Genomic DNA, 57,671 nt, shown 5'->3' on the forward strand with positions numbered 1-57,671 from the left:
CTGCACTGCTAAAGCCGGGCGACAAAGTGATCGTCCCCGAACTGAACTGGGCCAACGGCAACAATGCTATCCGTTTTCACGGCGGAGAAATCCTGCAGGCCCGGATCGATGAAAAAGGCCTCGACACCGAGCACGTCGCTGAGTTAATGGCGACGCATAAGGTCCGGATGATTTACCTCACGCCCCACCATCAATACCCAACGACACTGATCATGCCCGCTGCCCGGCGCATCCAGTTATTGGAACTGGCGCGGGCCAACGGCGTCTATGTTTTTGAGGATGATTACGATTTTGATTTCCACTACGGCAACGTGCCGATCATGCCGCTGGCGAGTGCCCGCCACGATGGGTTATTGCTGTACGCCGGCTCGTTCACCAAAGCGATCTCCCCTGCTTTCCGGGTGGGTTACATGGTGGGGAACCCCGCCCTGATCGATGAGCTCACCAAAATCCGCCGCATCGTTGACCGGCAGGGCGACCCCACATTGGAGCACGCGCTGCTCGAGCTCTTCCGGCTCGATGTACTGCCGCGCTCGCTGCGGCGCGCCAAAGGCGTCTACCAGAAACGGCGGGACGTCCTGGCCCGCTTATTGACCAAAGAATTGGGCGCGGCAACCAGTTTTAAAGTACCCGACGGAGGAATGGCGATCTGGACCCGTTTCCGGGAAGACATTGACATGGAGGCTGCCAGCAAGCGGGCTTTCAACCTCGGCCTGAGCTTCTCCAGCGGAGCTCCCTACGGAAAAAAATGGAACGCTACCCGACTCGGCTTCGCCTCGAGCACGGAAACAGAACTGAAGGAGGCTGTCCGGATTTTGAAGCAGAGTCTCCAGCTCTGACCAACCTGCTTTGCACCTGCGATCGCGCCTAAAAAGGATACCCGAAGGCCAGTACAAAACGGAGGGATTTATCCGGAACTTCTCCCGCGTCCTGATACGGTGGCACCTGATCCGACAGCGGGTCTTCGTAAGGGACACGCAGCGGTTTCGCTATGTCTACGCGCAGGATCAGGAACTGGAGATCGAAACGAAAGCCCAGGCCCGCATCGAAGGCCAGCTCGTCCAGGAATGTTGAGGTCGTGAAGTCAGTGTTCAGGGGCTCCGTTTCTGTTTTGTAGGTCCAGATGTTTCCGGCGTCGAAGAAAGGAGCAATCTCGATCATTGAATTGAGCCGCTGCCGAAACTCGAAACTCGTTTCGAAGATCACGTTTCCGTACCCGCCCGAAGAGAGCAGGTTGGCGCCCTGAGGCGCGCTCCGGCCCGGTCCCAATTCACGTGGCGAGAAGCCACGAAGGCTGTTCGGCCCACCGATCGAGTACAGGTCGAAATACGGGACAATGGCCCGTTCGGTAATCGGAACGGCTGCCCCGACGTGCAACCTTGCGGCGAATTGCTGGCGCTTATTGAAGGTCAGGTAATAGCGGAGGTCGGTTTCCAACTGCGGATAAATGCTACGTTCTGAATCCAAAAATTCAGCCTGGGTCCCAACCGGAAAAATGGTATTGAAACTCATCGCTACGGATTGCTGCCAAAACAGGTTATGGGTTTTCAACCCCTTCTTTCTGTCGTCGTAAGTGAGGATATAGTTCGGAGAAAAAACAATCATCCGGTCGAAGCGGCTGGCTCCGTTTTCAGCACCGGGCGCAACGCCCAGTTCGCGGGCCAGATCGAGCAACTGCGGCGTACTGACCCGGGGATCCTGAAAGCGGATGTTGATTGGGTAAAGGGCGTGAGACTTCGCGATTCTCCGTCTCCAGGTGTACCCGAACTTTCCGCTCAATTGAATGAGGCTGATGGATTCCATTGCATCGGGGTCTTCCTCCACCTGGGCCGAAAGCTCATCGAGCTGGTTGGTCGCTATTTCCGACGAGAAGCCCGACAGTCGCAGACTCAGGTTTTCCATTTTACCGCCCAGGCTAATCACCGTTCCGCTCGTCATCACGCGGGGAATGATTTTTCGTCGTTTGGGCATCCACAGCCGGGGAACCTCCAGGGTTGCAGTGAGCCCGTAGATGCCGCTGCGCGGCACCCGAACATCGCTTCCCGAACTAATGGCGTAACTGAAGTCTCCTTCCAGCCGGAGCAGTTCCGCTCCCTTCAGCAGGTTGCGGTTGATGTAGGCCAGGTGGACGTTAGGGCCAAAATAGCGGGCGTTGTTGTACGTCAGGCCAAACTCTCCCTCAAACCGGCGCTGAAGCCGCGGCTGCATGGTCGCGTTCAGGGTCAGCAGGCTGTCGGTTCCCGGCAAGGGATCATAGCTCATGCTGATGTAGCGGAAGGTGTTGTAGTTCACCAGCCGGCGCAGGGTTTTATCGTGCTCAACCGGACTGTAAAGGTCGCCGCTTTCCTGGGCGAACGCTTCGTCCACGATTTTTGGGCGGAGCGGACAGTCGTCGCACAACACATTGAGCCCGCCGATTTTCACGGTGTCGGCCAGGAAACGGCGGGTAGTATCCCGCGGATTGACGTTGGGATACACGTTGATGGCCGAAATCCGCTGCGGGTAGAGGTGAGACGGAGGCGTATCATCCTTCAGTTTCAGCAGCATATTTACCTGATGGTCTCCCCCGACGGTATCGGCAAGAAAAACGAAATCGTCGGCCCGGGCATAGTAATAGCCAGCGTTGCGCAGTTGGGTTTCCCACCGTTGCCGTTCGGCTTTGATGAGGTCCAGGTCATAACGGGCTCCTCGTTTCAGGAGCGTCTTTTCGGCCAGGCTCGCTTCCACGATGCGGGAAACCGAGGAGTCGGTCCAGAAGCGACGCAGCGAATCGATGGTGTACGGTCTGCCGACGGTCAGTGTATAGTCTGCCGAAATTTCGGGAGGATCAGTGAGGGTATCCAGCGTAAAATCAGCTTCGTTGTTGAAATATCCGTTGTTGGAGGCCCGGTTTTCCATCAGTGTATTTACGCTCTCCACCAGCGCCTCGTTGTAGAAGATCGGCGCGGTTCCCTTCGGGTCTTTATCCTCGTATTTTTCCGGCTTTTCAGCTGCTTTTTCCTGCCAGCGGTACCATCTCCAAATCTGGTAATACCCCAGAATGAAGTTTTTGTTATTAGTATTGTTGTTGAGGGTAGCGTTTACTTCGGTGGTTAGTTCGGCGACGTCTACCCCTTCCGGCGCTTCAATGTTTACCGCTGCACCGCGGTACAGGTATTCACCTTCGGGGATGTACTTGCTGACGGAGCAGGAAGATAGCCAGATCATAATTCCACAAAAGGCAATAGCGTTCACGAAGGTTCGCGCCAGACCAAATCCGGGGCGACGGAGCGCGGGTGCAAAGAGTGGTTTTCCTGGTACGCTTTTCATCAATTATCGTTTTTTTCCGAACCAGCGGATCTTGTCAAAGTCCTTAGAGAAAGTCAGCCGTCCCCCAAATCTGATTACGTTCCCTCCTACCAGAATGTCCTGATCACGGTCGTTGAAGAATTTAAGCCTGAAACTACCATCTTCATTGATCAGGTATTCGGCGGTGATATTGTCGAGGTACGTTTGGTTGGTACCCGCGAGTTCGTCTTCCGAGGTACCCGCTACCCCGTCGACGCTGATGATCACCCGCTCATCGAAGAGCGCTTTCCGGAGGCTGAGCCTCAGGTTCGTTTCCGTTTCTCCGGTCGACTCATTCTCATAGCTGTCGAGACCGAAATCGAGTTCAACAAAGCCGATCAGCTGGTCGGCGAAGCTGTTGAGGTAATTATCCATCAGCTGCGTGATGGTAGTATTTACGAGGTTGTCGTTTGCCCCCGAGCTTTGGTCCAGCAGAGGCACATTGAAACTATTGAAGGCCAGTAGCTGGAACGCAGTCGCCGTCATCCGGCTGTCATCCTGCCGGATGGTACCCAGTGCATCACTGATCGAGCTAAGGCCCAGGTTCCCGTAGGCATCTTCGGGGTAGGTTACATCGGTAACGATCCGGCTGCCCTGCAAGTCGCCCTCAAGGCCAACATCCACATAGAACGTTTGGCTTCTCCGCAGGCCCGTGACGTCGGCTCCTTCACCCATGACCCCCTGCACCAGGGCGAGTGGTGATGTTTTAGCCAGGTATCGGATTTTCAGGTCAAGCTGAGGGTTGATCAGGTCTCCAGTGAAGTTTACCGAGCTTCCTTTCAGGATATCGAACTTCTTGTTGATGATTTTCTGGTAGATGAAGTCGTACGTCCCTTCTACAAGTTCGACTCTCCCAACGGCTTCCTGCCGTCCGTCCGGAAACATCTCCATCGTCAGGTTTCCTTCCGCCCTACCGACAAACTTCTGCCCCGAAACCGGATCGACGATAACCGTCACTTCCAGGTTGGGCCGGACGTCGAGGTCCATCGTCATACGGATGCCCGCCCGCTCGCTGTATACGCTGTCCGCCTGCAGAATATCTCTCCGGATGATGTCTCTCCATTGGTACCGCTCGGAGAAAATGACCACCCCTTCGGATTCAACCAGTCCTTCTCCCGGGATGGTATAGACGTACGTTATCTCTGAATCGTCATTGGTTGTGGCAACTATGTCCAGCACAGGAACGGTTGCCGTTCCTGTTATTTCCACGCGGGCATCAACGGACATTTTTCCGTAGTAAAGCTCGTTGTCCTTTCTAGTAGAGTTGATGGCGATGAAGTCATCGGCGACCACGAGCATATCCAGCTCAACGTTGCTGAAATCTCCTAGTCTTACCTCACCACTCACAACTGCCGATCCGTTCTCGCTGTCGTAGATTTTGAAGCTGTTACCAAAGTTGAAGACACTGTTGTCGAAAAATATTGATTCGTCTCCCACTCTGAAACGCTCTCCGAGGAGACTGATCACCAAGCTTGCATCAACGAACTTCAACTGGCCATCGAGATCGGGCGCGGTGGCGGTGCCACCGATGTTTACCTTCCCCGTCAGGTAGCCCTCCGATTGGGTCAGGAAGCCCAGGCTAAAAGGTTCTGCGGACTCAAGCTGCAGTTTTTTCACATCCGCAATCAGGCTTATCGGCCCGTCCAGAGATACGTTGCCCTTCACGGTTGCGTTATTTCCTGCTTCCGTGAGGCTCACGTCTACCAGGTAATTCTGCTCGTCGCTCGTCGTTGCGTTTGCTTCCAGAAGTCCGAGCCGTTGCCCGGCCCAACTCAGGTCATCGATACGTAAATCGGTATTCAGGCCGGGGTTGGTCATTACGTTATCAAGCCCGACCGAACCGTTCAGGATTCCTCCGGCTACTTCTTCGTCGGGGAAGACGAGGCGGCTTGGGGTGTTGAGGTTAAAATCGGTGAAGACCACCTCGATGTCTCCGGGGTCGGAGGTTTCGGCCCTGAGCGACTGTCTTCCATTTTGCAGCGCAAAATCACTGATCATCAGGGAGTCCCCGATCAGCGTAATCAGGTTTTCGCCGGGTACCGTCCACGTTTCGAAATTAAGAATTTGTTCCTCTTCAAAATGGGCCCTGATGGCATCCGTTTCCGGATCGACGTAAAGACCCAGATAGTGGCGCAAACTATCGGCCGGAGTATACATTTTCAGTTCTACCAGAATTTCGTCATTCACCGTTTCACCCGAGAGCCGGGTCTTACCGAGATCTACCTGATCGTTGTAGTTGATGTCGGACCAATCGGCCTCGAAATTCAGCGCAGCCGTATCTCCGATGACCCGCAGGGCGAGATCGCTCGCTTCGACCCCGGCATAGTTTATATTTTTGAGGTCCATGTTGAAGAGCAAGGAAGGGGTCGCATCCCGGTAGAGCAGCGACATCTTCATCGGCGACAGTTCGGTAAGGCCATCGATAAGGCCTCCCGTAAGTGGCTGAGGGCGCTTGAGGTCGAGGACGAAATCAAGTTCGCTGCCGTTCTCTACGGGGATCGGCTGACGCAGGTCTTCCTCCCAGTAAGCCATTACGAACTGCGTCAGTTTTTCGGGTGTCTTCAGAGGATCGAAGCGGCCAATAAGCTCTGCATCCATCACATCGGAACGGACGTATATTTCGTTGTCCCAGTCGTGCATGCTTGCAGTAATGGCCATGCTGTCAACGAAGCTCCTGCCCTGGGCACCACGCAGGAAGACGCTGTCTAACCTTACGTATGCATCGAGGTTGTACGGGTCCAGGCCTTTGCTGCGGGCAACGAGGCTCCCTCTGAGCAGCATCGGCTCTTCCGTGATCTCCCATTGCTGGAGGTCTATTCGTTTCAGCGTAACCTGGGCTTCCACCGATGCAACACTGTCTTCATCAACGGAGTATGCACCTGCGCCCTGCGCCATAAAAGCAGGGTGTGTGAAGTTGAAGTCGGCTTCGTAATTGTTGTCCTGAACCAAAGCGTTGAAATCAGCCCACTGCTCAGCACCGGTTCCCCCGATGGTAGCATCGACGAGTAAGTTCATGCCGGGTTCGAGCTGGCCGGTGACGCTGGCGGTGATGTCGACGGGTCCAAGATCCAGCGCCCGGAGGCTGTCACTTACCGGCCCCGTGAAGAGATCTGGCACCCGGACGCCCTGAATGGCGAGGTCTACGTTCAGGTCTTCGGGATCGTACTTGCCCTCAAGTTGCCAGTTGCCGTTGTCGGTTTCCAGAGGAACCGAGAAAACAAGGTTAGTCAGCGAGCCGGAGATCTTCGCATTCCTCACCCTCAGGTCAGGAATATTCAGGTTGGAAGGCAGCATGCTGTCGGGCAGAATTGCCGTTACGTCGTCAATATTGATGGCCAGATCGCTCACCTCCAGGTCGAGGTTCAGGTTCTCCGGTTCGAGCGCATTTTTGATGTTTCCGTTGATGCGGGCGAAGGTTTCTTCTCCGGGCAGGTTCAGCCGGAGGTTGACGTCCAGGTCCTCCATCGGGCCGGAGACGGTGCCGCTGCCCCGCACGAAGTCGGGGATTCTGTAATCCTCGGGGAGTGTTCCGGGAGGCAGGTAAGCGAGGATGGTGGGCCTGGTTGCCAGCAAAGTATCCAGCTCAACGTTCAGGCGGGTACTGGGAAAACCTTGTACCCCATCAATCACGCCGCTGGTTCGGATTCGACTTTGCAGTCCGTTACCAAACTGGCGATTTTCGATGGCGTAGAGGTTGAGTTGTAGTTGGTCGTTACGGTATTCTGCGTTGCCTTCTGCAACGACCTTTGTGGGCCAGTCGATGTCGGGCGGCAACATACCATCGGGCAACAAAGGGAGCAGTGGCCCCGGCGTAACACTGAACTCGCGCAGGTTCAGCCGTCCGGCGATCCGTTTCATATCCAGCGCATTTTCGATGCGTCCGGAAGCACGGACTTTCACTCCGGGGCCATCCAGTTGCACCCGGCTCAGCTCCATGGCGGCCATGGTGCCGTTGGCCCGGACGGAGAAATTCACCTTCTGGCCGAGGTTAGTTCCAACCACCGGTATATCAAGCATTTGCGGAGCAACGTAGGCAATGTCTTTCAGCCCCAAAAAACCGTCGAGTTGCAGACGGGCAATCATTTCGCTCAGGTCTGCCCCACCCGCAAAATTATACTGAACCTCAGTGAGGTCACTCACCAGTTGGCTGTTACCAGTCTTGATGGTAAACTTGTCCAGGACGAGGTATTCCGGGGTGTAGATCACTGTTCCGTCGGTACGTTGCAGGTCAAGTCCGCTTTTTTCTTTAGCCGCGAGTTGGCGCAAACGCAGGTGCAATGAATCGACTACATAAGCAATGTCGGTTGCCTCAGCCTGGATGTCGGTTAAAGCCAGATGGTTGTAATCTATCCCTGGTCCTTCCTGTTTCGGGGCGGGTGTATCCATCCGGAAAGCCAGGTTAGTTGTTTGGAAGAGCTCCCCCTGAAAGCTGAGTGAATCCCCCAGATTGAGGTTAGCGCCTTCCAGGTTTACGTAGGGCAAGCCGGTTTTTATTTCCATTTCTTCCATCCGGAGGTCAAAGTCCGTTTCCTGGATCGTAACCCGGCCGGCGATGAGTTGCATCGCTGCGGCGGGCGTAGCAGCGGTCGTATCCACAGGTGCAGTACCTGCGCCAATACCAACCAGGGCGTTTGTTCCGTCCAGTTCCAGGTAATCGATATCGAACCTCATTGTTTCGAGGTTCACTTCGTTCGTTTTTCCGGCAAGGCGGCGGGCTTCGAGGTCAGCCAGAATTCCTGTGGGGTCGTCCTGATAATAGATATTGGTCCGTTCCAGCAGGAGCTCGGTACCGCTTGCTTCGATGACCCATCCTGCAGCAGTTGTCGTATCCGACACGGTGGCTGAGGCTGTTGAGTCGGGAGTAGTTGCCATATCCAGCAGGAATTGGATGTTGGAGCTGCTATCGGTAGTAACCACGTTTGCGAAGACGTCCTTAAGGATGATATCAGAGACCTGCACCTTTGAGCTCACTAGCCCCCACATGTTGATGCCCACGCCCAGGTGGCCTACCCTCAGGATGCTGTCTCCGGCTGGGTTATTGACGTATACGTCATCCAACTCAATACGACTGGGAAAATCGATGTCCAACCCACCGATTCCTACATCCGTGCCAAGGCTGCTGGCAGCAATTTCCTGTACCTGGCGGGCAACTCCCTGTTGCACTGCGGGAAGTTGCAGCAGCAGGAACACCAGCAGCAGGAGCATCATGATGATGCCAAAAGTCCAGAGTAAGACTTTTAAGATTTTACGGGAGATGCTCTTAGCCAAGGAAGAAGTTGGTTTTTAGCGGGGAGAGGAAATTATACTTATAACCCACGCGGAGGGCCCCGTGTTTGCCTGCACGAAAGTTAACGAAGGCGCTTCTCCCGAAAGCAACCTCAAACGAACGAATCAGTTCAGGCTCTTTCATAACAAGAAACAGACGTTTCCGAAATCAGGTATGGTGCCTTAGTCAGATCGGCTGATTGTGAAAAGCTACTTACGCCGGTAGATCACCAACTCCCCCCCGATGGAATCAACGGGTTCGAAAGCAGTAAGGATCCTTTGCCCTAGTGCGCCCTCAATTTCTTCATCGTCCTCGCGCCCCACGAGGAGGGTTACCTGCTCATCATCGATGATGCGGTTGGCTTCTGCTATTTCGTCGACCTGGAAGGCGCGGACGTGATGGTCGAGGAACAACAGAGAAGAATGAACATACGGAGTAGGCACATTTCTTCCCGTGAGGTGATAGGTGATCTGGTGCCCGTTGAGGAGGAAAAAGGTTTCCTCGGGCCCGAGGTTCGCGTTCAGGTAGGTGGCCAGTTCTTTTGAGTAGTCGTCTTTTTTGCTGTAGCGGCTAAAGTGCATACCACCCAGCAAGAGTGCCAAAACAGCAACGGTCCACCAGGCTCGCGCGCCCCCGAAAATTGTTCCGGTCTGCGAGGGAGCCATGTTGGTACTAAGGTTGTTTTTGCGCCTGGCCCACCATCGTTTGATGATGGAGAGCGATGACGGGAATCCCGGCGTCCACCAACAGGCGGCCAGCAACGCCAGTACGGGGTGAAGCTGAATCTGATAATGTCCGAAGCGCTTGCCGGTGAGCAGCACCACAACCGTGACCAGCAGGAACTGAAGCAGCAGGTAACTCCACCAGCGAATTCCGGCCCTGCTCTTTTGTTTTTTCCATTGCACCAGCGCCCCCGCCCCTAAAATCACAAAGGGCGAAAAACGCAACAGGTAATCCCCCATGTACTTGAGACGTAAATACCATGGCAGTTCTATGGGGTAAGCAGAACTCACTTCAAAGGTGTAGAAAGCTAGTTGATCGAGCAGTCCGAGACGGTAATAATACCCATACACGTAAAGCAGCGGCAGTGTGAAAAAGGCTACCAGCAGTGTGCCTGAGCCAAGCATGCGACCGAACGCCTGACGCTGTGCGTAATACCAAACCATGAAAAGACCAACAGCAAGGGCCTCGGCAGCGGCGAAAGGTTTGATGATAACAGCAAGGCCCAGGAGGAAGCCTGCTACCGGCCAGTGCCAAACCGGATCCGCACTTCCTTCGTTCACACGGGGAGCTACCGCAAGAGCTACCGCAGCGATGGTGAAAAGATTGAAGAAAATCTCCGTATTCGGGGATATACCGTAATACGTGAAAAGGCTACAAATAAAGATGTAGATTACACCGGCCGCGGCACCTACCTGCTCGTGTCCCGTTGCCCGGCGACCAGCCAGAAACAGGCCCCAGCCCCCCAATGCCACTACAGCAGTTGCAGCAGCCCGCAGTGCTATGATGCTTCCCCCCGTCAGTTTTATCAGGGCTGCGTAAATCCAGAAAATACCAATCGGTTTTGTATCGACCACATCCTGCAGATAGATCTCTCCGCGGAGCATTTCGTCGGCGATGACGATGTAGGTGCTCTCGTCGTGATTGATCACGGAGATGAAAAAGGTCCCCCAGCGGGCCACAACGGCAAGAATCAACAGGATCAGTAACCACTTGTATTTTCCCATGGCGCAAAGATAGATTTCCTGAGAGGATTCAGACACCCTTGCTCCCTCCCCTCATTCAGGAGATTCAGCACGCTTCAATTCTGATGGTAACCACCGTGCCCGGATACTTCTTACCGGGATACAGGTCAGAAACTTCAATGCCGATCTTAATCTCGTCATTGGTTGCCAAAAGCGCCTGTCGTTCTTCGAGAATGGCCGTTGCCCGGGAAACGTGGTTGAATCTTTTAGGGAGCATCTCGGCGTTGCTACGGCCAACGCCGTTGTCGGAAATCACGCAAATAATCACGTCATCATCCGTTGGGTCAAGGCTGAAATCGATGATGAGTTCCCCGCCCGATTTCAGGGGGCCCAGGCCGTGCTGTATAGCATTTTCAATGATAGGTTGCAGGAACAAAGATGGAACTTCGTCCATCTGCGGGTCTAACTTCGGGTCGATACGAACGTTGACGTTGAATTTCCCGGGAAACCGAAGCTGCTCCAGACTGATGTAGCGTTCGAGCATGTCGACCTCGTCGGCGATGGAGGTGAACCGATGCCGGGATGACTCAAGGAAGCGCCGCATCATCAGTGAGAAGTCGGTAAGGTAGCGGGCCGGATCATTCGCATCGGGTCTTTGAATATATTCCTTGATGGCATTCATGGCATTACTGATGAAATGCGGATTAAGTTGTTGCCGTAATGAGCGCAACTCCAGGCTTTGCATTTTACGCTCTCGTTCCATTTTCTCGCGCAGACGATACAGCCTTATCCGGTGCATACAATACAAAAGCAGGAGACAGGTCAGAACCATTAGAAAACCGAACCACCACTGTTTATAAAAGGGCTTCAGCACTACTATGTTGATGCTGCGTTCGATCTCTCCTTTGCGCCCCTGGCCATCGAAAGCCCTTACGTGGAGGGTGTACTTTCCCGGATCGAGGCCGGTGTACCGAACCGAATTACTGGTAGTGGGTGAAGACCAATCTATGTCGAGGCCTTCCAGTTTCGTCTGGTATTTCCTGTGTCCTTGGGGAAAATAATCCGGTATGGTAAAATCAATTTCAAAATATAGCACCGAAGGGCTGAAGGTAATCTCATGCGCTGGGGCCGAGGGGAGAATATGAGTAGTCTCGTATCCTATTCCTTTATCAAAAATCCGATAGCTTAGGAATACCGGATTATAGGGGCTCACGGGCGGGGTAAGATCGGCGATCGAGAAGGAAACGAAACCGTTTACTCCTCCGGCATACCACCGCTTACCGGCCGCATGAAAAAATACAGATGAGGTATTGAATTCGTCGCTTCCCAAACCATCGTTGGTAGTAAAGACTGTCGTTTCTCCGGTTCGGCTTCCGTGCAGGGCAAGCCCTTCGAAGGTTGTGAGCAAAAGATCGTTCTCTTCGGTCAGGTTCAGCGTAGCAACGTCGTTAGTTGGTAGTTCAAGGAATACTTCAGGATTGGCGGGTTGTTGGTTCACGGGAACGAGACCGCCTACTTTGGTGAATCTTCCGGAGGAGGGGTCAAACGATTGTAAGCCTTCCTTGAGGGCTGACAGCAGGAGCATACCGTTCTTGCGCAGCAGGACATCGGAGATAAAGGTTTCCTTGTCTCCGCCCAGAAAGTAGGAATGCAGTTTATGATCCTCAAAATCGAAGCGATAGAATGCCCGGTCGGTACCGAACCAAAGGCAATTGCGCTTTTCGTCGAACGCTGCCCCTTTTGTATATCCTTCTACGGCCAAAGCCGGGCCGGCGGGTTGTATGTATGCGAATGAGTCCTGTGCCGGATAAAAGTAATAGAGCTGGCCATCCTCATGGTTTACTTTTTCTTCCGTGATCAAGAGAAACTCATCCTCAGTCCTCCCTTTTGCGATCCAGCGGATAACCTGGCTGGCTTCTGGCAAGGGCCAGCTTTTCCATTCATCACTCCGGGGGTTGTACCGGTAAAGAGAACCCAGAAAGAGACCGTTGGAATCCAGACCACAGGTATGACCATAGATGTCACCTTTATAATTAATGAGGTTAGTACCGCACCCCAGTTGATCCACCGCAAGGCCTTCGTTGTCGAGGATTATGAGGGTATCCATTTCGTCTGATTCCGGATTGAGCCGGAACCAGTATGGCATGCTGGAGTCTTTATTGGTATAGATGCGCCCCTCGTCATCAGCGGTGAAACCACGCATCACATCCCCGAACTTACCCGGAAGAATATCATGAGAAAGGTACTTTTTGAACGGGCTTTTTACCGGATCGTTGAAATCTAGTGCGTAGATGCCTCCGTAAGTATTGAGCCTGATCGTCTTCCGGTAATCCTTCCCCGAAATAGAAAGGATTCTGTCTTCAATGCCTGTCAGCCATTTCGCTTCTGACCGCACTCCGTCAATAATTTGTTCCAGGTAAGTTACCCGAATCAGGAGCGGATCCATGTAGCCAAAGAACATATTGTGGTTCTCGTCTTCGGCGAAGAAGTTGATACTTCCTCCGTTTTCCAGAGGTCCCAGAAAAAGAGAAAAACTTCCCCCCATCGGCCGGCGAAAAGTCCCTTCAGGGCTACTTACCCACAGGTAGTCACTCTGGTCGAGATACAAACAATCAGGAGGGGAATCGGTGGGCAGTTTCAGGACGCTGAATTCTCCGTTGTGAAACTGCTCAATAGTTTGCGTCTCTTTTCGGTACAGGAGGTAACTGTCATCCGACGCTGCAATCAACTGATCTCCGGACAATATTTCCTGGCTAATCAGGTGAATTTGTCGTAGTTCTTCGCCCGGCAGGTAAGCATAAATAATGCCACCCTGCGCAAAGTAGAGCGCGGAACCATTCCGCTGGTAAATACCGCCAAAAACGCCACGTGACTTATCGTTGAACCGGTCTCCCCACACTTCGAGAGTAGCCGGATTGATGACCTCCACTGAGTCGTGAAAACTTCGGTTTATCACGTAGAGCCATCCTTTGGCATCGTAGTGTACCTCTCCCCGAAAAGTCATAGGAATCTGATGCAGTCCGGTGACGCCGTAGCCGTTGATCCGGCATAAGCCTCCCGTAGTCCCCGACCATATTACCCCCGTCGTATCAGCGACGGAATTGTAAGCGATTCTGCTGGAAAGGCCATCTTTGGTGCCAAAATACTTCAACCTATACTCCTCGGGAGGAAATTCCTGACACGTCAGGTTAGTTCCACACAAGAGCAGAATGATAATGACATTAAAGCTTATATTTAGTTTAGAGAGCATAAATTTCACCACACTACTCTACATTTTTGGCTCCCTCTCCGCTCAGTCTCAGGCGAAGCTTGTTGAAAAGAGGGAGGGGGGATAGGTGGAAAATCAAAAATGTAGAGCGGTATGAAATTCCACACAAAAAGGAAAACGTATGCAAGTATCCTGACAAATTACAGGAAACCCGAAATGCTAAGGTAAAGAAAACTCATTTGTACTCCTCGCAAATCGTATTATCAATACTTTCAACGATTACATTCACGATATGAACACACTTATTATTGATGATGAGCCGGCCGCAAACACCGAGCTGAAGAAAATGTTACGGGCCTACCACCAGGAATTAACGGTGGTGGGCGAAGCAACTAACGTTCATGAAGGGCTGATGAAAATCAGAAAATTGAAGCCTGAACTATTATTTCTAGACATCGAGATGCCCGGAGGAACGGGTTTCGACCTCATCCGGCAATTAGGTAAAGACGCACGCCCGGAGATCGTTTTCGTTACGAGCCGTAATGAGTTCGCCTTCCAGGCCTTCAACTGTGCCGCACTCGATTACATCCTTAAGCCCGTAGATCAGGGTTCGTTGGCTACGGCGGTACAGCGGGCCAAAGAACGAATGCACCAGAAGAACAGTTCCCGCAGGCTCGAAGCCTTGCTCGCAAACATAGATGCCTCCAGCAACGCCGATAAGCACATCGGGATCCCCAACGACCACGGTATAGAATTCATTACCGCCGGAGACATCATCTGCTGCCAGGGAAGCGATGGCTACACCCTGATCCACCTCGCCGACGGCACCCGCCGGACTTCCTCCTACCCGATCGGACATTACAAAAAGATGCTGCCAACGCCGGATTTTTTTATGACACACCGCTCTTTTATCGTTAATCGGAAGCACGTAGTCAGGCTGTCTGCCGACGAAATTTCGCTAAACGGGGGCCTGAAAGCAGAAATAAGCCGACGAAGGAAAAAACTCGTAGAAGACTGGCTCTCTTAATTTACCGCTTATCGAATCATAATAACCGCTTATCGGACCAAATTTAAAAATCGTAAATAAGCTCTCCATATTGTGCGAAGATTCAAACAACCTCTATGGGGTTCACTGTAATCACACATATTTTTTTGAGTTTATTTTTGAGACAGAGTAGACAATACTATGAACAATATTTAGCTAGAAAAGCACCATAATAGCCATTCGTTCAGGTCCGTTTCTCCAGAGAGACGGACCTCTTTTTTGGTAAAAACGCCTTGGTTTCCTTTGTCCTCATCCCGCGTTCGCAGGTGGTAACTCGAACATAAATTAGGCCCGCGCTTTGCGGTAATAGCTTTTGATCAGCAAACGGTCTGGCTATCTTTGCGATATGTATAAGAGCCTCGTAATAAAAGTGGGCACCAACGTGCTTACCCGTCCGGACGGTCGCCTCGACATCACAAATATCAGTCATCTCGTCGATCAGATCGCGGCCCTCAAACAGGCCGGTATCAGCCTGGTGCTTGTTTCTTCGGGAGCCGTAGGGGCGGGGCGCGAGCTCTTACAGGTTCGGGAAGGAACCGAGGAAGTGGCCCGCAGGCAGGTGCAAAGTGCGGTTGGGCAAGTCCGGTTGATGGAAATATACCGTCAGCTGTTCCACAACCACGGGCTACTCTGTGCCCAGGTACTGGCTACGAAGGGCGACTTCAGAGACGACCTGCACGCCGATAATATGCTGAATTGCTTCAGAGCGCTGTTGCTCGACGAAGTCGTTCCCGTTGTGAACGAAAACGACGTCGTTGCCGTCTCCGAACTCATGTTTACCGACAACGATGAGCTCGCCGGCCTCGTAGCCAGAATGCTGAAAGTGGACGCCCTTGTCATCCTTTCCAGCGTAGACGGCCTCTACGACGGGCCACCGGAAAACCCTGCTTCGCGTCTGATCGTAGACGTCGCTGCCTCCGATCAATCCGTACTCGGTTTCGTGCAGCAAAAGAAAACCTCCTTCGGAAGAGGCGGCATGGCGACAAAACTACGCATAGCCGCAAAGACTGCTACTGCGGGAATTCCCGTTCTGTTAGGAAACGGACGTACCCCGGACATCCTGAATAAGCTGACCGAAGGAAACTGGCCGGGCACAACGGTTTCCTGAACCTGATTTTGCACCTGCGGCCGCGCCAGTATGTAGTGAGTGAGTAGTGCAACTGCTGTTGCAAGCTCCCTTCGCTCGTGCGGCTTCGCCTTGTGCGGGTACTTTTACTCATTCAAAAGCAACGTCGCTACAAACGAATTGAACATTTCGCTCCAAAATGCGACAGCACTACCTACTACATTCTACCCGCTACCAACTTATCTTTGCCCTCCCCTCCAACGAACCATCAACACAAATGACCCTTCTTCAAAAACTGTCCTTCTTCACGGCTGCGGCAATGATTTGTCTCTTCTCGGCCTGTGACGTAGAAACAGAGTTCCTGACCGGCAACAACGTGCAACTTCGTTTCAGCATCGACACTGTTGCTTTCGACACCGTTTTTGTGGCCCGTGGCTCAGCCACACAACGCATGAAGGTGTACAACGACGGCGAACAGCCCATCAAAATCGATCGTGTCCGGGTCGAAGGCAGAACGGGTGTAAACTTCATCTTCAACATCGACGGCACCCGCGGGCCGGAAGCGGAGGATATCGTTATCTGGGGCGAGGACAGCATCTTCCTCTTCGTGGAGGTAGAAGTGGACCCCACCGAGCCCGAAAACACGAGCCCGTTCATCGCCGAAGACCGCTTGCTCTTCGAAACCGGAGACATTCAGGACGAAGTAGTACTGCTTGCATACGGACAAAACGCCAACTACCTCAACGGATTCAACCGGGGGCAATTTGGCGGGATCGACGCCAGAAACTGTGACTCTGAAGGCTTTTTCACCCTGCCCACCGATTTGCCAACGGTCATTTATGGTTCCCTGATTGTCGATGAGTGTACCCTGCGCGCATTGGCTGGCACTAAAGTCTACTTCCACGGAGGCGTTCAGCGCAACGACCAGTTTGCGGGAACGGGATTTTTCAACGACGGCCTTATCCTTACCACCGCTACCGGATCCGTAGAGTTCCTGGGCACGCTCGAAGAACCCGTCATCCTGCGCACCGACCGCCTCGAGCCCCGCTTTGAGCAGGACCCTGCCAAATACCGCGGCCTCGTACTGGGCGCCGGCAGCCGGGATAATCGCCTGGAATACACCCAACTCCTCAACGCAATTGTAGGCATCACCATCGACAGTGCCGCAGAAGTCACCATCGAGAACTCCGTAATCGCTTACTCCGGAGGTTCAGCCATTTCGGCTTACCAGTCTGAGGTAACACTACGCAACTCAGTGTTGCACGACAACTTCGGAAACGCCATTCAGTTCGTGAAGGGAGGAACCCTGGAAATGGAGCACACCACCATCGCCAATTACGGCGTCGACGCCAGCGCTTTGGCGCTGACCAACTTCAGCTGCGACGACAGCGGCAACAACTGTGTTTTTGCGCCGATGACCGCCCGCGTCCGCAATTCCATCATCTCGGGATCGAGGGGGAGCGAGCTCATATTTCTCGACATCTTCGAAGGCAGCGAACCCAGCCAGTGGAACGTCCTGTTCAACAACTCCGTAGTGCGGACCGATCAGCCTTTTCTTGATTCGCAAAACGGTATCTTCTCCGACTTTTACGAAAACATCTGCCGAAACTGCCATAACCTGGAGTTTAGCGACCCACTCTTCGTAGCGCTGGATCAGGACGACTACCAGCTCGACTCGCTCAGCGTAGCCCGTGACCTTGGGGCATTCCTGCCTTCCCTGCCTACCGATATTCTGGGCGTGGAACGCGACCTGTCTACCCCCGATGCGGGTGCGTACGAAAGGGTGGATCAGTAAACAGTGACAACCGGAACCCTCAATACACTTTTCGGTTCGCGGTGATGTCTTTGCCTCCTGCCCGTCAAAAAGGTTAATTATCCTATAAAAGACATCCGCCGCCCTGAACTCCCCGTATATTGTGACCCGCTCTAATAAATTACAACCCTTGACATGGCCAAATCTTTACTCGTTTCCCTGTTGGTCTTTTGTTTAGCGCCAATGGCGGCTCAGGTTACGCTCAGTAACGACTACTTCCCCGTTGCCGGAGACACCCTGAAGTACAATACCGTTGATAGTGCTTATTTATCGACCCTGGTAATCGCTGAAGCGGGAGCCAATCTCTCGTGGAATTTCGGCGTCCCGCCCATCAACGAAGAGCGGGCGGATGCCGTCACTGCGATCGGTTCCGACACTTCGTTTCTCGGTGCCGACTTAAAAATCCTGACCGGAGACGATACCGAAAGCTACTACTCCGTTTCCGATACCGAATTCAACCTCGTTGGCATTAAGACCAGTTTTGCCATCCTGCCCAACTTCCAGATCAGTACGCCAGCCGACCCGGCGCGCCCCACGCGCCGTGCCCCTCTCAACTACCTCGACACCTACGAAACCGTAACGGTAAACTCGGCCACAATTGCCGTAGACAGCCTGCCCGACGAGGCGCTCGATCTCATCGGTGACGCTATTGCCAACGTAGACTCGATGCGGCTTACCACCACTTCTACCCGAACCGATGAAGTAGATGCCTACGGAAGTCTCACCATCGACGGAGAGACCTACACGGTCCTGCGGGAAGTAAGAACCGAAAGTGTTTTCATCCAACTCGAGATTCAGTCCGCCTTCCTGCCCTGGACCGACGTAACCGGCACCATTACTATCCTGGACCCAACACTGGCGGGTTTTGTGGGTCCTCAGGACATTACCAAAACCTACTATTTCTGGAGCCCCGAAATCATTGAACCCATTGTTGAGATTACAACCCTGGAGCAAACAGGGGAGATTCAGCGGATGGATTTCCGCCGCCGTCCGCGGACCGTTTCCACCGAAGGCCCCGGGCTGCAGCAGGCACAGGTAAAAGTGTACCCCAACCCCGCCAGCCAACTGGCCACCTTTGAGTTTACCGGTCTCGACCGCGGAGAATACACGCTCTCGCTGTTCAACATGAACGGCAGAATGGTCGAGTCCCGCACTTTCTCCCCCATCGGAGACCAGACCCGCCTGAACGTAGAGGTTACTGATTTGCCCAAAGGGCTCTATCTCTACAACCTGCGTAACGCGTTGGGCCGTACCATCACTACCAAACGTTTGGTGGTGGGCGCGGAGTAGTGGGATACCTACAAAGTGTTTTTGGGGGGCGCGCACGCGGGTGCAGGGGTGAGTTGTTAGAAGCAGAGCGAAACTTCTTCAGGCGCTATATTACGACCATGAAGTACCTACTATGCTCCTTTATCCTCCTGCTCTGCACCTGCGTCAGCGCCCAAAAAGACACTACTTACGAAACGCTGCGTGAACTAAGCTACCGCCCCGACGCAACGGATGAATACGCTCAGGAACGTTGCAAACTGGACCTCCGCTACCCTACCGACAGCACCGGCTTTGCCACCATCGTGTACTTCCACGGCGGAGGGTTGGAATTTGGCCAAAAGCACTTCATCGAAGCCTGGAACAATCAGGGCGTTGCCGTTGTCACTGCCAACTACCGGATGCACCCCAAGGTAAAAAACCCAGTTTATACCCAGGATGCCGCAGCCGCCGTTGCCTGGACGATGAAGAACATCGAACGTTACGGCGGCGACCCGAAACGCATCTACGTGACCGGACACAGTGCCGGTGGTTACCTGACCAGCATGATCGGGCTGGACACCACTTACCTCGCAGAACATGGCCTGCACCCCGACAGTCTGGCCGGGCTGATTCCCTTCAGTGGCCACACCATCACCCACTTCACCCCGCGCAAAGAGCGCGGCTTGGCCTGGAACGACGTGGTGGTAGACCGCTACGCCCCCATTGCGCACCTGCGCGTCAGCGACCTGCCCATCGTACTCATCACCGGAGACCGCGAACTGGAGCTCTTCGGCCGCTACGAAGAAACCGCCTATTTCTGGCGCATGCTGACCGCATCGGGCCACCAACACGCAGAGCTCCACGAACTGGGAGGCTTCGACCACGGAAGCATGGTGGGGCCGGCCGCTTTGCTGACGTTGCGTTGGATCCGGGAGCATGAACGGCGGTGACTCCGAACCTGCCGCCACCCTAAGCGCCCGGCAACCGCTGAATAACATTCCGCCCCAACTGGAACATATGTACTTCGTCGGGGCCATCCGCAAGGCGGATGCTGCGGGCGTAGGCCCAGAACGCAGCCAGCGGCGTATCCGCTCCGGAAACGCCCATACCGCCGTGCGCCTGAATGGCGCGGTCAATCACCGTTTGCGCCATCGTGGGCGCAACGATTTTGATCATCGAGACGAGCTCCTTTGCGTGTTTGATCCCTTCGCGGTCGATCTTATCCGCCGCGGAGAGGGTCAGCAGGCGGGCCTGCTCGATCTCGCACGCTGAGCGTGCGACTTCCTGGCGGATGCTGGAAAACTTGCTCAGCTCGCGGCCGAAGGCCGTGCGGGACTGCACGCGCGCACACATCAGTTCCAGGCTCCGCTGCGCGGCACCGATCAGGCGCATACAGTGGTGGATACGACCGGGGCCGAGGCGCCCCTGAGCGACCTCGAAGCCACGCCCTTCGCCCAGAATTATGTTCTCCACCGGGACGCGGACATCCTTCAGTTCTACTTCGGCGTGGCCGAAGGGTGAATCGTAGGTATGGAAGGCATCGAGCGGGCGAACGATGCGGACACCCGGCGTAGCGGCCGGGACGAGGATCATACTTTGTTGCTGATGCCGGGCGGCATCAGGGTCTGTTTTGCCTATCACGATGTACATCTTGCAGTCGGGGTGCATCGCGCCCGTACTCCACCATTTCCTGCCGTTGACGACGTACTCGTCTCCCTCGCGGACGATGCTGGTACAGATGTTAGTCGCATCCGAGCTGGCTACTTCGGGCTCCGTCATCAGGAAAGCGGAGCGGATTTCTCCGGCCAGCAGGGGTAACAACCATTGCTGGCGCTGCGCCGGAGAGCCATATTTGGCCAGCACTTCCATATTACCCGTGTCGGGCGCGCTGCAGTTGAATACTTCGGAACACCACAAATACCTCCCCATCTCTTCGGCCAAAGGCGCGTACTCGAGGTTGGTCAGCCCGGGGCTGTACTCGCCGTATTCTTCGGGCAGGAAGAGGTTCCAGAGTCCGGCGGCGCGGGCTTTTTCCTTCAGGCCGGGCATGGCGGGATGAACCTGCCAGAGATTCTGGCTCGTCCAGGCTGTGTATTCTTTGTCCAGCGGAGCGATGTGCTCAGCGATGAAAGCTTTCAGCCGGGCTAGCAGGTCTTTTGTTTTTTGGTTGTATTCGAAGTTCATGGTGATAATTTTTCGCTTCGCGGTATTTCCGGTGGGCGGGGCCGCGGGTGCAGTGTAGTGGATGGAGGAGCAGTGGCGGGTTAGCCGCAGTGATGATCTCCGGGCTTCGCTCGAGGCTACGCCTCTTGGCTTCGTCTGGGGGGGATCGTGTCCACCCCGGACTTCGCTCGAGGCTGACGCCTTTTGCTTCGTTTGGGGGGATCGTGTCCACCCTGGACTTCGCTTGAGGCTGACGCCTCTTGGCTTCGTCGGGGGGGGGCGTGTCCACCCCGAACTCCGCTCGAGGCTACGCCTCTTGCTTCGTCCGGGGTTAAAACGATTTGATCCCTCCGGGATCATACGTTCAGGATAGTGGTGCCCAGGCGGGCGAACACTTTGGAGATTTCGCCGAACATTTCCATGCGCTTGTCTTTGGTTTTTCCGGCGACGAAGCGGGCGTAGAGTTGCTGGGTAATGACGGCGGATTTATAGCAGGCGAAGGCTTCGTACCAGTCCATCCGGCTGAGATCGAGGCCTGAATGTTCGGCGTAGCGTTCTTTCAGCCAGGCTTTGGTGGGCCAGTTACCCTGCATCATCGAGGTGGGCATCTGCTGCCCGTTGGGCAGCATTTCCGGCCAGTAGCTCAGCAGGCCGCCCAGATCGATGAGCGGGTCGCCGAGCGTTGCCATATCCCAGTCGAAGACGGAGCTTACTTCGTCCGGGTTATCGGCCTGAAACTGGCAGTTGTCGAACTTGAGGTCTCCGTGGACAATGCTTATTCTTTGGGGCTTGGGGACATCCTTCAGCAGGTTTTCCATCAGCTGATCCATATGCTGGTTTTCTTGCAGTTTAGCGAGGCTCCAGCGTTTGGCCCAGCCTTTGAGTTGGCGATCAACGAAGCCGTCCGGTTTACCGAGGTCCGACAGGCCCGCGGCCGCGACGTCTACAAGATGGAGGTCGGCGCAGACCTTCATCAGTGCGTCGGAGAGGCGCTCGGGGGCGTTTTCGAAACTGGTAAAGTTTTCGGGCAGCGTAGTACGGATCACCACTCCTTCGCGGCGTTCCATGACGACGAAGTCGCTGCCGATCACTTCGTGATCGGTGCAGAGATGAAAGGCATTCGGCGCTGCCGGAAAGCTGGGATGGAGGGCGGAAAGTACTTTATACTCCCGCTTCATATCGTGAGCACCGGGAGCGATTTTACCAAACGGAGGTCTCCGAAGGACGAGTTCCCGATCGCCGAAGCGCAGCAGATAAGTCAGGTTCGCGTGGCCGCCGTGGAACTGGGCGTAAGAGAAAGCTCCGGTCAGTTCCGGGATTTCCCGGCGCAGGTAAGCTTCGAGTTGTGGCCACGGCAGCTCTTCGCCGGGACGGATGTTTTTGTAATCTTGCATGAATTCGACTGTTCTTCAGCCTAGCGGCTGAACGGGGCTTAAGCTAAAACATTTTTTGGGATCATACCGGTTTTCCTGACCAGATCATTGCACCTGCGGCCGCGGCCGCCTGTCTCCCTCTGCTCAGGCACTACCTTTCGGAGGTGAGCTTCCAGTTGGAGCCAGGCTAGTGGACCACAAAAGCCTCCCTACTTTGCCTCTAAGGCTCGCAAAAGCTCCCCTTCGAAAACATCAAACCCAACAAGAAGCTGATCGATGACCACCAAAAATTGTGACTGGTTATCGGTCTCCAGCGCAGTTTTTCCTTCATCAAAGGCCTTTGCCAGTTCATCAAGCAGGAAAACCCGCATCGTGGAAATCAGATTATGTTTCAGGTCGCCAAATTCTTTTTGAGAAAACGAAAACTTACAAGCTCCTAATATATCCTTGGCCTCCGCTACATCGTCTTTAATGATTCTCAGGAAAGCGAGGTACTCCTCTTCATCTCCCTCAAATATTTCCTGAACCCTGGAAAAGTCCACCGCTCTGGTCTCCGTCGCGGGTTGGCCCGTCTGCTGTTCTGGATTTCCTTCTCCTTCTTGCTCGCCGAATCTTTTTATGATGTGATGCAGATAACCCGGCTCGAATGGTTTTATCACCAACCCGTTAATGCCGGCTTCCAGCATCTGAGCGGTCACCTCCTGGGATGCAGAGGCGGAAAGCGCAATAAGAGGAAGATCCTTGATGGGGGCATCAGGATGAGACCTGATGCGCCGGGCCAATTCGTAGCCGTCCATTCCGGGCATCTTCAGGTCAAGAAGCACGACATCATACGTATTAGTTTCTAACAACTTCAGCGCTTCCTTTCCGGAGGTAGCCTGGTCGTACAGGAGCTTCCATTCCGAGAAGTACCGGGCATTGATGAGTAAGTTCGAGCGGACGTCATCTACGTTCAGTACCCTGATGTGGTTCAATGGAGGCAATCCCTCTGCCGGCAAACCGGGCCGTTGATCAATTGGCAACTCTTCCGCCGAAGCCGCCTTCAGCGTAATGGTAAAGTAGAATTCGGTGCCTTCCCCAGGCTTACTGTTAATCTTTAGATCCGCCCCATAGGCTTCCAGGATTCTCTTGCATATCGCAAGGCCAAGGCCGGTCCCACCAAAGTCGGCCTGCGTTTTCTCACTTGCCTGGACAAAGGGCTCAAATATATACTTCATCTGGTCTTCGGCAATGCCCATACCGGTGTCACGGACGCGGAAACTTAAGTTATGTAGCCCATCCTCGTCTTCTTCGTGGGTCAGGCTGATAACGATCTCCCCCTCACTGGTAAATTTCACAGCGTTACTCACCAGATTGTTAAGGACCTGGGTAAGTTTCCCCCCATCAGCCAGCAGGAGCGGGACATTGCCAATTGGCAGAACGGATCGGAGTACAACCCCCTTTTCCTTACAGGTTGGCCGGTAAGTATCCACTACTTGCTTCACCAGCTGGTCGCCGTACATCGGGCGCTCGTCCAGGGTCGTCATCCCGGCTTCCAATTTACTGACATCAAGAATATCATTCACGATGTTCAACAAACTGTTACCTGCGCTACGAAGTACCTGAATGAATTCCAACTGGTCCGGGCGGGGATCATCCTTAAACAAAAAATTCCCCGCTTCCAGAATGGCATGGAGCGGTGTACGAATTTCGTGGCTCATGGTCGAAATAAACGTCGACTTTGTCTTATCCGCTGTTTCCGCCTGCAGCCGAGCACGTTTCAATTCCCGTTCGTATTCCTGCCGTTCCCTGGAAGGAAAGGCCACGTAAATGTAACCTCCTCCGGCAGAGAGTAAACGACTTACGTTGACGATGACCGGGTGACGGGCTCCTGTCTTCCCCACCATTTCAAAATTAGTTTCCCTGAGCTCACCTTCCAGTGCCAGCGCCGGAGCAAAGTGAGCCTCGAAGTATAACTTTCCGCCAACAGATAATAGTTCGTAGAAATACCGCTCCCCAACGAGTTCCTCACTGGTATATCCCAATAGTTCCCGCAGGAGCTTATTGACATAAGTGACCTTTTGCTTTTCATCGGTCCATGCCACTCCGCATGGTAACAGTTCATAAGCCGCCCAATCAGATTCCTCGGGGTACATATTGACAGTTTTATTTGAAATACTGGTCTAAACCTCCAAATCTGGCCGCTCTGCAGGCCGGGTGATAAGGCCCTGAAATAAAAGTTGAACATCTTCACTTTCTGAGTGATTACATTAACCATGCTCAAGATAGCTTTTTATAGCGGCGATAGTTACCTCAGGTGCACTAATGTTTGGGCAGTGGCCCCGGGCGTCCAACAAGACGAATTTACTACCTGAAATGTGTTTGTGAATATACTCTCCAACCTGACGGGGAGCAATAATGTCTTCTTCCGTTTGGAGAATAAGGGTCGGTGTGGTAATACGGGAAAGGTCTTCACGATTGTCCGCAGTAAACGTAACCCGGGCGAAGAAGCTGGCAATTTCGGGGTTCATGGAGCAGAAACTAGCCGTCAGTTCTTCGCCAAGTGCCGGCTGCTCAGCGTTCCCCATGATGCTCGGAGCCATGCTTTTTGACCATGAGATGTAATTTTCTCCCAATACTTCCAGTAACTCCTCGATGTCTTCCCTGGTAAATCCTCCGTAGTAGTCCCCATCATTAATGTAACACGCCGAAGGGCCGATCATTACCAGCTGACTAAACAAATCCGGACGTTGGATGGAAGCAAGCCCGGCAATCATGGCGCTCACGGAGTGACCGATGTGGATAACGTCGCTAAGGCCCAATTCCTCACAAATCCCGATCACATCCTTTGCGTATCCATTGAGGTCCTGATGGCTGGCACGACTGAAGCACTCAATCGGATAATTCCCCATGCCGGCAATGTCGTAGGTTATTACCCGGTAATGGGGGGAGAAAGCCGCTACCAGGTAGCGGAACATTGCCTGTCCGCAGCCGAAACCATGACTCATCAGCATGGTACGTTCGCCTGAACCCGATACCGTTACACTGTGCAACTTCCTGTAATTCATATATTTTTCTTCTAGTCTGACAAAGCTAAAATACAGATAATTATTTCACGTCCCGTGGTGTACATCAGGCGAGAACGCAGGTGCCTACCAGGTTAAACGCATCAAATATCTACCTTAGGGAATTCGGAAGCAAGTTAAGGATTTCGAAGCACCCACTTGCTGGAGAACAGCAAGGGTTTTCAGAACAACTGTCAACCATTGGTCTTTCGTTACGTGGCTGTTCCGTAGCGTGCCCCCTGGTCATTTTGATGTGCTTGCCCCGGTCAGCCCCGGGGCTTTCTGATGCGGGCAGGCTTCGAGTTGTGGCCACGGCAGCTCTTCGCCGGGACGGATGTTTTTGTAATCTTGCATGAATTCGACTGTTCTTCAGCCTACCGGCTGAACGGGGCTTAAGCTAAAACATTTTTTTCGGATCATGCTTACTTTACGCTATTAACCGGGCTCCATTAACCGAAGCATTGCACCTGCGGCCGCGCCCTACTTTTTCACTAATGTATCAGTTTTCTGCTTCAGGCAGGTCTGCTCCCGCTTCCGGCAGGAGAACGTTGAACTCACACCATGCGCCTTCTTCGTAGGCAACCTCTACCCTTCCGCCCAGCAATTCGGTCATTCGTTTCACGATGTTAAGCCCAACACCGTGGCCGTCTTTCTCTGTCTGCTCGGCGGTGGAATAAAACATCGTAAATATCTTTTTCTCCTGGACCGCGTCCATTCCCGGGCCATTGTCCCATACCCGTAAGCTATGACCATCTTCGATCGGGCAACAGCTTACTTTTATATACGAAGGAGATTTATCACTGAACTTAATCGAATTCCCGATCAGGTTCTGGAGGATTTGCTCTACGGGGATACGCGGTGCATTCAGGATTGAAGCCGGGCCCTCGAAGGTCAGAAAAGTATCCGTTGGTAATCCGATGCGCCGGCCAATTGCAGCAACGACTTCTTTGAGGTTGATATCCTCCCGGCCTTCGGAATACTGGTTGAGGGCACTGCCGTAACGCAAAACCCCGTCGACCATCGAGCGTGCTTCATCGGACAGTTCGACAACGTCGCGCAACATCTCGTTGCCTTCCGGCGGTAGAAGTTCCCCGAAATCTTCTCTGATGATCTCTGTATACCCCCGGATGTTCCGCAGGGGCGCTTTAAGGTCGTGAGCGATGATGTTGCTGAAATCCTTCAGCGTTTCGTGCGACTTTTGTAGTTCCTGATGACGGGTGTCGGCGAGTTGCAGCGCCTGACGGTGCTCCATCAACTGTACCACCTGCCGCGCAAGGCGCTCCAAAGCAGCAATTTGTTCGGCGTTGAGTTCTTTTTCCTCCTGATCGATAACACAAAGACTCCCCAGCGTATGCCCCTCCCGGCTGACCAATGGAGCCCCGGCGTAAAAAGCAATCCGGGGATAATCGGTAACCAGCGGATTGTCGGCAAACCGAACATCCTTACGGGCGTCCTGAACGATGAACGGGTCGGAAGCATCCATGATATTGTAGGCGCAAAAAGCGTCGTCGCGCGGTGTTTCAGTGATGTCTTTCCGCAGCCCTAAAGATGATTTGAACCACTGGCGGTCATCGTCAACGAGGCTGACCAGCGAGATGGTGGTACCACAGATGTAGGAAGCCAGCGCGGTGATGTCGTCGAAGGCTTGGTCCTGTTCACTGTCGAGAATATTGTAGTCGCGAAGGTTACGAAGCCGTTCAGCTTCCGTGTCGGGTTTGGGTGGTATCGGTCGGTTGTGTTGTTCGGTCACAGAGTATGAATGTGAATTTCGGTATGCCTGGCAAGATAGCATACTGTGCAGAGGGCGGGGCCGCTGGTGCAAAAAAGGTTCTAAGAACGTAAAACGGACCGATAGCTCAGTTGTTCCTTATGCTTACATTAAACGGCCTTCAGTCAGCGAAAAGAGATACATGAACCGGGATAAACGGGTGCCAGGCACTACTGTGGCATTACAGCAAACTAGTGAGCGCCAGACGGCAATCCGTTTCTTTGGATTGCTGCCTTCAAGCAGCAATATGCGAATACGCACCGGAAAGCAGATAGGCGCAAACCAATTTCGGCGTTAAGGTTTTCCGCCCGGAAGCGTTACCTTAGCTAAATGCGATTAGTTACTCTTTCCCTCCTGATGCTTGCCTTCCTGTCTTGTTCCCAGGCATCTGAATCACCAGATTCACCGACCGTGCAAACTTCAGCGACAGACTACTCAGAACGGCTCAAGGAACTGGGCATTACCCTCCCTGAGCTCGGGGTGCCGCAGGCGAACTACGTTCATGCGGTCCGGTCGGGCAAGCTCGTTTTCCTGGCGGGTAAAGGCCCGTCGCGTCCGGATGGCTCCAGGGTGACCGGTCGGTTGGGCGACGACCTCACCGTTGAGCAGGGCTACGAAGCAGCCCGCCTGGTTGGCATCCAGCAACTTGCTGCGCTGCAGCAGGAACTCGGTGATCTGAACCGGGTAAAACGCATCGTTAAGGTTCACGGCATGGTGAACGCTACGCCGGACTTCAAAGACCACTCGAAGGTGATAAATGGCTTCTCCGACCTTATGGTCGAGGTTTTCGGGGAGCAAGGTAAACACGCCCGCGCGGCGGTTGGCATGGGCTCGTTGCCCGGCGGCATCGCCGTCGAAATTGAGGTCATCGCCGAGACGTATTGATGCCGGTACACAGAAGAAGCGCAAACCACCGTTTAGTCCCCAACGCAAAATAACCGCTCAAACAGCAACTTTCACCAACTCTCAATCGTTTGAGTATATACTTTTACGACATACCAATAAAACATACAGTTGTGAAAACCATTTCTCTTAAGCTTGACGACGGCACCTTTCAGGAGACCGAACAGTTGGTTGGCAAGTTGAAACTTGCCCGCAACCGCTACATCAACGAAGCGGTGGCCTACTACAACAGGAAACAACGGCGGGAACTGCTGGAGCAACAACTCGCGTTCGAGTCGGAGTTGTGCCGCGAAGACTCCATGCAGGTACTTAACGATACGGAAGCAGCCGTAACTGGCGACCTCAACGAATTGCTGGATGAAGGTTAAACGCTTTGAAGTCTGGCTAGTCAACTTTAACCCCAGGTACGGCACTGAGGTCGGTAAAACCCGACCAGCAGTAGTTATTCAGACCAATCTTCTCAACAAGATCGGGCATCCGTCGACGATTGTTTGCCCGATGTCTACCAATATTAAAAAGGAAGCCACCATCCTGCGGGTTGGCCTCAAGGATGGCGAAGCGGGATTGATCGGTGATGGAGACATCCTTGTGGATCAGCCGATGGCGATCGACAACCGGCGGTTTCGTCGCCGGCTCGGCCTGCTGCCCGAACATGCTGCCGAGCAACTGGTGGATGCCCTCAAGGCTATCCTTGACCTGGAAGACTAGATTTATATATTCAGATACCCCTCCCCCGACCGGGGCAGGGCTAACGCATAAAATCGTTCATCACACCTATGAACATTTGTCCGACTTCGTCAGGCCAATTGATGCAAAGGAGGAGGACGAACTTGTACTTGTCGCTACAGAATACAGCATTCTCCTCCCAGATGTCGAGTAAATGGGCTGACGAAGTCGCTCATTTACGAGCACCTCGGAGGTGTAATGCGAAAAGAAGATACTTTTTATTTTGATGCGTTTACCCTAGCCGACCGAGGTCTTTTTGGGGCGTAAACCAGACTGTCACTCACCCCCCTCTCAGCCTCCCCACACCGCTGCACTGGGGAGGAGCAATCGCGACAATCTGGCTTGTGCCCGGTTCAACAACCCACACAAACGCCACCACCCAAAATAAAATATGTTAAAAAGCAACCAGCAATAAAGTTCATACTTCGTAATGCCATATATTACTGGCAGAACCTCGCATGAAATTATGGATATCATATCCTGAAAATGCTGTTGCAGAATAGTTTTTACTTCTCTTGCTGAGGTGTCACGTTATACCTTTCCACCCATAAATTCTTCTATTATGAAGTACCTTTGCACCTTCGTGCACCCGCACTCCGTTCTAACCTCACCCTCGCACTGATGTTGTTCGGTCTCTTCCTCACCTCTCTTTCTTTCCCCGCCATTGCGTTCGCGCAAAATAGTATTAGTGGGAAGTTGATTAATGGCCAAAACATCTCAGGAATTGAATTATTCGCCAATAAAACACCAGGCGATAGCAGCAAATTCAACCTCAATGGAGAATCGGTCTCAAATTTGCCCCCAGGAACCTATGTGATAAAAATATCACTTGATGACGACACTCAGGTAATTGAGAAGTTTCTAAAGAAATAAGTCTTTACGGGCGCAAACCAAGTCGTCGCCCCCCCCTCCCAGCCTTCCCACACCGCTGCGCTGGGGAGGAGCAATCGTGACAACCTGGTTTTCGCCTGGTGGGCCTTTATAGGTCAGAACTATTCGCTATCGGAGTCGAAATCATCATGCATGACCTTGGTTCTATTTACCCGCCATAATCATTGCTGGCTTATTATACCACAATAGTAATAGCTACCACTATAAATTCATTCCAAATGTGCACTTCTGTAATAAAACTAATAACCATTTTTTTAATTACCCCCTTAAATTTCATCTTTTCTCAAGATACTGTTCATATCTTCATCCCGGAAATATCTATAACTACGGAAGATGAAGGAGAATTGATCGCAGTCCCTGTATTTATTGAATACCCTGGTGAAATAGGAGGATTTCAACTGGGTATAAATTGGGATCCTGAAGAACTGGAACTAGATACTTTGATTTTTGGGGATGTAATCTTGAGTAACTTTTACTTGTACAACCAGACTTCTCCAAGTCAGCTTCGAATAATTGCAAGTAGTGACCTGTTACCATTCAATTTCACTGAAAGCTCCCCCGCATTATTTGTTTATTTTAAACTTAAAAAATTTACGGGATTTATAGACATTAATTTTGACCCAAATTTCAGAATTGAACTTAGTCGTGATGACCACACCACTATCCCCCACACCACCTCCAACGGCAGCATAACCTACAACGACCAACAAGCCCGCACCCTCTTCAGCCCACCCACCGACCTGAGCCCGGAAGGCACCACCTGCACCGGCCTATACTCGCGCGGAACGGCACCGCTGCTGGGTTTTGATTTTAATGTGGATTGGGACACGACCGCTTTCCGGCTCGTGGATGTGGGCTACGCCGATAATCCGCTCGGGCTACGGGAAAGTGAAGTGGCGATGACCCCAACCAGTCTACACCTGGCGCGGGACACCTCGTTGCGCGACACTACCCCACGCTTGCCCTACGGCGTCCAATTGCTGGAGCTGTGCTTTGAGCCGACTGCGCTCACCAGCACTTCCTACCTGCGCATCGGGCGTACCGTCGACCCGGTTTTCCACCTGGTGTTTGAGGACTCGCTGTACAGTCCGGCGCCGTACAACCTTTTCCCCGGATCTTTATATCTCCGGGGCGAGCAGGCGCGTGATACCGTGAAGTTGGAAGTAGGGCCGCCAGTCAGCACCAACATTTCGGATACCTTGCTTTGCACCAGCGTCCGCGCCAAAAACTACATTGACGTAAGTGCATTTGACTTCTCGGTGAGTTGGCCAGAAGATTTGGCGCTGGCGCAGGTGCATTACCCGGACAACGAGCAGGGTCTGGTTGGAACATCGCTGCTGGCGCAATCAGAAACCTCCGCCCGCTTCGGCCTCAGCCCCGACGAACCCGTCAACTTTTCGCTGGAACCCGGCACGCCGCTGGTAGAGCTCTGTTTTACCGGAGACTTCACCCCCTGCGACTTCTACCCCATTGAACTGGCCGAACAGCCCGACGAGACCCACTTCGACCGCCGCTTGCTCGATTTGCCGGGGGGTCTGCCGCTGTCGTACAAACTCACCTCCGGCTACGTCTACCAGGAAGGCGGCGATGCGCTGCGGATTGAACTGGAAACCGTTCATTCTGATCCGGACAGTTCGCTGCACCACGTTCGCATGTCCACCACCAGCGACGTTTGCACGACCGACTTCCCCTTCCTCGTTCAATACGATTTCTCTGAGCTGGGTTTTGACGACGTCGAGCTGGCTCCGGAGCGGGAGGGAGAATTCCGCATTCGCCGGCGCGGCAGTCCGATTGCGGGAGCGAAAGGCTTTGCGCTCGAACGGGAGCCCGGTGCTTCAGGCATCAGAATTACTCCGGGAGAAATTGCCACCTTTACCTTCACGCGCCGGGGTACGCTGGATACCGTTCCCATCGGCCTGCTTCCCTACGAAACGGATACCATCACCGTTACCCGTGAAGACGGCGTCACAATCGGCATCCCCGTTTTCCTGACGGATGGCAGCATCATTTTCGGACTGGATATGATTACCGGGACGCGTTACTTTAATTCGCCGCAGAACCCGCCGCTTACGGTGTACCCAAACCCAACCTCCGGCATAGTTAATATTGAAGGCTTGCGGGTCGGAAGTCCGGTTTCCGTCTGGATTTATGACCGGAGTGGGAGCTTGCTCAGGCGTATCCAAAACCCGGATGACCAGGTTGATCTTTCCGGCTTACCGGCGGGCATCTTCTGGCTGCGGGTCGAGCAGGAGGGAGTGCGCTGGATGGAGAAGGTCATCATGGTGGAGTAGTGGGCCGGGGTCTCCCGTGTGTGTCACGAGATGCACTCCTATCACGAATTTGCCGCTTGTCACGTCTCCCCTCTCCCGAGGAGAGGGGCTGGGGGGAGGGCTAATGCATAGGATTTTAAGTCGTGTTAAACCCCCTCCCCAACCCCTCCCCACCGGGGAGGGGCTCGTGAAAACGCTACGCGTTTTGGGTTGCAAGCTCTTAGGCGGTGAATATGATCTCGAGCTAAAAGCTTAAAATCGAATCCTATGCGTCAGCCCTGGGGGGAGGGAGATTCTGTGCATCTCGTGATACACCGGGGTCTTTCGACGTTCAATTTGTTCGAAAGACAATGTTTACCTTGCATCCCCAATGACCATACTACGCTCCTTCATCCTGATCTTTGCATCCTGCGTCTGCGCCCTGATGAACGCCCAGGAACACGCCGATTACTTCAAGCATCATCATTTCACCCGCGCCGATACACTGCGCGGCAGCCTCCGGCCCGAGCGCACCTCGTTCGACGTGACCTACTACGAACTCCACCTCGAAGTAGACCCCAATGAGCGTGAAATTGAAGGCCGGGTGGACATGAGCTACCGGGTAGTACACCCTACCAACCGGCTTCAGATCGATCTGTTTCGGAACCTGACCATCGATAAAATCACGCAAGACGGCCAGCAACTATCCTTCGACCGCGAAGCCAACGCCGTCTTCGTCGATCTACCCGACCGGCTTGAACAGAACAGCCTGCACACCATGAGCATTTGGTACGGCGGCAAACCCGTTGCTGCCAAAAATGCCCCCTGGGACGGCGGCTTCGTCTGGAGCCTCGATCACCGCGACCGCACCTGGGTCGGTGTAGCTTGTGAAGGAACCGGCGCCAGCCTCTGGTGGCCGAACAAAGACCACCTGAGCGACGAGCCAGACTCGATGCTCGTAAGCGTTACCGTCCCCAAGCGCCTGTTCGTTGCCAGTAACGGTAATCTGCGCGAAGAGATTGAGCTCGAAAACGGCTACCAGAAACGCTACGACTGGTTCGTTTCCTACCCCATCAACAACTACAACATCTCGCTGGGCATCGGTAGCTACATCCACTTCGACAGTACCTACGTAGCCTTTGACGGCGAAGAGCTGGCGCTCGATTATTACGTACTGGATTACAACAAAGACAAAGCCCGTAAGCAGTTTCAGCAGGTCAACCAGATGCTGGCCGCCTACGAGCATTACTTCGGCAAATACCCGTTCTGGGACGACGGCTACGCCCTCATCGAAACGCCTTATCTGGGCATGGAACACCAGAGTGGTATCGCTTACGGTAATAAGTTTATGCGCGGTTACCTGGGCGGCCTCATCCCGGACGACATGGATTGGGATTACATCATTATTCATGAAACCGGGCACGAGTACTTCGGCAACTCGATCAGCGTTGCCGATCACGCTGAGATGTGGATTCATGAAGCCTTCACGACCTACATGGAGACCCTTTACGTCGAGTACCGCTACGGCGAAAAAGATGCCCGACGCTACATCGGCACCCAGCTGAATTTCATACGAAATGAGTCACCCGTCCTTGGTCCGCTGGGCGTAAACTTCGATGATTTCGGCAGTTCAGATCATTACTATAAAGGTGCCTGGATGCTTCACACCTTACGTTATTCACTCAACGACGACCCGCTCTTCTTCGGCATGCTAAGGTCTTTTTATCAGGACAACAAACGCAGCATAGTCAGTACCCAACAGGTGATCGACTACTTCAGCCGCTTCGCGAAACAGGATTTTGGCCCCTTCTTCGATCAGTACCTCCGGCATCCGGAGGTGCCGGTGCTTGAAGTACGCAAAAGCGGCAAACAGGTAGAATACCGCTGGCGGGTGCAGGCTGAAGGTTTTAACATGCCGGTGGGTGTATTCATCGGGAAAGAACCCGTTCGTTTGCAACCAACTGATAAATGGCAAACGATGGGCAAGGGATTCCTTCCTTCCGACGTTTCAATCGATGAAAATCGTTTCCTCGTCGATTTGGAAGTAGTGGAGTAAACACTTACCTGCTTTTCAGCATCTTAAAAGAAAAACCCATGGGAGTCCTGTTCGTAATGTTCTTTTTCCTGATTGCCATCGCCAGTATCGCCATCACAATCTGGTCAGTGGTGGAAATCGCTACCAAACCCTTCAAGAAAGAAAGCGACAAAGTAATCTGGCTCATCGTCGTTCTGTTGTTGGGCGGCATCGGCCCGCTCATTTACCTCAGTCAACGCAAAAATCTACTGGCCAACCCTCCCGGCGGCAACCAATTTGACGACCGGGAATACTTGCCGCCCCTCGACGATCATTTGGCGCGGCCGCAGGTGCAAAAAAGGTACGACGAGCAGGACGACTACGTGTAAAAATCGTTGCTAGCCCTGCACGCCCTGTGCTTCATCCTCAATTTCCCCTGTAGGTTAAGGGCGCAAAACAGATTGTCGCCAAATAAAGATGAAATTCTTACTCCTCTCCATCGGAACCCGCGGCGATGCCGAGCCTTTTCTGGCCATCGGAGATTTGCTCCACCGAAGCGGGCACGAAGTCACCATCGCTCTGCCCGCTCAGTTTCGTCCTCTTGCCGAAGATGCCGGCCTTGATTTTGCACCGCTCGACGAACGTTTCCTGGAAATTCTCGACGGACAAACGGCACGCGACTTCATGGGCCAGAAAGGGAGCTGGCCTAATCGATTGTTTCAGCTGGCCCGGCTTGCCAGAACGTCGCTATCCGTTCAGAAAGACATGATCAGAGAGCAACGTGATTTGCTTGTGCATTTTGCCCCCGATCGGGTCGTTTTTCATCCTAAGTGTCTTGTTGCCAGAGTTTGGGGGATGCAATTTCCGGAACGTGCGATTTGCCTCAGTCCCGTTCCCAACATTCTCCACCCGGTGCGGAGCTACCCGCACATCGGTATTACCACCCCGCTCGGCAAATGGGCCAACTGGAAATCCTTTACCGTCGTCAACCGCATCACCGCACGCATGGTGGCTAAATACGTAAAGCCGTACGCTGCGGATTTCCCGGGGACAGACGTTAGCAGCAATACTATTTACCACCACATGCTGGAGCGGGAACGCACCCTTTACCTGATCTCTCCCACCCTTTACCCCAGGCCAGAACACTGGCCCGGGCACGCTAAGGTAATGGGCTACTTCGAGCGTAACAAGACCAGAAACTGGTCTCCTCCTGCTGAACTTACCGACTACCTGGCCCGGTACAAAGCGGAGCAAATAACCTTTATCACTTTCGGCAGCATGGTGAATGCGGCACCGGAGGCCACAACGCAAGCGATCCTGTCAGTACTCCGCAAGTACCGGGTACCGGCCATAATCAATACCTCTTCGGGAGGCTTACAACGACTGGAGAGAGAAGCACCAGACCACGTTTTATTCGTAAGCGACATCCCGTACGAATGGGTTTTCCCTAAGGTCCATTCCGTTGTTCACCACGGCGGATCGGGGACGCTGCACACCGCGACGAAACATGGCCGCCCAAGCCTCATCATCCCCCACATCGTTGATCAGTTTTTCTGGAACCGTCAGGTTGCCAGCCTTGGGCTGGGTCCGTTGGGAGTCAAAGTGAAACAGCTTACGGCGAAAAGCTTTAGCCCACTCTTGCTCGACCTGCGAACCACAGTATCTTACGCAGAAACCGCCCGAAAATTATCCGCTCGTATGGCCCACGAAGCAGACCCGAAGGAGCTGCTGGCGGAGCTGACAAAGTAGTTTTCGGTTGTAGTCCGAACGCAAGACATAAGACCACGAACCGCTCTACCATTTAAGCAGGTGTTGGTAAACGAGGTCTACGGGTAACCCCATGATGCAAGGGTAAGTACCTTCTATTTTGCAAATCTTCGCCAGCCCGACCCATTCCTGAATAGCGTAAGCGCCGGCCTTATCATAGGGCTGATAGTTATCCACGTACCATTCGATTTCTTCGCGGGTCATCTCGTTGAGCCACACTTCGGCCTTACTGCTGAATATTTCCTTTTTACTGCTGCTGAGCAAACAGCAGCCGGTTACCACGATGTGGCTGCGGCCGCTCAGTTTTTCGAGTGTTTCGATGGCATGTTCGCGGCTTTTGGGTTTACCGTGTTTTACGCCATCGATGAGCACTACGCTGTCGGCAGTCAGTAATACTTCATTATCGGCCCGGAGCAGATCGCGGACGCCTTCGGCCTTCAACTCGGCTAAAAACGGCGCAATTTCGAGGGGGTCCAGATCAGCGGGGAATATCTCCTCCACATCCTGTGTGCGAACGGTAAAAGGAATGCCGGCCTGCTCGAGGAGGTAAGAACGACGGGGAGACTTTGAGGCAAGAATTATGGAAAGGTCGGGGTTAATTAACATGGGCGCTAAGGTAATCAGACTCGCCTTCGGCCGTTGCACAATCTCGCTGGTTTTTGGACGCGCCGGTAGCAACTCCGCTTACCGTTTACGTAGATTCACCTTCACTTCCCGGTCCATTTGCAAAGTGATGAGGGCTTTTTTGCCTACGGTACCCGCATCTTCAGGAAACACAAAATCATAGTCCCGGAGGAGCCGGACCAGAATAAGCTGCATTTCCAGCATCGCGAAATGGTTCCCGATGCACAGCCGCGGGCCTGCGCCGAAGGGCAGGTAGCACATCGGGTGGCGGGTTTTCTTAGCTGCCGCCGACATCCTTTCGGGCCGGAAGGATTCGGGGCTATCCCAGTATTCGGGGTTATGGTGCAGACCATGAATAAAAACGGCGATTGATGTCCCCGAGGAGATGTTGTAGCCTCCCGCCTGGTCGTCCGTTAATGCCACCCGGTCCGTGATCCATGCCGGAGGGTACATCCGCATGCTTTCTTCGATGACCTGGGTGAGGTAAGTCAGTTTACGCGCCGATTTAAAGCCTACGGGGCCCTCCGTTTCCACTACTGCAATTTCGGCCCTTATTTTCTCCCGTACTTCCGGGTGCTGATCGAGCAACCAGAGTGTCCAGGCCAGCGCGTTGGCGCTGGTTTCGTGGCCGGCGGCAAAAAGAATCATGATCTCATCCACCAGCTGCTGATCCTCCATTGGCTCTCCGCTGTCCTCGTAGCGGCTGTCGAGCAGCATCTGCAACAAATCATCTTTGGGTTCGCCAGCTCGCCGGTCTTCGATCCGTAGTTGGATGCGCGCGCGGACTTCGGTCGTAATCTGAAGGTGCTTTCTCTCCTGCCCGATCCAGCGCAGGGGGCCGCGTAGGAAGGGCATCCGGACAGGATAGATTACGTAGCCCTGCACGGCATCGATGGCTTCATTTAATTCCTTCGTTTCTTCGTCATTGAATCCGTCTGTGAAAATAGCCCGGGCGATTACCCGGAATACGAGGTCGGTGGTCAGGCCGTGTAAAGAAGTAGCTTCTCCGCTTGTCGCGACCTGATCCAGGCCGGTACAGCAGCGATTAATGACCGCCTGCATTTCGGTCACCAGCGAGGCCAGCCGCTTGCGGTGAAAACCGGGTTGAATCAGCCGTCGTTGGGTAAGCCAGGGTTCTCCGTTATTGGTCAGCAGTCCGTGACCGAGGTATCGTGCCAGGTCCCTGGTCTGAATCACGCTCTTATGGTAGTTTTTATGGTTTCGCTGAAGGACGTGCTGAATTACATCCGCATTGACCGTAAAATGGGTCAAACGGGAACCTCCGATCGCCAGCAAAAAATCAGCGCCGTAATCTTTTACGTAACGGGAAAAGTACTTGATCGGGTTACGGGCGACAAAGGGAATATTAGGCAGAACCCGGCGCAGCGGGACTTGTGGAGGGGATGTCATGTTACCAGGTCTTTGAAGCAAAACACCAGTAATATAAGACAAAGAATATCGCCGAAGCAGGATTACCAGCCAGACAGTGCTGTTCGGCAGCCTTCAGGCTGCCATTTTAAGGGCCTTCACCTGAAAGGCTGATAGAAAACAGATTTGACCGTACTAACCTGATCGTTATTGTTCACGCTAAAGCATAACGAACAGCAGCCGGAAGGCTGCCAGACAGTAAGAGGATTGCCTTACAAAATCACCGATAGGCGGCACCGTCCTCCACTGCTAACTGATAGACCGAATTGATTGCCTCCAACACCGCTTCTTCGCTGTACAGTTGCAACGCTCGCTCCCTGATTACTTCCGGGTCGAAGGAAGTGTATTCATCGCGCATTTTTTCGAATGCGCCGGCCAGCGCAACAGCGTCGCCCACCGGTACCAGGAGGCCGGTTTCGCCGTGTAGTACGATGTCAGGCACTCCGCCAACGGGTGTTGCGATGCACGGCCGGCCACACATCTGTGCTTCGAGCAATACGACCGGCTGGTTCTCGTAATTGCTAAAAAGTACGAACGCGTGGCAGTCTTGCATCAGTTCTGCGATTTCTCCTTCGGTGTGCGGTCCGGAGCAGGTTATTCCGGCTACACCCAGGTCATCGATCATTTGCGTCAAAATCTCCAGGTCGCCGTCTCCCGCGAGATGAAGCGTTACCGGCACATTGGTTTTTTGCCGCAGAAGAGAGAAGCCCCGCAGTAGTCCCGTGATGTTCTTCGGGGCTTCGTCGAAGTTGGAAACGTGGAGCAAGCGGAAAGGAAGTGTCGGGGATGGTTGCCCCGGCAGATATGTTTTTTCGTCTACTACGTTACTCACTGTACGGTAATTTCCGGCCAGTCGGTTCCTTTCTCTCATACTTCGTCCAAGGTGATCCGATACTGGTAAAATGGCCACAGCATTACGGCACGCGTAACGGCCAAGCCAGCCCCTGAAACCGGACAGTGCGTTCGCTTTGTGGTAAGCCGAGCTGTGCTCGGTAAGGACAAACGGAAGATTCCAAAAGCCCGAGTAGAGGGCCGCAGCCATTCCACCGTCCAGCAATACGTGGCCGTGCAGCAGGTCTGGCCGGCCAAACTTCTTTCGGGCTGCGCGCATAGCCACAACGTAAGCTCTGAGCCGCAGCGCGGCTTTGACCGGGCCGGGAGTTTGGGGGCCGTACCCAACGTAAACGTGTATAACTGCGTAGCCATCTTCAGTTCGGCGGGTTACGTCCAGTTTGCCTGGGGCCAATTGCAGGTCCTCTTCGACGGCAACGACGGTTACCCGGTGGTGGCGCGCCATCAGGCGCGCGTGCCGGCCGATGAAATTCCCGTTGGTGGGATGAACGCGGCTCGGAAACCAGGAAGTGACGAAAAAAACATTCATTTTCAGGCCATAAGGTACGGTACATTGCCTCAGACCGGACCCTGAAACCCGCCTTGCACCCGCGGCCGCGCCCAATTGCCAGTAAAGATGGCCGCGTAAACTGCCGCAGAGCTGCTAAACCATGACATTTTAAACTAATCAACCCCTTACGTGCGTTATCTTTACGACGTATTTTTACGAACAACTCTCCCCATGTTTCGCACCCTTACCACCCTCTGTCTCACTCTTTTATCCTGTTCATTATTCGCTCAAATGGTTGCCCCCGACGGGAGCATCAGTTACGGCAATGAATGGATCGATTATGGCCAGACCCACCTTCGTATTCAGGTCGCCACAGACGGGATGTACCAGGTTTCGGGCGCAGAAATCAATGCCGCCGGCCTGAGCGGAGACCTGGCGCTGCACCACCGCGGAGAGCTGGTTCCCATCAGAGTGACCAGTGACGGGAGCATTATTTTTTACGGCGAAAAGAACCGGGGAGAGATGGACCGTCACCTTTGGCCAGACCCCGACGCAAACCAACTCAACGATCGTTACAGTATGCACTCCGACACCGTGGCCTACTACCTCACGGCCGGAACCGGACAGTATTATCAGCAGCCCGATGTGGTGACGCCGGTGGCTGCTACGGCGATTCTCCGCCGCACCGAAGAGGTATTCAGCGATGAGATGGTGAAGAATTTTTTCCGCAGTGGTGGTATCAGCATTTACTATTCGCACTACGACAAAGCCGAAGGATTTGGCCAGCGCAGCAGTGGGGATTTGCTTTCCAGCAACGGTGATTTAGAAAGCAGCGTTACCCTGCCACTGCCTTCGGCAAACGGTCAGCAGGCCACGCTGGATGTTCGGTTCGGCACGGCTTTCGGCAGCCATGAAGTAGAAGTCTCTGCCAATGGCAACGTCCTCGCAACGCCCGTTCAGTCGGGCTGGGGAGTGATTCAACAGCAGGCAACTTTCAATCCTGCTGGCGCAGAAACCACCATTTCGCTGAAGGGTACTGCCGGAGATCAGGATAAGCCCAATCTGGCCTGGGTTGCGGTAACCTACCCGGCCCAACCGGTTTACGACGAGGAGTTGTCCTCTTTTTCTATTCCCGCTTCGGCCACAGCTACCCGTATCACGCTTACTGGTCTGGGCGCGGCCGCGGGTGCATTGGGAAGGATAACGGGCTATGCCCCCACCACCGGAAATATGTTTTCAGCTGAGGTAGACGGTACCGGAACCGCCGTGATCGACTTTCCTCCTTCCAGCTCCGACATCACCTACCAGCTCGTCGTGGAAAGCTCGGACCTCAAAGCAGCTCAAACCAATGCGCTGAGCTTTTCTTCTACCCTTCCGCCCGCTAATACCGATTACCTCGTACTTACCAGCCGGAGGTTGCACGGCTCTTCTGTCGATCAGCTGGCTGATTACCGGCGCTCTGTCGCCGGAGGAAGCTACCAGGTTGAAGTTGTCGACGTTGAGGATTTATACGATGAATTCGGCTACGGCATCCCTAACCATCCGATGGCGCTGCGTAACTACCTCACCGCCGCCAAAATTGCGGCCCCGAACCTGCAGTACCTTTTCATCATCGGTAAAGGCCGTGAATACAGCGACATACGTACCACTTCGGAAATGGCTGCTGCGCAAGCGACATTCTTCATTCCTTCCTTCGGCTCGCCTGCTTCAGACAATCTGCTTGCGGCTAAACTGGGAGAAGTCACCCCACAACTCTCCGTTGGCCGCCTGGCGGCGATCAACGACAGTGAAGTCGGTATTTACCTCGAAAAACTCCGGGAAGTCGAAGCACAGATCAATCAGGGCGGACAAAGTATCGCTGACCGCGACTGGCAAAAGCAAATCATGCACCTCGGCGGAGGTACGAGTGCCGGCGAACAATCCGGAATCAAAAGCCGGCTGAATACTATGGAACTTGGTATTGAAGCAAGCGCAATGGCGGCGAATGTCACATCATTCTTTAAAACCAGTACGGAGCCTATCGAAGACAGTCGCCAGGAGGCGATTTTCGAACGCATCAACGGAGGTACCTCCATCCTTACTTTCATGGGACACTCCAGCAGCCAGACCTTCGATTTCAGCATTGATGATCCGGCAAACTACAACAACAAAGGCCGGTATCCCTTCATGCTGAGCCTCGGGTGTTATTCCGGAGACGCTTTCACCGAAGAAAGAAGCATCAGTGAGCGGTTTATCTTCCTGCGCGAAAAAGGAGCGGTTGCCTTCGCGGCCTCCAAAGGTATAGGATACATTTCGGCCCTGGGCAACTGGGGAGAGAAACTGTATGATAACATAGGGAACGAAAATTACGGCGAAGGTCTGGGTGACGTGATGCGCAACGCCATCGAGCACTTCAGTGGCACGTCGAACTTCACCCTCGGAATCCTGCTCGAACAATTTGCCCTGAGTGGCGATCCGGCTTACCGGCTGCACCCCCGCCCCGGACCAGACTTTGTAGTTGATCCGGCTTCCGTTTCTTTCACCCCTGACGTGGTGCCGGCTCAGGACGAAACATACGGAATGGATTTTCGACTCCTTAACCTAGGAACAAAGTCGGAGGCAGACAGTATGACTCTTCGTATCCGACAGGAACTGCCCTCCGGAGAAATTGTAGAATTAAAAACCCTCCGGGCACAAATCCCGGTTTACGCCGAAGTTCTTTCGGTCGAACTCCCGAACCCGGGAATCGATGCTGTGGGGCAAAACCGTGTTTTTGTCACCCTGGATACTGACAACGAAGTAACGGAGCTTCCGGCTCCCGCCGCAGAGCTGAACAACGAACTCGAGACCGGTGGCCAGGCGGGCGTTCCCCTTACCTTCGTGGCCAACACGGCAAAGGTTGCCTTCCCGCCCCGGTACGCCGTAATTGGGGGAGAGCTGGAATTCATTTCCTCGACTACCGACGTACTCGCGCCCGAAAGAAACTACGTCATTCAGGTTTCATCCGACCGGAAATTCAATACACTGCTCACCAACGAGACCATCGCCAGCCCCGGCGGCGTGATTCGTTACCGCCCGCCCTTTGCACCAACAGACAGTACAACCTACTACTGGCGCATCAGCCCGGACAGCACTTCCACCGAAGGCAGTGGTTTCATCTGGAGTGAAAGCTCGTTCACCTGGGTCGCCGATCAACCGGAAAACGAGATCGGTTGGGCAATGCAGGACCAGGGGCAAACCGTGGACGGGACATTTGACAACATCCTCGCCGACAGCCTCGAGTTTGGCTGGAGTTTCTCAAGGAGCATTACCGACATTAAGATTTTCAACGCGCTTTACTCCAGCCGTGACATGCCGCGCTTCGAATACAACGGACAGCGTTTTGGATCTCCCCACAGATGGTACATCCGGGCGGGCATTCAAATGATCGTGATCGACAGTACCAACAGTTCGAAGTGGTATCCCAACCCGGGCAATGCGGATTACAACACCCGCCCGATTGCCAATTCGAGTTGGGATTTCGATACCAGAACCGCCAGCGGCCGGGAGGGTATGATCAACTTTCTGGATGAGTTCGTTCCCGAAGGGGCTTACGTTATGCTTTACTCAGTACAGCGTGGTGCTGATATCGAATACGTAACGGAAGACTGGTTAGCAGATTCCAACACCTTGGGCACCACCATTTACGACGTGCTTGAAGCCGAAGGCGCGTTGCAGGTAAGGGGGCTGAGCGAAGTTGGATCGGTTCCCTACCTCTTCTCCTTCCAGAAAGGGATGGGACCAATAAGCGAAGCCCTTGCCGAAACCCGGTCAGACACCATTCAGATGGACGCCAGTATTCTCGAGAACTGGCCCCTCGGGTCGTGGCGCTCCGAAGCGGCAGGCCCCGCCCTTGCCTGGGACAATCTTGAAGTCTCACTATCGCCCATACATCTGAGTGAAAACGATAGTGTACTGGTCAGAGTAATGGGAACCAACCCCGAAGGCAGTGAGGTAGTTCTGCACAACCAGGTATTCAATCACCTTTCTTCCAGAAGCATATCAGTCGACCTGTCGGGTGTTTCAGAGGAGGAGTTTCCTTTCCTGTGGGCAGAGCTCGATTTCTTCGATGAAGAGGACAGAAACGTACCAACCGTAGAGCATTTGTACTTCAACTTTTCCTCTCCCGGAGACGCAGCGATCAATCCCGCTGTTTCGATAAGCCTGCCCGATTCGGTAGATCAAGGCCAGGAATTAGTGATCAATGCCGGTTACGAGAATATTTCACGAATCGGAATGGACAGTCTATTGGTAGAGCTCTCGGTAGTAGATGCTACCAATAACATCTCCACATTTACGCAGCGAAAAGGACCACTCCCGCCCGGAGCCACAGATCAGTTCTCGTTCTCTCTGCCGAGTGTCGATTTCTCGCAAGACTTCCGTTACAGCGTAACCCTGAACCCGAATCAGGACCAACCGGAAAACGTGACCTTCAACAACGTCCTCAACTCGAGGGTGAAAGTCGGAACAGACCTGATTGACCCTGAGATGCAAATATTTTTTGATGGCATCCGGATCAATAACGGCGACCTGGTGAGCGCAAAACCTGAAATTCACATTGTGCTTCGGGATGAGAATCAGTACCTCGCGCTGAACGACACTGGAGCCTACTTCCTTCAACTTACCCACCCTGGTGATCTGGAAAACGGACTGAGCAGCTACCAGGAACGGATCTCTTTCTCCGATTCCAGGGTTGAGTTTTTGCCCGCCACGACCGACAACAACAGCGCTGAAATTTTCTTCCGCCCTTCCCTCTCCAGAGATGGGAACTATACCATCGAAGTAGTGGGACAAGACCGAAGCTCTAATTTTTCGGGCGCTCTCTCTCTGCAGCAAGACTTTGAAGTCATCAACGAACAGATGGTGGCGAATGTGCTGACCTACCCCAACCCCTTCACGACACAGACCCGGTTTGTTTACACCCTTACCGGAAACGAGGTTCCCGAAGTTTTCCGGATTCAGATCATGACCGTTTCCGGACGCGTGGTGCGGGACATCGACCTTGCCGCCAGTGAGCTATTGAAGATCGGTACACATCAGTCTCAGTTTGCCTGGGATGGAACGGATGAATACGGAGACCTTCTTGCCAATGGTGTTTACCTCTACCGCGTGATTACAAGTGATGAATCGGGTAATACTTTAGAGAAATACGACACAGGTACCGACCAGTACTTCGCCCGGGAGATCGGGAAAGTGGTTATTTTAAGATAAGCGTTCCGGAGGGCGACTTCTTTACTTTTTCATACAATGAGATGTCCTCTGCGTAGCGCTGTCTGAACAAGTCTGTCCTGAAAAGACCGGTATCATCTGGGTTGGATGTCCTTTCCCCTGCATTGAGGTGAATCTGCTCTGCGCCCGCCTGACCGGACATGAACTCCTGTAGATCCACAATGCGGACGGATTGCGCAGCCTCGATAACCTGCGCCCGGAGGTAATAACTTTGGGAGCGAAAATGCCGGTCTGCGATCCGGTCCGGGATACTTGCCACGATTCTTAGGAAACGTTCTATTCTCATTTGCGGAGAGAACCTGACGATGTGGTTCAGACGGGAAGGATAACGGTACATGACGTTCCGGCCCGAGATCACGTCGTTGTAGCACGATTGAAACCGTGCTGCAGGTTCCCTGATCACCACCACGAGCTTTTTGCCCCGACAAAAGACCAGATACTCGTTGTAATTTTTAAAAATGTGGCGGGTGAGCTTTCCGTCCGTCAATACTCCCGGCTTGAGATGGTGGATTTCAGGAAAACGGCTTTCAAACCCGGGAAGGTACCTGCGAATTAAACTGAGCTTTACCGAACTACACCCTGCTTTTGAAACCACAGGAAATACCTCGCCCGTTGCGGCATCAAAGGTCACATCAATCGGATCAACGACGTATAGCCCAAGCAATGCTTTTGTCAGGCGATAATATTCCCTTATCCGTTGCACGAAACTGTTGATGTCAGGTTAACTTTTGATTGAGGATCAGACAGAAACCTTCCAGCGCTTGCTCAGTCGGCCGTAGGCGAAAGCATACTTGGTTAAAACGATCAGGGCTGCATTTTGCCAGTACCATTCCCGGTGACGAAACACCCAGCGGAGGAGCGTCACGGGGAAGACCACAAACGTGATTCTCAGTATGTCCAGCACAAAGCTTGCCATTGAGTAACGGTTGTCGCCAGTTGGCAACCAGCTCATTTTGCCGTGGGAGTAAGCGTAGCGCAAACGGCCCCGGAACGAGCATTTCCAGGGCTGTATCAGGTGCTCTATAACCAGTTCTGGTGCATAGTACACCGTCATTCCTGCGGCTCTCATCCGAAACTGAAGTTCTGTCTCATCCGCCCAGCCGACCTCTTTACCCTTCATACCGTATCCCGGGCTGAAACCACCCGCAGCTTTCGCTTTGGCAACATCAACACCAAAAAAGCAGCCAATCAGGTAGCGACTTTCGGGGAGTACCCCGAAGGATGTATTACTGCCCGGAAATTTCCCAACCCCCATTTCCATTCGCAACCAGTCTGGCGGGTCAGATTTGTACCAGTGTGTGAAAGCTCCGCCAAATGCCGCGCCGCCGGCTACCTGCGGAAGATAGGAGATGTAACTCCGGACGATGTCAGGGGGTAATAAGGTATCGTCATCAAAGTAAAGCACCCAGGGAGCACGAGCCTCCTCTAAACCTCTGTTTCTGGCATAACAGATCCCGGTCTTGCCCTCGTAAATATACCGAAACCCGTAGCTCTCAACGCTTCTCTGACACTCCTCCTGCCCTGCGTTGTCGATCACAATCACCTCATAATCCGCCGCCGGGGCATCCTGGACCTGAAGGCCAGCGAGGCACCCGGGCAGTAAATCTGCCCGATCGTAAGTTGTTATCACCACTGAAACCTTCATAAGCTGTTGGTATTGTCCGCAAAACTACTTCAGAAACTTCCGCCAACCCAATGGCACAAACGAAGAAAAAAACCTCCTTAAACACTCCGTCGCTCCAAAGCCGAGAAAAGGGTATAGCACCCCGTGTTTCGGGACAAAAGCCCTGTCAAAATCGGATGCATCGTACCCCTCCGGAAATACTTCGTTGAAGTTATGTTTTGCCCCAGGCAAATCGACCGTAGCTTGCTTGCGAAGCGCTCCGAGCAAAGCAGCATTGATTGTCTCCCGGTTGGCTTCGTAGTACTGTGCGCGCCGGGCTTTCAGGTGTTTAACTTCTCTTTTGGTCAGAGCAACCCGCAGGCGGGCCATTTCCTTCAGGTTGGTGGTCGTGATTCGCTCACCGCTGTGCTGAAAATGGACAGCTGCGCATAGATGGTCTTTTACAATGTTCGCGCCCCGCTGCAGCAAACGGAAAAAGAATTCAAAGTCGTTACAGCTTCTGTAACCCGGATTAAAACCACCAATTTCGTCTGCCAAGGATCTCCGAAAGAGGTTTGCGTTGAGATGCCCGAGCCCTGCGTAAAACAGAAGCCCCTGCCACGGGTCGTCCGCAATCGGGACAACAGTCTCTTCTCCGTCTTCCCATCTTATCAGGAGTTCGCCGATCACCCAGTCTGTATCCGGAGCCGTCAGCTGCAGTTGGCGCGCCAATTTGCCCGGCAGTAAAGCATCATCCGCGTCCAGAAACTGGATCCATTCCGCCCTGGCCAACGCCAAACCAGCGTTTCGTGCTGCCGATGCTCCGGCTATCTTTTCCTGCACTACGCGGACAACTCCCGGGTGAGCGTCCTGCAGCGCAGTGGCTACCCGGAGGGTAGCATCGGTAGAATTATTCTCTACGATGATAATCTCGAAACTGCACCCTTTCTGGCTGAGTACTGACGCTACCGACCGCGCAAGGAACTTTTGCGCATTGTAGGCAGGAATTACTATCGAAACTTGTGGTCTGGTTACTTCCATCTCTTACCCTTCATTTGATTCCGGACAGAAAGGGGCAAAAGGCCAGCGGCATTCAACCTGGCAAATTCGACCGGTCCGAAGCCCAAATACCGGTAAAGGACAGCAAACCGGGGAGCAATCGAAGCATCGATATCCCCGGCCGTTAAACCATCGGGAAAGAATTCGTGAAACAACTGCCGGGCTTCATCGAGGTTCTGCGTAGCGAGTATCCTCAATGAATTGAGCAGTGCTGACCTGAAGAATGCTTTGTTTTCGTTGTAATAGTCAGGTTTGTTGCGCTGCAGGAATTCGATAACGGCAGCTTTTAGCCGGACCGATCTTTGCCTCGATGCAGGATTGTCGATGGTCGACAGTCTGAAGCCTGGTCGATCCAGGTAAACAGCCCCGGGAACCGGATCTGCAACACAGCGAGCTCCCTGCTTCAGCATCCGGAAGTACAGATCAGTATCGACTCCATTGGGGAGGTCTTCGTTTTGTCCGCCAACACTGAGGTATAACGACTTTTTTATCAGGTTGGAGTTGGTATGCCCTAGCCCTCCGTTGTGCACAAGCCCTTTCCACGGATCAGGGTTGATGGCGGATACATTCTGCTTACCGTCAATTCCTTCTCTGATGGAAGCACCGGTAACCCAGTCGACCGAATCATTGACCAGGTTGAGTTGGCGCTCAAGTTTCCCCGGCAACAGGAGATCGTCCGAATCCAAAAACTGGATCCAGTCGCCCTGGGCCATATTTACGCCGTGGTTCCGGGCAGCGGCAGATCCCTGCTTTGGTTCGTGCGACAGCCGTACTACCCCGGGGTATTTCCGGTACAGGCTTTCCGATAGCAGCACCGTTTCGTCGGAAGAATTATTATCTACAATGATTACCTCGAACGAGGTGCCCTCCTGCTGGATAGCCGAAGCGAAAGCCCTTTCCAGAAAAGCTTCAGAGTTATAGGTAGGAATGATGATGGACACCTTCACAGCGACAAAGTTACGGGTTTCGGAACAGGACTCATCAACCTGCTCTGCACCTGCGCGCGCGCCCTCCTCAAATGACTACTACTGATGATTACACCCCTGATTTCCGAACAAAAAGCTGATGATCGGCAGAGTAACGGCCCGGGCCGGCGAGGAGCAAAACTACTCCGACCACAACGTACATGAGCGGAAGGGCCATCTTGCCCCAGGGGTCGCCGCCGTGCGAAATGAACGCCGCCACCAGCATCGTGATGATGAAAGGGATGCAAGCCAAACGGGTGAAAAAACCCGCTGCGATGAGGATACCACAAATGAACTCGCCAAAAACAGCAAGCACGAGGCTTACGCCCATACCAAGTCCCAGCGGATCGGCGAAAGTCATATCTCCGCTAAAAACCTTCATCAGTTTGGGCCAGCCGTGCATGAAGGCCATTTCCAGGCCAAACCAAAGGCGAAGGACCAGCAGTCCCAGATCAATATTTCCGTTTGTCATGATTGTTATTTTTCGAGAGTAAGGTAAAAGGAATTACTTACTTTTCTTCCAATAAGGAAGTCAAAACCGTTCAGGCGGGGCCACTACGATGCAGATTAACGGGAAGAGGAGAGACAATTACCTGCGCGTCAGGAAAATTCGGGAAAGGCGAGAAACTGAAATATCAGATTGACTGCCGATACGGCCCAACCGGGCATAAAAAAAGGCAGACGCACCGGTCGCTACAACCCCCTACCCTTGCTGCATTTCTGCCCTGGGGGAGTTCAGGAGGAGCTGACCGTGCGCTGCCCAGGCGCAAAGGTAATTCGCCGGACTTTTAGTCTGTTAATCTTTTAGTCTTTTTTTCACATCTACGAAAGATTCAAAACACAATCCGTTGAATGTGAATGACCTAAAAGCAAGAATTTATTTCGCTCGGACGGGCCCAAAGTGGCAAGAGCGCCCGGATCAGGTGATCAGGTTCATTTCATCGTCCCATTCCGCCTGTATGTCTCGCTTGCTCTGGTCTACATATTTGTCGAGGTATTTCGGGTCGTAGGCCAGGCCATGCTTATCGAGTACTTCCTGCGGGACACCATCCCATACGTTGGGGGAGTTGCCCTGATAATCCAGCGTTTTGATTCCTTTTTTGCTGGTGAAGTAGCCAGTGAGGGTCAAATACCGTACACGATCGAAGAATTTCGATCCGGCTTCGAATTCGGTCCCTTTCGCATCTTCGGGGTAGGCGATGTCATCGACGATCTGAATCCTTTCGGCCTCGGTCAGTTCCGAGAAGTAACGGCCGAAGCGTTTGCTTGCTTCGATGTTGAGCCAGCCGAGGCCACCGCGGAGGATGTTCTGGTGGTAATCGGGCATATCGAGAGCGATGAATTCGAAAAAGTCCACTACCCCACAATCGGTGGCTTTGGGCTCGGTTTCGGTACCCGGCGTGATGATGTCGGCCAGGATGCCCAGGTCGGTTTTCTCGGCGTCGGTAAAAAACGAGTCGTTCGCGATGCGGGCATCGTGCTTCAGCTCGTGCGGCAGCCGCATGCCGTAGCCGGCTGCTTTGGCTTCCGTTACTTCGGCCAGGTCGGCCGGAGCCTCGCAGGCGGTTGCCTGGGTAAGCAGCGCCGCGCCGGCGGCGCCGGCCAAAAGGTTTTTGATGGTAGTTCTGCGATCCATAATTTAGAAAGTTGCAGATTATAGAATGCAGGAATCAGGATGCAATCGCGTATGAATAACGGGAAGCCTGAATGCTGAATTCTGCAATCTGTTTAGATGTTCATTTTTTTGCGTTCGGAGATGATGTGGTCAGAGGCGCGCATTGCCAGCGCCATGATGGTCCAGGTCGGGTTTTTGTCGGCCTGGGAAGTGAATACCGAAGCATCGGTCAGGTACACATTAGGGACTTCGTGCAGGGCACTGTGCTTGTTGGTTACTCCTTGTTTGGGGTCGTTGTGCATACGTGCGGTTCCTACCTCATGAATGATGGCTCCCGGCGGGAGAAGGCCATGATCGTTTTCGTAAGAAGGTACTTCGTCGTCGAAGAGTTCCCCTCCCATATTTACGAGAATTTCACGGATGGTCTCGTGCATATGCTTGGCCTGAAGCCGTTCGTGATCGCTCCATTTGTAATGGAAGCGCAGGGTTGGAATTCCCCACTGATCTACCTTTCCCGGGTCGATCTCACAGTAATTATCGTACAATGCGACCGCTTCGCCTCTTCCGGCCATGCCGACTACAGCTCCGTAATAGGACTTGACTTCACTCATCAACGGGTTACCGTAGCCGCCCGGTTTGTAGCCCAGCATTTTCTGGATGGCCTTATGGCCTCCGCCGAAGCCGTAGCTTGGCATCCCCATCCCTCCCCACACTTCGAGGTGATAGCCCCGGGGGAAGTCCAGCTTTTTGTTGTCTCCCCACCAGGGAGCATATACGTGCATGCCGCCAACACCATCTTCGTTGTAGCGCTCACGGTTCATCAGGCTGGGAATGAAGGCCGAGGCACCCGCTCCGGTACTGTCGTGGAGGTACCGGCCCAGCGTTCCGGATCCGTTACCAAGTCCGTTGGTTTGCCCCGGCGCTTTAGAATTCAGCAACAACCGCGCTGTTTCGCAGGCCGAAGCAGCCAGTACGATTACTTTGCCTTTAATCTGGTACTCCCGCCGGTCGTCTTTACTGATGTAGCTGACCGCCGTTGCCTTGCCGCTGTCATCGGTGATTACCTCGCGGGCCATGGAGTTGACGAAGAGGTCGACCTGTCCGCCTTTTCCGTCTTTGCCGTTCTTCATAGCTGGGAAGATCAGGCAGGTGCCGGCGCTGAAATCGGCGTACACCGCACAGGCGCGGGAACACTGGCCACAGTAGAAACAAACGCCACGGTCTTTATTGATCCTCTTGGTGACCATACTCAGCCGGCCGGGGTAGAACGGTACGCCAACCTTGGTGGCGGCCTTCACCGTCATCAGTTCGTGCAGGCGTGGTTTTGGAGGCGGCAGGAAGTAACCGTCCGGGTGATTGAAAAGGCCTTCGTTGGTCCCGAATACGCCCACGAGTTTGTCGAGGCGATCATAATAAGGCTTGATTTCGTCGTAGGTGATGGGCCAGTTTTCGCCGAGGCCATCAAAATCTTTGCCGTGAAAATCGTTCGGGCCAAAGCGCAGGCTGATTCGCCCCCAGTGATTGGTACGTCCGCCCAGCAGGCGCGTGCGGTACCAGTCGAACTTTGTGCCTTCAACGGTGGAATATGGTTCTCCGGGCACCGTCCAACCTCCGAGTCCGGCGTGGAAGTCACCAAAGGAGCGCAGGGTTCCTGCACCGCGGCGCGGACTCTCCCAGGGCCAACGGAGCTGGGTTTTCATGGCGGGGTCTGCGGGATCGAAGTAGGGCCCTGCTTCAATAATGGCCACGTTGAGGCCGGCCTTGCTGAGCTGATTGGCGGCCATACCACCACCTGCTCCGGAGCCGACAATTACCGCGTCGTAAACTTTGTCGTTCTTCTTTATTTGCACGAATCTGATTTTTTGGTGGGCTTAAGGTAAGTACAGAATTGGATTACCGGGCCATCACAAGACCAATGATTATTCGTTTCAACAGCGGGTTCACGTATTTCGGCGCGGCCGCAGGTGCAATGCACAAGACAAAACTCTAAATTCATCCACCCAGCAGCTCTCTGCGATTTCAAAGCTTTGCTTCTTCACAGACAACCGTAAGGTTACCCTGAGACGTTTACACAGGTAACTCCCCTTGGCTTTGCCCGGCAATCGGCAAGTCTCCGCAACGGGGAGACTATACTCAACATCAATTTTCACCTCAATGGCCAAAAACCGTCCGTCTCACGTTTCCCGCCCGGTTTACCCCGGCGGCGTTGCCGCCATGAAGAAGTTCGTCGCCGCCAACCTGAAATACCCGCCCGCGGCAATTGAGGCCAAAGTAGAGGGCACCGTCATCATTCGGTACGGCCTGAACTATACCGGCAAGGTTACCCAGGCGAAGGTGAAAAAAGGTATCGGGCACGGGTGCGATGAAGAAGCAATGCGGGTCGTGAAGCTGATGAAATTCACCGTTCCGCAGTCCAGTAAGAAGAAGGTGCGCATCCACCAGGACGTCAACATCCACTTCAAGCTCCCTAAGCCAAAGCCTACCCCCAAACCGAAGCCCGCTCCGAAGACGTCAACCAGCATCACTTACACGCAGAGCGGGTCTTTGAGCGGAAAAGTCGTCCGGAAAAAGACGACGGACAACAAGCCGAACTCCGGCTACAGCTACACCATAGAATGGTAGTCTCTGCTCTTCCTCTGCCAGCGGCAGGAGAACGGGTAATTCCCTAGAAAACCGGACCTGCCCACCAAAGCCAACAGCGGTGCTGAACCACAAAACGGCGCTTCCGGAGACGGGTACTGCGGCAAAGCCGTTGCTTCCGTAAGCTGCTCCTTGCACCTGCGGCCGCGCCAAACAATAACAAGCCCCGAAAAAAGGTTACTTTTGCGGTCCTGATTGGGCCACCTTTTAGCCGCGCAGCAACTGCGCGGTCGGATGAACTGAAACCAATATTTATGCATTTCACAAAGCATTTTCTTACCCTGATCCTCTTCTGCTCGGCGCTGTCCCTGGCTGCTCAGCAAGACAGCGACGTGCTGTTTACCGTTGATGGCCAAGAGATTACGGTAGGCGAATTTCGCTACATCTACGGAAAAACCAACGGAGAACAGGCAGACTACGGAGAAGAAAGCGTAAAGGAATACCTGGACCTCTACGAGCGCTTCAAGCTCAAAGTTGCCCGTGCCAAAAGCATGGGGCTCGACACCGTTAAAGCGCTGCAGCGGGAACTGGAAGGTTACCGCCGCCAACTTGCCGATAACTACCTCGTTGATAAGCAGGTTACCGATCGTCTCGTTGAGCAACTTTATGAGCGCAGAAAAACGGACATTGAATTCAGCCACATTCTCTTCACGCTCAAGAGCCAGGCGCCCTCTCCCGCGGATACTCTCGAGGTCTTCAACCGGGCAATGACAGCGAAAAAGAACCTTACGGCCGGCAACTTCGCAGAAACAGCGAAGACCACGAGCGAAGACAAGTTCAGCGCGCCGAAGGGCGGGCGCATCGGCTATTTCAACGCGCCGTTCCCCAAAGGGATGCACCGCCTGGAAGCAGCCCTCTACAACGCTAAGAAAAACGAGGTCGTTGGTCCCATCCGAACGCCCCTGGGCTACCACCTGGCCATCAAGACCGGGAGCCGCCCCGCCCGCGGAGAAATGGAAATCAGCCATATCCTTATCCGGAAACCCGAAGGCGCCGGGTCGATGCCCGTACCCGCTCAGCTCCAGGCAGCAAAAAAGATGCTCGATAACGGAGAAGATTGGGCCGCAGTAGCTGCCCGCATCAGTGAAGACAGTAAAACGAAAGATAATGGTGGCTACCTTGGTTACTTCGGAATCAACAAGTTCGAGCCCGCCTTTGAAGATGCAGCGTTTTCACTGACGAAAGACGGACAGGTCAGCGACATCGTCGAGTCCAGCTCCGGTTTCCACCTCATTCGCCGTATTTCGCACAAAGGAATACAACCTTTGAACGACAGCCGCCCTCTTTTAGAAGCAAAAGTGAAGGCCGATGGCCGCTTTGACGAAGCTAAAAAGCAAATGCTGCGGGAAATCAGACAAAAGGCCGACGTGCAGGAAAACAAAGCGGTGTTCGGTCGCTTTGCCGCTACCCTCGTTGATTCTACCTTCCTCAACTTCCGCTGGAAACCTGACCCTAATGTTGACAAAACACCTTTGCTCGTGATCGGTGACGATTACAAAGTAGGCCTGGAACAGTTTCAGGAATCCATGCGTAAAGACAGCCGCAAGCGCGTAAGCATGGGCCGCAAGAGCAATTCCGCAACCGTCGCCGCAGCCCTGTACGAAGAATGGGTAGACAAACAACTGATGGCTTACGCCGAAAGCCAGCTCGAAGCCGACTTCCCCGAGTTCGCAGCACTGATGCGCGAATACCGCGAAGGCATCCTGCTCTTTGAAGCAACCAAAATTGAAGTTTGGGACAAAGCCAGCGAAGACACCACCGGTCTGCAGGCTTTCTTCGCCGATCACCGCGATGATTACCAGTGGGAAGAGCGGGCCACCGTTGTCCAGTACGCCATCAACGCAAAATCAGAATTGGACGCAACGGAGGTGCTGTACTTCGCCAAAGAAAACGGGATGGACGCAACGCTCGACAAATTCGGCCGGGCCAACATCGACGCCACAACAGACGACTACGAGCTCAGCCGCCTCCCGGAAATCGGAGGGCTGAAGCCTGAGGTAGGCAACACCACCGCCGTGACCAAAGACGTCCGCAAGGGCGTAAGCACCTTCTACAAAGTGGAAGCGCTGCTGCCCACCCGACGCAAAGAACTGAGCGAAGCCAGAGGCTATGTAATTGCAGACTATCAGGACCAACTCGAACGCGAGTGGGTAGAGAAACTGCGCAAAGAATACCCCGTAAAGATCAATAAGAAAGTACTCGCTAAACTCATTAAGTCTTGAGGATATTTTCGTTGAATTTATTGAGAACGGCAACGGCCGCACTCCTGCTCTTGACATTTGCCTGCGGAGACAAGGATCCTGACGCTGCAGACCCCATTCTGGCACAAGTGCACAAGAAAACGCTGCGGCTGTCGGAACTGGAAGGGATGTTCCCCGAGGAAGCAACGGCGAACGACAGTCTGGTGATCCGGGAAGCGTTCATCCGGCGCTGGCTGCGGGAAACCGTGCTTCAGTACGAAGCCGAACGCAACCTGCCAACCGATCTGAACATCGACCGGTTGGTGCGCGATTACCGCGCCAGCCTGGTGAGTAGCCACTACGAGGAGGTACTCATCAGTATGCGCCTCGACAGTACCATCACTCAGGAAGAACTCGAAGCCTACTACGAATCGAGCAAAGGACAGTACTTGTTGGAAAAGCCTATCGTTCGTTGCCTGTTCATCCGTGTCCCCTATCCTACCCCGGAAGAGGAATTACTGCAACAGCTCTGGAACAATGGCAAGATAACCGATACGATGGCCCTCGAGAACTACTGCGAACGCCTCAGCGAAGTTGCCTTGCTTGACCCAACGGCCTGGTATTCGCTGGACGACATCGCACAGCAATTGCCCGAAGGCACCCTTACCGCCTCCAACGTCAATTCAAAGCGGGAATTCAGCCAGCAGGACGGCAGCAACCGCTATTATTTCCGCCTTTTGGAAATGAAACCGCGGCTGGAAATCGCGCCGCTGAGCTACGTTGAAGAACAGGCCCGCAAAGTGATCCTTCACGGCCGCAAAGCAAAAGTGCTCAACGAGGCCCGTGAAGACATCTACGAACGAGAACTGCGCAGCAAGAACATTAAGATCTTTTAGGCGCCAACGCAGGTGCAATGGGAGGGATGCCGGCCAACCGGTTAACAGCCCACGTTTAGCTCCTTTACTTCTAACCGGTCTTTGTACCCGCGCGCCCGCCGAATTAGACAAAGAATAAGCCCCCTCCGGGCAGCCTTAACATTAGAATTTATGAATACGATTTTTAACCGTCTGACCCTGTTTCTGATCTGCCTTCTGCCAGTAGGCCTGAGTGCGCAATCTTCCGTAATCGATCAGGTGATCGCCCGCGTTGGCAGCGAGTACGTACTGCTCTCCGAACTGGAAGAACAATACGCTCTGGCGGCCAGCCAAACCAACGAATCATTGCCTCCCGATGCCCGCTGCCAGATGCTGGACCAGTTGCTTGTAGGTAAACTCCTCTACAATCAGTCGAAACTCGACAGTATCGAGGTTGCTGACTCAGAAGTGGAAAGCCAGCTCAACGCGCGGATCGACCGCATCCTCAGCTACATGGGCGGCAGCATCGAGCAGTTCGAGGACTACTACGGACAGAGCATCTCGGCAACAAAGGAACAGTTCCGGGAAGATTTGCGTGAGCAAATCGCTACCGACCGCATCCGCCAATCGGTGGTCCAGGGCGTAAAGGTTACCCCCGAAGAGGTAAAAACCTTCTTCGCAAACATCCCCCGCGACAGCCTCCCTTACTTCAACGCAGAGGTGGAAGTAGGTGAAATCGCGGTACTCCCCGAAGCCAACGACGAGACGCGCAAGGCCACCGTCGCCCGCCTTAAGGACATCCGGGAAAGAATCGTTAACGAAGAAATCACCTTCGAAGAAGCAGCCAGAAAATACAGTGCCGATGGCTCCGGCCAGGCCGGAGGCGACCTCGGCTGGACGAAGCGTGGAAAGTTCGTGCCCGAATTCGAAGCAGCTGCTTACAACCTCGACCCGGGCGAACTCAGCGACATTGTACGCTCTGAGTTTGGTTATCACCTCATCAAGCTTCAGGAACGCCGGGGTAACACCATCAAGGTGTCTCACATCCTTCTCAGCCCTGAGATCACCGAAGCAGACGTCGAGAAAAGCCGCATATTTCTCGATAGCATCGCCAACCTCGTACGGGTCGACTCGATGTCCTTCAGCGTTGCCGTGAAGCGCAACGGCTTCGATAAAGTGCAGAGCTACAACAACGATGGCCGCATGACCAACAACGCATCCGGAAATACTTTCTTCGAAATCGGAGACCTTGACCCGGACATTTACTTTGCCATCGACGAGATGGAAGTAGGCGAAATCAGTGAAGTGATGGAATTCAAAGGCCCACGCGGCGAAACAATGCTCCGCGTTGTTCAGCTCCAATCACGCAGTAGCCCGCACCGTGCCAGTCTTGCTCAGGATTACGCCAAAATCCAGATTGCCACCAAAAGCTCTAAGCAGCAAAAGCACCTCAGCGACTGGATCGAGAAAACGATCGGTTCTACCTTCGTTATGATCGACGAACGCTACAAGCCCTGCCCTTCCGTCCAGAATTGGATCGAGGACAGCCGTAAGATCGTTGTCGGTAACAAGTAATAGAAATTGAGAGCGCCTGGCGGGTAGAATGTAGTCGGTAATACCGCCTACTCTCTAGCTGCCAGGCGCTTTGCTATTTGTGCCACACAGTAGCCGCGGCTTTAGCCGCTGGTTTGATTTATTAAGGCTCCGGCTGAAGCGCGGGCCTACCCGATAGGATAATAAGAGAAAAGGCTGCTGCGGTTGAGGATTCTCGATCTGCTCCACAGTAGCCGTGGCTTTAGCCGCTGGTTTAATTTATTAAGGCTCCGGCTGAAGCGCGGGCCTACCCGATAGGATGATAAGGGAAAAGGCTGCTGCGGTTGAGGATTCTCGATCTGCCCCACAGTAGCCATGGCTTTAGCCGCTGGTTTGTCATTTAAGGCTCCGGCTGAAGCGCGGGCCTACCCGATAGGATGATAAGGGAAAAGGCTGCTGCGGTTGAGGATTCTCGATTTGCCCCACAGTAGCCGCGGCTTTAGCCGCTGGTTTGTCATTTAAGACTCCGGCTGAAGCGCGGGCCTACCCGATAGGATGATAAGGGATGAGGCCAGGAGCGAGCAGAGCCCTCCAGTCTTTCACAATGTCACAGCCAAAGACGGAACAGCCTGCATTTGAACGCCAAAAAGCTCGCCTCTTCGTACAACGCAGAAGGGCCAGTAACCCGAAGATTACTGACCCTTTGACGCGATTAGAGCGGATTACAAGATTCGAACCTGCGACCTCAACCTTGGCAAGGTTGCGCTCTACCAACTGAGCTAAATCCGCGTCTGCTGGCTGCTCAGCCATGTGCTTTATCTCTAAAGCGATGCAAATATACAGCCATCCACCTCACCCTTGCAAGTAAAAAAGAGCTTTAAAAAGAAAAAAAACAGCCCGAAATCTCCAATATTTTGATTTTCAACGACTTGGAGGAAAAACTTTTTTTAGCTCTTTTTCACTTTTTTCTTCCGGCCCGCCAAAAAGCCTTCAAAACAGCGAAAACTGAGATCGCCCCCGATGTT

Annotated in this window: 38 protein-coding genes, 1 tRNA gene and 1 other RNA gene (1 of these 40 only partly in view); 19 read left to right on the forward strand and 21 right to left on the reverse strand. The window is 53.6% G+C overall.

What is annotated here, in order from left to right; all coding sequences use genetic code 11:
* On the forward strand, positions 1-839 hold the 3' portion of the coding sequence (gene pdxR, locus FUA23_RS09455) for a MocR-like pyridoxine biosynthesis transcription factor PdxR (protein WP_187270951.1). 610 nt of this gene lie to the left of the window's left edge; 839 of the gene's 1,449 nt are visible here — the last part of the coding sequence; its start codon lies off the left edge, out of view; the stop codon is at positions 837-839.
* 28 nt (positions 840-867) lie between these two features.
* Here pdxR and FUA23_RS09460 read toward each other — a convergent pair whose 3' ends face one another.
* The 4 genes from FUA23_RS09460 to FUA23_RS09475 all read right to left on the reverse strand — a co-directional run bounded on the left by FUA23_RS09460 (position 868) and on the right by FUA23_RS09475 (position 13,528).
* Positions 868-3,309 carry a BamA/TamA family outer membrane protein gene (locus FUA23_RS09460; RefSeq protein WP_147930497.1) on the reverse strand — a complete coding sequence of 814 codons (2,442 nt, stop codon included), beginning with the start codon at positions 3,307-3,309 and terminating at the stop codon, positions 868-870.
* Positions 3,310-3,312: 3 nt separating this feature from the next.
* Positions 3,313-8,595 carry a translocation/assembly module TamB domain-containing protein gene (locus FUA23_RS09465; RefSeq protein ID WP_147930498.1) on the reverse strand — a complete coding sequence of 1,761 codons (5,283 nt, stop codon included), beginning with the start codon at positions 8,593-8,595 and terminating at the stop codon, positions 3,313-3,315.
* A 207-nt stretch (positions 8,596-8,802) separates the two neighbouring features.
* The gene (locus FUA23_RS09470; RefSeq protein ID WP_147930499.1) at positions 8,803-10,320 is read right to left on the reverse strand and encodes an ArnT family glycosyltransferase; all 1,518 of its coding nucleotides are present in this window, start codon (positions 10,318-10,320) and stop codon (positions 8,803-8,805) included.
* Between the two features lie 64 nt (positions 10,321-10,384).
* On the reverse strand, positions 10,385-13,528 hold the full coding sequence (locus FUA23_RS09475; RefSeq protein WP_147930500.1) for a sensor histidine kinase: 3,144 nt from the start codon (positions 13,526-13,528) through the stop codon (positions 10,385-10,387).
* 250 nt (positions 13,529-13,778) lie between these two features.
* Here FUA23_RS09475 and FUA23_RS09480 point away from each other — a divergent pair, with 250 nt between their 5' ends.
* The 5 genes from FUA23_RS09480 (at position 13,779) to FUA23_RS09500 (ending at position 19,608) form a co-directional block, all read left to right on the forward strand.
* Complete coding sequence (locus FUA23_RS09480; RefSeq protein WP_147930501.1) at positions 13,779-14,513, forward strand: LytR/AlgR family response regulator transcription factor; 735 nt, start codon at positions 13,779-13,781, stop codon at positions 14,511-14,513.
* A 364-nt stretch (positions 14,514-14,877) separates the two neighbouring features.
* Positions 14,878-15,639 (forward strand): glutamate 5-kinase, encoded by a 762-nt coding sequence (gene proB, locus FUA23_RS09485; protein WP_147930502.1) that lies wholly within the window; start codon positions 14,878-14,880, stop codon positions 15,637-15,639.
* A gap of 235 nt (positions 15,640-15,874) precedes the next feature.
* Complete coding sequence (locus FUA23_RS09490; RefSeq protein WP_222707015.1) at positions 15,875-17,392, forward strand: right-handed parallel beta-helix repeat-containing protein; 1,518 nt, start codon at positions 15,875-15,877, stop codon at positions 17,390-17,392.
* Between the two features lie 153 nt (positions 17,393-17,545).
* The gene (locus FUA23_RS09495; protein ID WP_147930504.1) at positions 17,546-18,700 is read left to right on the forward strand and encodes a T9SS type A sorting domain-containing protein; all 1,155 of its coding nucleotides are present in this window, start codon (positions 17,546-17,548) and stop codon (positions 18,698-18,700) included.
* A gap of 98 nt (positions 18,701-18,798) precedes the next feature.
* A complete protein-coding gene (locus FUA23_RS09500; RefSeq protein WP_147930505.1) occupies positions 18,799-19,608 on the forward strand; it encodes an alpha/beta hydrolase in 810 nt (269 codons plus the stop codon).
* A 19-nt stretch (positions 19,609-19,627) separates the two neighbouring features.
* Here FUA23_RS09500 and FUA23_RS09505 read toward each other — a convergent pair whose 3' ends face one another.
* The 5 genes from FUA23_RS09505 to FUA23_RS09525 all read right to left on the reverse strand — a co-directional run bounded on the left by FUA23_RS09505 (position 19,628) and on the right by FUA23_RS09525 (position 26,988).
* A complete protein-coding gene (locus FUA23_RS09505) occupies positions 19,628-20,842 on the reverse strand; it encodes an acyl-CoA dehydrogenase family protein (RefSeq protein ID WP_147930506.1) in 1,215 nt (404 codons plus the stop codon).
* A 335-nt stretch (positions 20,843-21,177) separates the two neighbouring features.
* Positions 21,178-22,215: a phosphotransferase family protein gene (locus FUA23_RS09510; protein ID WP_147930507.1), complete on the reverse strand. Its 1,038-nt coding sequence runs from the start codon at positions 22,213-22,215 to the stop codon at positions 21,178-21,180.
* A 188-nt stretch (positions 22,216-22,403) separates the two neighbouring features.
* Entirely contained in the window at positions 22,404-24,329 is a 1,926-nt protein-coding gene (locus tag FUA23_RS09515) for an ATP-binding protein (RefSeq protein ID WP_147930508.1), read from the reverse strand.
* A gap of 114 nt (positions 24,330-24,443) precedes the next feature.
* The gene (locus FUA23_RS09520) at positions 24,444-25,241 is read right to left on the reverse strand and encodes an alpha/beta fold hydrolase (RefSeq protein ID WP_147930509.1); all 798 of its coding nucleotides are present in this window, start codon (positions 25,239-25,241) and stop codon (positions 24,444-24,446) included.
* 496 nt (positions 25,242-25,737) lie between these two features.
* Positions 25,738-26,988, reverse strand: coding sequence for a sensor histidine kinase (locus tag FUA23_RS09525; protein ID WP_187270952.1), 1,251 nt, complete (start codon positions 26,986-26,988; stop codon positions 25,738-25,740).
* Between the two features lie 348 nt (positions 26,989-27,336).
* Between FUA23_RS09525 and FUA23_RS09530 the strand changes: the two genes are divergently transcribed.
* The 8 genes from FUA23_RS09530 to FUA23_RS09565 all read left to right on the forward strand — a co-directional run bounded on the left by FUA23_RS09530 (position 27,337) and on the right by FUA23_RS09565 (position 35,538).
* Entirely contained in the window at positions 27,337-27,891 is a 555-nt protein-coding gene (locus FUA23_RS09530) for a RidA family protein (protein ID WP_147930511.1), read from the forward strand.
* A 131-nt stretch (positions 27,892-28,022) separates the two neighbouring features.
* Complete coding sequence (locus FUA23_RS09535; RefSeq protein WP_147930512.1) at positions 28,023-28,277, forward strand: hypothetical protein; 255 nt, start codon at positions 28,023-28,025, stop codon at positions 28,275-28,277.
* Positions 28,267-28,617 carry a type II toxin-antitoxin system PemK/MazF family toxin gene (locus tag FUA23_RS09540; protein ID WP_147930513.1) on the forward strand — a complete coding sequence of 117 codons (351 nt, stop codon included), beginning with the start codon at positions 28,267-28,269 and terminating at the stop codon, positions 28,615-28,617. Before FUA23_RS09535 ends, FUA23_RS09540 begins: the two co-directional genes overlap by 11 nt.
* A 639-nt stretch (positions 28,618-29,256) precedes the next feature.
* Entirely contained in the window at positions 29,257-29,508 is a 252-nt protein-coding gene (locus tag FUA23_RS09545) for a hypothetical protein (protein WP_147930514.1), read from the forward strand.
* A gap of 479 nt (positions 29,509-29,987) precedes the next feature.
* Positions 29,988-31,817, forward strand: coding sequence for a T9SS type A sorting domain-containing protein (locus tag FUA23_RS09550; RefSeq protein WP_222707016.1), 1,830 nt, complete (start codon positions 29,988-29,990; stop codon positions 31,815-31,817).
* A 349-nt stretch (positions 31,818-32,166) separates the two neighbouring features.
* On the forward strand, positions 32,167-33,831 hold the full coding sequence (locus FUA23_RS09555; protein ID WP_147930516.1) for a M1 family metallopeptidase: 1,665 nt from the start codon (positions 32,167-32,169) through the stop codon (positions 33,829-33,831).
* 38 nt (positions 33,832-33,869) lie between these two features.
* The gene (locus FUA23_RS09560) at positions 33,870-34,178 is read left to right on the forward strand and encodes a PLDc N-terminal domain-containing protein (protein WP_147930517.1); all 309 of its coding nucleotides are present in this window, start codon (positions 33,870-33,872) and stop codon (positions 34,176-34,178) included.
* Between the two features lie 88 nt (positions 34,179-34,266).
* Positions 34,267-35,538 carry a glycosyltransferase gene (locus FUA23_RS09565; protein WP_147930518.1) on the forward strand — a complete coding sequence of 424 codons (1,272 nt, stop codon included), beginning with the start codon at positions 34,267-34,269 and terminating at the stop codon, positions 35,536-35,538.
* Positions 35,539-35,583: 45 nt separating this feature from the next.
* On the opposite strand, the gene FUA23_RS09570 is transcribed toward FUA23_RS09565, so the two are convergent.
* The 3 genes from FUA23_RS09570 to FUA23_RS09580 all read right to left on the reverse strand — a co-directional run bounded on the left by FUA23_RS09570 (position 35,584) and on the right by FUA23_RS09580 (position 38,989).
* Complete coding sequence (locus tag FUA23_RS09570) at positions 35,584-36,162, reverse strand: Maf family nucleotide pyrophosphatase (protein ID WP_147930519.1); 579 nt, start codon at positions 36,160-36,162, stop codon at positions 35,584-35,586.
* Between the two features lie 78 nt (positions 36,163-36,240).
* A complete protein-coding gene (locus tag FUA23_RS09575) occupies positions 36,241-37,590 on the reverse strand; it encodes a cytochrome P450 (RefSeq protein ID WP_147930520.1) in 1,350 nt (449 codons plus the stop codon).
* Between the two features lie 238 nt (positions 37,591-37,828).
* The gene (locus FUA23_RS09580; protein ID WP_147930521.1) at positions 37,829-38,989 is read right to left on the reverse strand and encodes a glycosyltransferase; all 1,161 of its coding nucleotides are present in this window, start codon (positions 38,987-38,989) and stop codon (positions 37,829-37,831) included.
* A 192-nt stretch (positions 38,990-39,181) separates the two neighbouring features.
* Here FUA23_RS09580 and porU2 point away from each other — a divergent pair, with 192 nt between their 5' ends.
* Positions 39,182-44,179 carry a putative type IX secretion system sortase PorU2 gene (gene porU2 / locus FUA23_RS09585; RefSeq protein WP_147930522.1) on the forward strand — a complete coding sequence of 1,666 codons (4,998 nt, stop codon included), beginning with the start codon at positions 39,182-39,184 and terminating at the stop codon, positions 44,177-44,179.
* On the opposite strand, the gene FUA23_RS09590 is transcribed toward porU2, so the two are convergent.
* From FUA23_RS09590 to FUA23_RS09625, 8 genes are all read right to left on the reverse strand, one after another.
* Positions 44,166-44,684 (reverse strand): hypothetical protein, encoded by a 519-nt coding sequence (locus FUA23_RS09590; protein ID WP_406603408.1) that lies wholly within the window; start codon positions 44,682-44,684, stop codon positions 44,166-44,168. The genes porU2 and FUA23_RS09590 overlap by 14 nt on opposite strands.
* Before the next feature lie 252 nt (positions 44,685-44,936).
* Complete coding sequence (locus tag FUA23_RS09595) at positions 44,937-45,842, reverse strand: glycosyltransferase family 2 protein (RefSeq protein ID WP_147930524.1); 906 nt, start codon at positions 45,840-45,842, stop codon at positions 44,937-44,939.
* A gap of 24 nt (positions 45,843-45,866) precedes the next feature.
* On the reverse strand, positions 45,867-46,841 hold the full coding sequence (locus FUA23_RS09600; RefSeq protein WP_147930525.1) for a glycosyltransferase family 2 protein: 975 nt from the start codon (positions 46,839-46,841) through the stop codon (positions 45,867-45,869).
* The gene (locus FUA23_RS09605; RefSeq protein ID WP_147930526.1) at positions 46,832-47,806 is read right to left on the reverse strand and encodes a glycosyltransferase family 2 protein; all 975 of its coding nucleotides are present in this window, start codon (positions 47,804-47,806) and stop codon (positions 46,832-46,834) included. Before FUA23_RS09605 ends, FUA23_RS09600 begins: the two co-directional genes overlap by 10 nt.
* 88 nt (positions 47,807-47,894) lie before the next feature.
* Positions 47,895-48,296 carry a DoxX family protein gene (locus FUA23_RS09610; protein ID WP_147930527.1) on the reverse strand — a complete coding sequence of 134 codons (402 nt, stop codon included), beginning with the start codon at positions 48,294-48,296 and terminating at the stop codon, positions 47,895-47,897.
* Between the two features lie 197 nt (positions 48,297-48,493).
* Positions 48,494-48,589: signal recognition particle sRNA small type (gene ffs / locus FUA23_RS09615), an RNA gene on the reverse strand.
* 154 nt (positions 48,590-48,743) lie between these two features.
* A complete protein-coding gene (locus FUA23_RS09620) occupies positions 48,744-49,460 on the reverse strand; it encodes a gluconate 2-dehydrogenase subunit 3 family protein (protein WP_147930528.1) in 717 nt (238 codons plus the stop codon).
* A gap of 92 nt (positions 49,461-49,552) precedes the next feature.
* Positions 49,553-51,289 carry a GMC oxidoreductase gene (locus FUA23_RS09625; protein ID WP_147930529.1) on the reverse strand — a complete coding sequence of 579 codons (1,737 nt, stop codon included), beginning with the start codon at positions 51,287-51,289 and terminating at the stop codon, positions 49,553-49,555.
* A gap of 304 nt (positions 51,290-51,593) precedes the next feature.
* Here FUA23_RS09625 and FUA23_RS09630 point away from each other — a divergent pair, with 304 nt between their 5' ends.
* The 4 genes from FUA23_RS09630 (at position 51,594) to FUA23_RS09645 (ending at position 56,688) form a co-directional block, all read left to right on the forward strand.
* The gene (locus FUA23_RS09630; protein ID WP_147930530.1) at positions 51,594-52,061 is read left to right on the forward strand and encodes an energy transducer TonB; all 468 of its coding nucleotides are present in this window, start codon (positions 51,594-51,596) and stop codon (positions 52,059-52,061) included.
* A 272-nt stretch (positions 52,062-52,333) separates the two neighbouring features.
* The gene (locus FUA23_RS09635) at positions 52,334-54,301 is read left to right on the forward strand and encodes a peptidylprolyl isomerase (RefSeq protein ID WP_147930531.1); all 1,968 of its coding nucleotides are present in this window, start codon (positions 52,334-52,336) and stop codon (positions 54,299-54,301) included.
* Between the two features lie 107 nt (positions 54,302-54,408).
* Complete coding sequence (locus FUA23_RS09640) at positions 54,409-55,155, forward strand: peptidylprolyl isomerase (protein WP_246144126.1); 747 nt, start codon at positions 54,409-54,411, stop codon at positions 55,153-55,155.
* Positions 55,156-55,305: 150 nt separating this feature from the next.
* Positions 55,306-56,688, forward strand: a complete 1,383-nt coding sequence (locus FUA23_RS09645; protein ID WP_147930532.1) for a peptidylprolyl isomerase — start codon at positions 55,306-55,308, stop codon at positions 56,686-56,688.
* Between the two features lie 674 nt (positions 56,689-57,362).
* On the opposite strand, the gene FUA23_RS09650 is transcribed toward FUA23_RS09645, so the two are convergent.
* Positions 57,363-57,435: transfer RNA gene (locus tag FUA23_RS09650), tRNA-Gly, on the reverse strand.
* Positions 57,436-57,671: the final 236 nt, after the last annotated feature.

Source organism: Neolewinella aurantiaca, from assembly GCF_008014675.1.
GTDB classification, from domain to species: domain Bacteria; phylum Bacteroidota; class Bacteroidia; order Chitinophagales; family Saprospiraceae; genus Neolewinella; species Neolewinella aurantiaca.

Excerpts from the sequence above, each read along its gene's own strand:
- FUA23_RS09460 (WP_147930497.1), bottom strand. The coding sequence starts at position 3,309 with ATGAAAAGCGTACCAGGAAAACCACTCTTTGCACCCGCGCTCCGTCGC.
- FUA23_RS09470 (WP_147930499.1), bottom strand. The coding sequence starts at position 10,320 with ATGGGAAAATACAAGTGGTTACTGATCCTGTTGATTCTTGCCGTTGTG.
- FUA23_RS09475 (WP_147930500.1), bottom strand. The coding sequence starts at position 13,528 with ATGCTCTCTAAACTAAATATAAGCTTTAATGTCATTATCATTCTGCTC.
- FUA23_RS09480 (WP_147930501.1), top strand. The coding sequence starts at position 13,779 with ATGAACACACTTATTATTGATGATGAGCCGGCCGCAAACACCGAGCTG.
- proB (WP_147930502.1), top strand. The coding sequence starts at position 14,878 with ATGTATAAGAGCCTCGTAATAAAAGTGGGCACCAACGTGCTTACCCGT.
- FUA23_RS09490 (WP_222707015.1), top strand. The coding sequence starts at position 15,875 with ATGACCCTTCTTCAAAAACTGTCCTTCTTCACGGCTGCGGCAATGATT.
- FUA23_RS09495 (WP_147930504.1), top strand. The coding sequence starts at position 17,546 with ATGGCCAAATCTTTACTCGTTTCCCTGTTGGTCTTTTGTTTAGCGCCA.
- FUA23_RS09500 (WP_147930505.1), top strand. The coding sequence starts at position 18,799 with ATGAAGTACCTACTATGCTCCTTTATCCTCCTGCTCTGCACCTGCGTC.
- FUA23_RS09505 (WP_147930506.1), bottom strand. The coding sequence starts at position 20,842 with ATGAACTTCGAATACAACCAAAAAACAAAAGACCTGCTAGCCCGGCTG.
- FUA23_RS09510 (WP_147930507.1), bottom strand. The coding sequence starts at position 22,215 with ATGCAAGATTACAAAAACATCCGTCCCGGCGAAGAGCTGCCGTGGCCA.
- FUA23_RS09515 (WP_147930508.1), bottom strand. The coding sequence starts at position 24,329 with ATGTACCCCGAGGAATCTGATTGGGCGGCTTATGAACTGTTACCATGC.
- FUA23_RS09520 (WP_147930509.1), bottom strand. The coding sequence starts at position 25,241 with ATGAATTACAGGAAGTTGCACAGTGTAACGGTATCGGGTTCAGGCGAA.
- FUA23_RS09530 (WP_147930511.1), top strand. The coding sequence starts at position 27,337 with ATGCGATTAGTTACTCTTTCCCTCCTGATGCTTGCCTTCCTGTCTTGT.
- FUA23_RS09540 (WP_147930513.1), top strand. The coding sequence starts at position 28,267 with ATGAAGGTTAAACGCTTTGAAGTCTGGCTAGTCAACTTTAACCCCAGG.
- FUA23_RS09545 (WP_147930514.1), top strand. The coding sequence starts at position 29,257 with ATGTTGTTCGGTCTCTTCCTCACCTCTCTTTCTTTCCCCGCCATTGCG.
- FUA23_RS09555 (WP_147930516.1), top strand. The coding sequence starts at position 32,167 with ATGACCATACTACGCTCCTTCATCCTGATCTTTGCATCCTGCGTCTGC.
- FUA23_RS09560 (WP_147930517.1), top strand. The coding sequence starts at position 33,870 with ATGGGAGTCCTGTTCGTAATGTTCTTTTTCCTGATTGCCATCGCCAGT.
- FUA23_RS09565 (WP_147930518.1), top strand. The coding sequence starts at position 34,267 with ATGAAATTCTTACTCCTCTCCATCGGAACCCGCGGCGATGCCGAGCCT.
- FUA23_RS09570 (WP_147930519.1), bottom strand. The coding sequence starts at position 36,162 with ATGTTAATTAACCCCGACCTTTCCATAATTCTTGCCTCAAAGTCTCCC.
- FUA23_RS09575 (WP_147930520.1), bottom strand. The coding sequence starts at position 37,590 with ATGACATCCCCTCCACAAGTCCCGCTGCGCCGGGTTCTGCCTAATATT.
- FUA23_RS09580 (WP_147930521.1), bottom strand. The coding sequence starts at position 38,989 with ATGAATGTTTTTTTCGTCACTTCCTGGTTTCCGAGCCGCGTTCATCCC.
- porU2 (WP_147930522.1), top strand. The coding sequence starts at position 39,182 with ATGTTTCGCACCCTTACCACCCTCTGTCTCACTCTTTTATCCTGTTCA.
- FUA23_RS09595 (WP_147930524.1), bottom strand. The coding sequence starts at position 45,842 with ATGAAGGTTTCAGTGGTGATAACAACTTACGATCGGGCAGATTTACTG.
- FUA23_RS09600 (WP_147930525.1), bottom strand. The coding sequence starts at position 46,841 with ATGGAAGTAACCAGACCACAAGTTTCGATAGTAATTCCTGCCTACAAT.
- FUA23_RS09610 (WP_147930527.1), bottom strand. The coding sequence starts at position 48,296 with ATGACAAACGGAAATATTGATCTGGGACTGCTGGTCCTTCGCCTTTGG.
- FUA23_RS09620 (WP_147930528.1), bottom strand. The coding sequence starts at position 49,460 with ATGGATCGCAGAACTACCATCAAAAACCTTTTGGCCGGCGCCGCCGGC.
- FUA23_RS09630 (WP_147930530.1), top strand. The coding sequence starts at position 51,594 with ATGGCCAAAAACCGTCCGTCTCACGTTTCCCGCCCGGTTTACCCCGGC.
- FUA23_RS09635 (WP_147930531.1), top strand. The coding sequence starts at position 52,334 with ATGCATTTCACAAAGCATTTTCTTACCCTGATCCTCTTCTGCTCGGCG.
- FUA23_RS09645 (WP_147930532.1), top strand. The coding sequence starts at position 55,306 with ATGAATACGATTTTTAACCGTCTGACCCTGTTTCTGATCTGCCTTCTG.